This window comes from Amycolatopsis acidicola, from assembly GCF_007713735.2.
GTDB classification, from domain to species: Bacteria; Actinomycetota; Actinomycetes; order Mycobacteriales; family Pseudonocardiaceae; genus Amycolatopsis_E; species Amycolatopsis_E acidicola.
Map to the genome: position 1 here is coordinate 115344 of NZ_VMNW02000008.1, position 52739 is coordinate 168082.

At 66.3% G+C, this 52739-nt stretch carries 47 protein-coding genes (1 of these 47 only partly in view); 5 read left to right on the top strand and 42 right to left on the bottom strand.

Annotated elements, in window-relative coordinates; translation table 11 throughout:
* Positions 1-206, top strand: the final stretch of a protein-coding gene (locus tag FPZ12_RS08385; RefSeq protein WP_144748499.1) for a N,N-dimethylformamidase beta subunit family domain-containing protein. Its footprint begins 1822 nt before the window's first position; 206 of the gene's 2028 nt are visible here — the last part of the coding sequence; the start codon falls outside the window, past its left edge; its stop codon occupies positions 204-206.
* Positions 207-282: 76 nt separating this feature from the next.
* Here FPZ12_RS08385 and FPZ12_RS08390 read toward each other — a convergent pair whose 3' ends face one another.
* From FPZ12_RS08390 to FPZ12_RS08425, 8 genes are all read right to left on the bottom strand, one after another.
* Positions 283-1836: an APC family permease gene (locus FPZ12_RS08390; RefSeq protein WP_144748498.1), complete on the bottom strand. Its 1554-nt coding sequence runs from the start codon at positions 1834-1836 to the stop codon at positions 283-285.
* Positions 1837-1996: 160 nt separating this feature from the next.
* The gene (locus tag FPZ12_RS08395; RefSeq protein WP_144748497.1) at positions 1997-3553 is read right to left on the bottom strand and encodes a GMC family oxidoreductase; all 1557 of its coding nucleotides are present in this window, start codon (positions 3551-3553) and stop codon (positions 1997-1999) included.
* A gap of 122 nt (positions 3554-3675) precedes the next feature.
* Positions 3676-4215 (bottom strand): TetR/AcrR family transcriptional regulator, encoded by a 540-nt coding sequence (locus FPZ12_RS08400; RefSeq protein ID WP_144748496.1) that lies wholly within the window; start codon positions 4213-4215, stop codon positions 3676-3678.
* A 123-nt stretch (positions 4216-4338) separates the two neighbouring features.
* Entirely contained in the window at positions 4339-5850 is a 1512-nt protein-coding gene (locus FPZ12_RS08405; RefSeq protein WP_144748495.1) for an aldehyde dehydrogenase, read from the bottom strand.
* Positions 5851-6557: 707 nt separating this feature from the next.
* On the bottom strand, positions 6558-7631 hold the full coding sequence (locus FPZ12_RS08410) for a proline racemase family protein (protein ID WP_144748494.1): 1074 nt from the start codon (positions 7629-7631) through the stop codon (positions 6558-6560).
* The gene (locus FPZ12_RS08415; protein ID WP_144748493.1) at positions 7628-8542 is read right to left on the bottom strand and encodes a dihydrodipicolinate synthase family protein; all 915 of its coding nucleotides are present in this window, start codon (positions 8540-8542) and stop codon (positions 7628-7630) included. The genes FPZ12_RS08410 and FPZ12_RS08415 overlap by 4 nt, the downstream gene beginning before the upstream one ends.
* 76 nt (positions 8543-8618) lie before the next feature.
* Positions 8619-9113, bottom strand: a complete 495-nt coding sequence (locus FPZ12_RS08420) for a hypothetical protein (protein WP_144748492.1) — start codon at positions 9111-9113, stop codon at positions 8619-8621.
* Positions 9110-10708, bottom strand: a complete 1599-nt coding sequence (locus FPZ12_RS08425) for a GMC family oxidoreductase (RefSeq protein WP_144748491.1) — start codon at positions 10706-10708, stop codon at positions 9110-9112. The genes FPZ12_RS08420 and FPZ12_RS08425 overlap by 4 nt, the downstream gene beginning before the upstream one ends.
* Positions 10709-10786: 78 nt before the next feature.
* Between FPZ12_RS08425 and FPZ12_RS08430 the strand changes: the two genes are divergently transcribed.
* On the top strand, positions 10787-12280 hold the full coding sequence (locus tag FPZ12_RS08430) for an aldehyde dehydrogenase family protein (RefSeq protein ID WP_144748490.1): 1494 nt from the start codon (positions 10787-10789) through the stop codon (positions 12278-12280).
* A gap of 52 nt (positions 12281-12332) precedes the next feature.
* On the opposite strand, the gene FPZ12_RS08435 is transcribed toward FPZ12_RS08430, so the two are convergent.
* The 11 genes from FPZ12_RS08435 to FPZ12_RS08485 form a co-directional block, all read right to left on the bottom strand.
* Positions 12333-13520 (bottom strand): MFS transporter, encoded by a 1188-nt coding sequence (locus FPZ12_RS08435; RefSeq protein WP_144748489.1) that lies wholly within the window; start codon positions 13518-13520, stop codon positions 12333-12335.
* Positions 13521-13595: 75 nt separating this feature from the next.
* Positions 13596-15266, bottom strand: a complete 1671-nt coding sequence (locus tag FPZ12_RS08440; protein ID WP_144748488.1) for an APC family permease — start codon at positions 15264-15266, stop codon at positions 13596-13598.
* A gap of 111 nt (positions 15267-15377) precedes the next feature.
* Positions 15378-17768 (bottom strand): glycoside hydrolase family 65 protein, encoded by a 2391-nt coding sequence (locus FPZ12_RS08445; RefSeq protein WP_144748487.1) that lies wholly within the window; start codon positions 17766-17768, stop codon positions 15378-15380.
* Complete coding sequence (locus FPZ12_RS08450; RefSeq protein WP_144748486.1) at positions 17765-18499, bottom strand: beta-phosphoglucomutase family hydrolase; 735 nt, start codon at positions 18497-18499, stop codon at positions 17765-17767. The genes FPZ12_RS08445 and FPZ12_RS08450 overlap by 4 nt, the downstream gene beginning before the upstream one ends.
* Before the next feature lie 65 nt (positions 18500-18564).
* On the bottom strand, positions 18565-19344 hold the full coding sequence (locus FPZ12_RS08455) for a hypothetical protein (protein WP_144748485.1): 780 nt from the start codon (positions 19342-19344) through the stop codon (positions 18565-18567).
* Positions 19344-20564 (bottom strand): MFS transporter, encoded by a 1221-nt coding sequence (locus FPZ12_RS08460; RefSeq protein WP_144748484.1) that lies wholly within the window; start codon positions 20562-20564, stop codon positions 19344-19346. Before FPZ12_RS08460 ends, FPZ12_RS08455 begins: the two co-directional genes overlap by 1 nt.
* A 102-nt stretch (positions 20565-20666) precedes the next feature.
* Entirely contained in the window at positions 20667-22244 is a 1578-nt protein-coding gene (locus FPZ12_RS08465) for an APC family permease (protein ID WP_150980226.1), read from the bottom strand.
* Positions 22245-22397: 153 nt separating this feature from the next.
* Positions 22398-23567: an aromatic ring-hydroxylating oxygenase subunit alpha gene (locus FPZ12_RS08470; RefSeq protein ID WP_144754395.1), complete on the bottom strand. Its 1170-nt coding sequence runs from the start codon at positions 23565-23567 to the stop codon at positions 22398-22400.
* Positions 23568-23667: 100 nt separating this feature from the next.
* A complete protein-coding gene (locus tag FPZ12_RS08475) occupies positions 23668-24717 on the bottom strand; it encodes a PDR/VanB family oxidoreductase (RefSeq protein ID WP_208025798.1) in 1050 nt (349 codons plus the stop codon).
* Positions 24718-25187: 470 nt separating this feature from the next.
* On the bottom strand, positions 25188-25859 hold the full coding sequence (locus FPZ12_RS08480; protein ID WP_144754398.1) for a GntR family transcriptional regulator: 672 nt from the start codon (positions 25857-25859) through the stop codon (positions 25188-25190).
* 53 nt (positions 25860-25912) lie between these two features.
* Positions 25913-26209, bottom strand: coding sequence for an aldehyde dehydrogenase family protein (locus tag FPZ12_RS08485; protein WP_279537777.1), 297 nt, complete (start codon positions 26207-26209; stop codon positions 25913-25915).
* Positions 26210-26460: 251 nt separating this feature from the next.
* Here FPZ12_RS08485 and istA point away from each other — a divergent pair, with 251 nt between their 5' ends.
* Positions 26461-27696 (top strand): IS21 family transposase, encoded by a 1236-nt coding sequence (gene istA, locus FPZ12_RS08490; RefSeq protein WP_144754404.1) that lies wholly within the window; start codon positions 26461-26463, stop codon positions 27694-27696.
* Positions 27696-28556, top strand: a complete 861-nt coding sequence (gene istB / locus FPZ12_RS08495; protein WP_243769738.1) for an IS21-like element helper ATPase IstB — start codon at positions 27696-27698, stop codon at positions 28554-28556. Before istA ends, istB begins: the two co-directional genes overlap by 1 nt.
* A 557-nt stretch (positions 28557-29113) precedes the next feature.
* On the opposite strand, the gene FPZ12_RS08500 is transcribed toward istB, so the two are convergent.
* From FPZ12_RS08500 to FPZ12_RS08590, 19 genes are all read right to left on the bottom strand, one after another.
* Positions 29114-29305 carry a ferredoxin gene (locus tag FPZ12_RS08500; protein ID WP_144754406.1) on the bottom strand — a complete coding sequence of 64 codons (192 nt, stop codon included), beginning with the start codon at positions 29303-29305 and terminating at the stop codon, positions 29114-29116.
* 13 nt (positions 29306-29318) lie between these two features.
* Positions 29319-30545: a cytochrome P450 gene (locus FPZ12_RS08505; protein ID WP_144754409.1), complete on the bottom strand. Its 1227-nt coding sequence runs from the start codon at positions 30543-30545 to the stop codon at positions 29319-29321.
* A 28-nt stretch (positions 30546-30573) separates the two neighbouring features.
* Positions 30574-31689: an NDMA-dependent alcohol dehydrogenase gene (locus FPZ12_RS08510; RefSeq protein ID WP_144754412.1), complete on the bottom strand. Its 1116-nt coding sequence runs from the start codon at positions 31687-31689 to the stop codon at positions 30574-30576.
* Between the two features lie 115 nt (positions 31690-31804).
* Complete coding sequence (locus tag FPZ12_RS08515) at positions 31805-33268, bottom strand: aldehyde dehydrogenase family protein (protein ID WP_144754415.1); 1464 nt, start codon at positions 33266-33268, stop codon at positions 31805-31807.
* 28 nt (positions 33269-33296) lie between these two features.
* Positions 33297-34130 carry a mycofactocin-coupled SDR family oxidoreductase gene (locus FPZ12_RS08520; RefSeq protein ID WP_144754418.1) on the bottom strand — a complete coding sequence of 278 codons (834 nt, stop codon included), beginning with the start codon at positions 34128-34130 and terminating at the stop codon, positions 33297-33299.
* 702 nt (positions 34131-34832) lie between these two features.
* Entirely contained in the window at positions 34833-35669 is an 837-nt protein-coding gene (locus FPZ12_RS08525) for a mycofactocin-coupled SDR family oxidoreductase (protein ID WP_243769739.1), read from the bottom strand.
* A gap of 35 nt (positions 35670-35704) precedes the next feature.
* Complete coding sequence (locus FPZ12_RS08530) at positions 35705-36544, bottom strand: LLM class F420-dependent oxidoreductase (RefSeq protein ID WP_144754424.1); 840 nt, start codon at positions 36542-36544, stop codon at positions 35705-35707.
* A 22-nt stretch (positions 36545-36566) separates the two neighbouring features.
* Entirely contained in the window at positions 36567-37007 is a 441-nt protein-coding gene (locus FPZ12_RS08535; protein ID WP_166462645.1) for a nuclear transport factor 2 family protein, read from the bottom strand.
* 50 nt (positions 37008-37057) lie between these two features.
* Positions 37058-37939 (bottom strand): VOC family protein, encoded by an 882-nt coding sequence (locus FPZ12_RS08540; protein WP_144754429.1) that lies wholly within the window; start codon positions 37937-37939, stop codon positions 37058-37060.
* A gap of 4 nt (positions 37940-37943) precedes the next feature.
* Entirely contained in the window at positions 37944-38969 is a 1026-nt protein-coding gene (locus tag FPZ12_RS08545; protein WP_243769740.1) for an alpha-ketoacid dehydrogenase subunit beta, read from the bottom strand.
* Entirely contained in the window at positions 38966-40015 is a 1050-nt protein-coding gene (locus FPZ12_RS08550) for a thiamine pyrophosphate-dependent dehydrogenase E1 component subunit alpha (protein WP_144754432.1), read from the bottom strand. Before FPZ12_RS08550 ends, FPZ12_RS08545 begins: the two co-directional genes overlap by 4 nt.
* Before the next feature lie 45 nt (positions 40016-40060).
* Positions 40061-40738, bottom strand: coding sequence for a GntR family transcriptional regulator (locus FPZ12_RS08555; protein ID WP_144754435.1), 678 nt, complete (start codon positions 40736-40738; stop codon positions 40061-40063).
* Between the two features lie 44 nt (positions 40739-40782).
* Positions 40783-41577 (bottom strand): enoyl-CoA hydratase/isomerase family protein, encoded by a 795-nt coding sequence (locus FPZ12_RS08560; RefSeq protein ID WP_144754438.1) that lies wholly within the window; start codon positions 41575-41577, stop codon positions 40783-40785.
* Positions 41578-41591: 14 nt separating this feature from the next.
* On the bottom strand, positions 41592-44000 hold the full coding sequence (locus tag FPZ12_RS08565) for a CaiB/BaiF CoA-transferase family protein (RefSeq protein ID WP_208025799.1): 2409 nt from the start codon (positions 43998-44000) through the stop codon (positions 41592-41594).
* Between the two features lie 13 nt (positions 44001-44013).
* Entirely contained in the window at positions 44014-44760 is a 747-nt protein-coding gene (locus FPZ12_RS08570) for an enoyl-CoA hydratase/isomerase family protein (protein WP_144754475.1), read from the bottom strand.
* A 52-nt stretch (positions 44761-44812) separates the two neighbouring features.
* Complete coding sequence (locus FPZ12_RS08575) at positions 44813-45040, bottom strand: biotin/lipoyl-containing protein (protein WP_144754441.1); 228 nt, start codon at positions 45038-45040, stop codon at positions 44813-44815.
* Between the two features lie 55 nt (positions 45041-45095).
* The gene (locus FPZ12_RS08580; RefSeq protein ID WP_144754444.1) at positions 45096-45464 is read right to left on the bottom strand and encodes an AtuA-related protein; all 369 of its coding nucleotides are present in this window, start codon (positions 45462-45464) and stop codon (positions 45096-45098) included.
* Positions 45461-46831 (bottom strand): acyclic terpene utilization AtuA family protein, encoded by a 1371-nt coding sequence (locus FPZ12_RS08585; protein ID WP_144754448.1) that lies wholly within the window; start codon positions 46829-46831, stop codon positions 45461-45463. Before FPZ12_RS08585 ends, FPZ12_RS08580 begins: the two co-directional genes overlap by 4 nt.
* A 3-nt stretch (positions 46832-46834) precedes the next feature.
* On the bottom strand, positions 46835-47599 hold the full coding sequence (locus tag FPZ12_RS08590) for an enoyl-CoA hydratase-related protein (RefSeq protein WP_144754451.1): 765 nt from the start codon (positions 47597-47599) through the stop codon (positions 46835-46837).
* Between the two features lie 29 nt (positions 47600-47628).
* Here FPZ12_RS08590 and FPZ12_RS45990 point away from each other — a divergent pair, with 29 nt between their 5' ends.
* Positions 47629-47958: a hypothetical protein gene (locus tag FPZ12_RS45990; RefSeq protein ID WP_208025800.1), complete on the top strand. Its 330-nt coding sequence runs from the start codon at positions 47629-47631 to the stop codon at positions 47956-47958.
* Positions 47959-48398: 440 nt separating this feature from the next.
* Here FPZ12_RS45990 and FPZ12_RS08600 read toward each other — a convergent pair whose 3' ends face one another.
* The 4 genes from FPZ12_RS08600 to FPZ12_RS08615 all read right to left on the bottom strand — a co-directional run.
* Positions 48399-49739: an MFS transporter gene (locus FPZ12_RS08600; RefSeq protein WP_144754454.1), complete on the bottom strand. Its 1341-nt coding sequence runs from the start codon at positions 49737-49739 to the stop codon at positions 48399-48401.
* A gap of 94 nt (positions 49740-49833) precedes the next feature.
* Positions 49834-50553, bottom strand: a complete 720-nt coding sequence (locus tag FPZ12_RS08605; RefSeq protein ID WP_144754457.1) for an ABC transporter ATP-binding protein — start codon at positions 50551-50553, stop codon at positions 49834-49836.
* A 3-nt stretch (positions 50554-50556) separates the two neighbouring features.
* Complete coding sequence (locus FPZ12_RS08610) at positions 50557-52350, bottom strand: branched-chain amino acid ABC transporter ATP-binding protein/permease (protein WP_166462646.1); 1794 nt, start codon at positions 52348-52350, stop codon at positions 50557-50559.
* Positions 52351-52358: 8 nt separating this feature from the next.
* Positions 52359-52739: ABC transporter permease subunit (locus FPZ12_RS08615; RefSeq protein ID WP_424923578.1), on the bottom strand; the 381-nt coding region annotated here is incomplete at its 5' end.

Sequence of the window (52739 nt, forward strand, 5' to 3'; positions counted from 1 at the left end):
GAGGTGCGGTGTTCTCAGCCGGATCCATCGCATGGGCCGGCGGGCTTGCCCACAACGGCTATGACAACGACCTGGCCAGGGTCGCGACGAACGTGCTCCGCCGGTTCTCTCACGCGGAACCGCACGCCCCCTCACGCCAACGTGGCACGAGGTCCCTTGGGCGGCAATGGATTCGAGCGGCTCGCTCCCGGCCTTGGCACGCCTGACAACCGAAGAGCGAAGCAGGGCCCCGGTCGTCGGGGCCCTGCTTTTCGTAGCCACTCCGCGCACCTGCTGAGCGCGTCAGCGGCCAAGCGATACATCGTCGGCGCGCGTGACCTGCTCGCTGCCGGGATTCTTGCGGCCCTTGCGTTTCAGGTAGGCGTACATCATCCATCCGATCACGAGCATGGCGCCGATGAACACGAACGCGCCCCACTGGTAGTACCAGGCCGCATCCCCGTAGATCTCCGCGCGGGGCCAGGCGATGTCGACCAGCACCGCCACTTGGAACAAGACGGCGATGATGTTGACGACCACACCGAAGCGGCCCAGCGTGAAGTAAGGACCGTGGTCGGGTCCCGGCCACTCGCCCTTGAACCTCTTGATCAGCAGTGACACCGTCACGATCAAATACACCACGTACCACAGCACTGACGCGATCGCGGCCAGTGTTCCGAACAACTGTGTGTTGCCGAGGTTGACCAGCAGCAGGACGATCGGGACCGCACCGATCAGTACCGAGGCCGCGATCATGCTGCGCGTCCTGGGGTTGACCGTGGACAGTTTCTTCGCGAAGGGCAGTCGCCCGTCGCGGGCCATCCCGAAGACCATCCGGATCCCGGACGCCTGCACGGCCAACGCGTTGACGAAGATCGAAATCCCGACGGCGATGAGGAAGACAGTGGCGAGCCCATCGCCGAGCGTGGCCTTGAGCACGTAGGCCATCCCCTGCGAGCCGATGAGCTGCAGGTTGCTCTGCCCGAGGATGTCCGGCATCGCCATCTGGGCCGCGAGCACGAGCAACGCGCCCATCAGCGCCGACGCGGCGACCGCCCGGACGATCTCGCGGGGAGCGAACTTGCGCGGGTTGGACGTTTCCTCGGCCAGCGAACCTGCCGCGTCAAAGCCCGAATAGATGTTGACCGCGAACAGCGTGGCCACCAGAAGAACCCCGACGATGCCCCATGACGCTCCGGTGCTCGTGCCGGCCGAATCCAGCACGATCCCCGGTCCACGCTTGGCATGGCCGAACAGCACCACGATGAGCAACGTGCAGCCGATGAGTTCGGTGAACACGCCGATGTTGTTGATGATCGCCATCAGCCGCACGCCGACGATGTTGATCACGGTGGTCACGACGACGAGGATGGCGCCGAGCAGAACCGCGTTCTGCGCGCCGCTGGCGGTGGCGAAGGTACCGATGTCGTCCGTGGTCCCGAAGACCTCGAAGCCGCTCCAGATCTGCGGCAGCACGACCTGCAGCGAGACCGCGGGCCCGGCGACGCTCACGCAGATGGTCAGGATCACCAGCCAGCCCGCCGTCCAGGCGGCGAGAGGTTTGCTGATCTGCTTGACCCACTGGTAAACGCCGCCGGCGAGCGGGTATCGCGAGGCCAGCTCGGCCAGCAACATGGCGACGAGGAACTGCCCGGCGGCGATGACCGGGATCGACCACCAGAACGCCGGGCCCGCAGCCCCGAACCCGAAGCCGAAGAGCATGAACACGCCGGTCAGGATCGACAGGAAACTGAAGCCCGCCGCGAACGAAGAGAACCTACCGAGCCTGCGATCCAATTCCTGCTTGTATCCGAACCCGGCCAGGTAGTCGGAATCGTCGGTCGACGAGTCGGTCATGATGCCTCCTTGTATTCCGTCTGCTGCCAAAGGAGACGAAGCAGCAAAGTTTGGGGTGAAACCGCGAAGCGCACTGTGGAATGACGATGCCTTCACCGAAGTGAACGGCCGCAAATGGCATGAGAATCGACGACGGGGGCACGCCGGGCGGCGCGTCCGATCAGGGTTTCGCGTGATCTTCCACGATAATGCTCGCAGCCTTCTCACCGAGCATCATCACCGTCATGCAGATGTTGACCCCGACCTGGCGGGGGAAGACCGAGGCATCCGCGATCCGGAGTCCTTCGAGGCCTCGGACTCGCAGCCGGGGATCGACCACCGCGGCAGGGTCGTCCGCGGCCCCCATCCGGCAGGTTCCGTTGGGATGGAAGACGGTCCCGCTCCGCTCGCGGCCGTATTCGGACAGCTCGCCTCGTTCCCGGAGACCGTCGCCCGGCAGGATTTCTTTGCCGATCCAGTCACCGAGCGCGGTTTGTCCGGCGATTTCCAGCACGACTTCGAAGCCCTGAAGCAAGACGTCTTCGTCGTGTCCTTCGGCGTCGGTGAAGTAGCGGAAGTCGATGCGTGGCGCGCCACCCGGGTCGGCCGGGTCGAGGCGCACCGTGCCACGGCTCCGGGGGTAGCAGACATTGGGGTTGAGGACGATGGCCCGTTCGACGTCGATGGTCTGCGAGCCGAATCCGAGGTAGGAAATGTCGTCGCGGCCGGCGGCGGCGCTGATCTCGATCTGGATGTCGGGCGCCGTCGAGGCCCACGAGCTGCGAGCCACGGCCATCGCTTCGAGGATCTGCGTCGAGTGCCACGGCGCCGGGGGTTCGATCGGCCGTTTCGACTCCCAGACCGCGACGCCCAGTACGTGGTCGGTGAGATGCTCGCCCACCGCCGGGAGGTCGTGCACCACGTCGATACCTGCCGCGCGCAACTGGTCGGCAGGACCGATGCCCGAGCGCAGCAGTAGCGCGGGCGAGTCGAAGGCCCCTCCCGCGACCACGGTTTCCACGCGAGGTGTGATCCGGCCGCGGTTCGTCTCCGCTCCGGTCACCCGGCCGTTGCTGTCGACCAGGAGGCGATCGACCCGGATATCGGTCAGGACGGTGAGGGACGAGAGGTCCGCGCGCGAGCGGTGGAGGTAGACGACCGACGAGGACAGCCGGTTACCCGCCGCGTCCGCGTTGACCGGAACCCAGCTGAAAGCACCGTCGTCCAACGGCTTGTCGTTCCACGGTGTGCCGGCCAACCCGAGTGCCGCCGCCGCCTGTTCCACGGCTCGCGCCCATTCGCTCCGCGCCGGGTTCGAGATCGGCCGCACGGTGTCGAGAACACGGCGGAAGTAGGGCTCGGTACCGGCACCGTCCCAGCCTTCCGCCCCGAGTCGGGCCCATTGGTCGAAGTCGTCGCGGTGAGGGCGCAGGAAAAGACCGCCGTTGTGCGAACTGCACCCACCGAGGACCTTCGCCCTGGCAGGTTCGATCGCGCTGTTGCCGCGGGGTTGCGGTTCGATGGTGTAGTTGTAGTCGAGCTCGGTGCCGAGCATCCCCACCCACCGGCGCAGATCGGCGACGCGATGGTCACCGGCATCCGTGGGCCCGGCTTCGGCGAGCACCACCCGTGCTCCGGTCTCGGCCGCGAGACGAGCGGCCACGATGCAGCCGGCCGTGCCACCACCTACCACCAGGTAGTCGCACTCGGCCACGGCCGGGATCAATCTGGAAGTCATGGCGCAGTGCACCTTTCGTGCATTGACAGCGTTTCAGCGGAGTTAGTACAGATGTACATTCCCAAGCATGTGCTGGACACCGGGAACGTGATGGTTCGACTGGTCGCGCTTTGTCGCGCGGTTCAGCCCGTGATGCGGCGGAGAACTTTGGTGACGTCTTCGAGATCCGGTGCCGAGCCGAGAATCATCGACTGCAGCAGGAGTCCGTCGAACGCGAGTGACAACGCCTCTGCCGTGAGTCGGTCGGTGTGCCGGGAGAGCACGTCGGGCAATTTGGCCTGCCACTCGTGACTGAGCTTTTGCAGCGGTGGCCGCCGTAATGCCGCCAGATAAAGCTCGTGCTCGACAACCGTTCGCGTCCAGTGCGTGGTCACCAGTGTTCGCAGGTAGGCGACCAGCTCCTGGACGAGATCCTTGCCGTCGGCCAGATTGTCCGACCATTCCTCGAGTTCGGCGTCCGTATGACGCTTCGCCTCGATGATGGCGGCGGCCATCATATCGTCCCGCGTTTTGAAGTGGTACGTCGTGGAGCCCAGTGGCACCTGGGCACGTTCGGCGACCGCCCGGTGCGTAAGGCCTTCGATGCCGGATTCGGCGATCACTTCGACGGCGGCGCTGGCGATGCGCCGCGGCCGGTCGGGATCGTTGACTCCTCGGGGCATGAACCTGAACTCCTGTCCTGCCGGTCGGCAAGCGGACGGTGGGCAACCCTACGCACTGTTGTGGAGATCCGCCGCGTGCGCCCCGGGGCGCTGGTCCTGGACAGGCCCGCGACGATGTCGCGATCAGCGAAGCTGGATCCAGATCGCCTTGGTCTCGGTGTAGATGTCGTGTGCCATCAACGATTTTTCACGGCCACCGAAGCCGGACTGTTTCCACCCGCCGAACGGCACCGCCTCGTCGCCCTCGGAGAAGCAGTTGACCGATACCGTGCCGGCCTCGATCGCCTTGGCGATCCGGTGCGCGCGGTGGAGATCGTTGGTGTAGAGCTGTGACGCGAGGCCGTACCTGGTGTCGTTCGCGATCTCGACGGCCTCGTCCTCGGTGTCGAACGTCGTCACGGTCAGCACCGGCCCGAAGATTTCTTCCCGCGCGATGCGCATGTCGTTGCGCACGCCGTCGAAAATCGTCGGCTGCATGAAGCTGCCGCCCGAGTCCTCATGAAGCCGGGATCCGCCCAGTACGAGGGAGGCCCCTTCGGACTTGCCAAGCTCGACGTAACGCAGTACTCGCTCGAGATGCGCGGGGCTGATCGAGGCACCGATCTTCGAGTTCTCGTCGAGCGGGTCCCCGACCGTCCAGTTCGAGAACTCCTCGACGAGCGCCTGGAGCACACGGTCTTTCACCCCGCGTTGAACGAGAAGACGGGAGCCGCCGGAACAGATCTGCCCCTGGCTGTAGATGATGCCCCCGGCGATCTCCTTGACGATCGGCTCCAGGTCGTCGACATCGTCCATGACGATGACGGGGCTCTTCCCACCCAGTTCGAGGAAGACCCGCTTCAGATTCGACTCGGCCGCGTATTGCAGCAGGAGCTGGCCGGTCTCCGTGGAACCGGTGAAGCTGAGGCAATCGACGTCGGGGTGCCGCCCGAGTGCCTGTCCGGCGACCTCGCCGAGTCCGGGAAGGACGTTCAGGACTCCGGCGGGAATCCCGGCCTCCGCGGCCAGCTCGGCTAGCCGGAGGATGCTGAGCGGCGTCTGCTCGGCAGGCTTGATGATCAGCGAGTTCCCGGAAGCCAGGGCCGGTGCGATCTTGTTCGCCGTGATCTCCAACGGAAAATTCCACGGGATGACGGCCGCGACGACCCCGATAGGCTGCCGCGTGATCATCGAGACCTTGTCCTCGGCGGTGCGCGACATCTGGTCGTAGATCTTGTCGATCGCCTCCGCGTGCCAGCGAATCAGCCCCAGCGTTCCGGGCAGGTCTCCGGTGATCGCGTCGTGCACCGGCTTGCCGTTGTCGAGTGACTCGATCAGAGCCAGCTCGACGCGGTTCTCCTCGATCAGATCGGCGAACCTGAGCAGCACCGCTTTTCGCTCGGCGGGCGACATACGACGCCACGGACCGGTCCGGAACGCGCGCCGTGCCGCGGACACCGCGTCGTCGACATCGGCAGGCGACGCTTGCGCGACGTCAGCCAGCTTCTCACCGGTCGCCGGATTGGCGGTCACGAAGGTCGCGCGCCCCTCGGCATGCCGGAACTCGCCGTCTATGAACAGCCTGGTCTCGAAGCGAACGCCGCGAGCCAATTCGCGGAAGTCCACTACTCGCTCTGGCGCGGCCGCAGATGTCATCTATGCAGTCTCCCGGTCTAGAAACGAAGGACGTACATTTGTACATCCCATCGGGTAATGGGTAACATAACACCTACGGCGCGGTTTGGCGAGAGCTTGCGTGGCGTTACTGAGCTGATGACCTCACTACGCGTCCCACTGTTCGATGTCGAACTTCGAGACGTCCGGGCATGCCGAACGGGGCAGCAGTGTTTCGCGCTGCCCCGTCACTGTCTTGGCCGTGTGATCGAGATGTAAGTACGACCGTCCTGAATGGACCCGCGCGTCGAGGTTGGAGATCCACCGCGGGCGGACGTTAGGGGGTGTCCTCAAAGCCTGGTCGATGGGCTTGGTGATCCAGGTGGTTCCTGGCGGTGCCGGGGGTTCGCCCTCGTACCGGGTTGTACTCGGGTGAATCCGCGGTGCCCGCCAGGGGCCGCCTGGGCGCCAAGAGCGCGAATGAGGCTTTGAGGACGCCACTGGTGTTTCGTGACCCTGTCCGGTTTACGTTGCCGTGTTTGCCCGTGCGGTCGGTGAGTTTGCCCGCTGCGTCACTGATTTTGCCGGTCCGGTCGCTGAGTTTGCCCACGGCGGCAGCGGCCGGCCAACTCGGCGACGCCCCGGGCCAACCCGGCGACGCCAGGAGCCAACTCGGCGACGCCAGGGGCCAACTCGGCGCCCTGGCAGGCAAACACACCCGCGCGTAAAGACCACAAGATCACGAGACACTAGGCGCGCACTGCGCCGGGCCAGATGTCTCCCACGGTGAAGCCGTGTCGTAGCGGGTCGTCGTCGCTGACGAAGATCTCCGACTTCGCGATGAGGTGGGCCGACCCGGTCAGGGCGGGAACGATTCCCTTGTGCTCGCCGACGACGGCTTCACGCGCCGCGCGCACGCTGTACACCTCGTCGATGATGCTCTCCTGCCGGAACTCCTCCCCCAGTGCCAGCTCGCCCTTCGCGACGAGCGCGGCGACCTGGGCGGAAGTGCCGGTGCCGCAAGGGCAGCGGTCGATGAGGCCCTGAACCCCGGCCGGAAACCGCGGCGGCCCAGGCAGCATGGGCATCACGACCGCGGACCGGCCGTGGTTGTCGCCCGAGCGCGGGGCACTGGCGACCAGCACCGCATCGACCGAGGAAAAGCCCGTGGCAGCCGGGTTTTCCACCGTGACCGAGGAAACCGCCGCGTTCCGCACCCGTTCGCCCAGTTCCACGATCCGCGAGGCGTTCTCCGGATCGATGGTCAGCCCGAGGTCGTCGGCGGACACGATGACGTAGAACATCCCGCCGTAGGCGACGTCGACGGTCAGCGTGCCCAGCCCCGGCACCTCGAGCTGATGGTTGAGATGCGTGGCGAACGACGGAACATTCTCCACGGTCACGTGTTCAACCCGGTCGCCGGAGCATTTCGCGTGCGCGACAACGATTCCGGCCGGCGTGTCGACACGCACGGTGGTGATGTCCGTTGTCTGGTCGATGGGCACCACGCCGGCTTCGAGGATGGAGGACACGAAACAGAGGATGTTGCCCCCGGACATCACCGGGTAGATCGGCCGCTGGTTGATGATGACCAGTCCGACGTCGGCGGTCGGGTCGCAAGGCGGCACGACCAGGTCGGCGTTCAGCGCGGGATGACCGCGGGGTTCCTGCAGAAGCGATGTCCGCAGCCAGTCGTGGTGCTGCTCGACGTACTTCTTTTTGTCGAGCATCGTCTCGCCGGTGATGTTGAGCGGCTCCAGGCCGCCCACCACGATCCGGCACGGCGCCCCGGAGGAGTGGGCGTCGACGACGTTGATGATCATGCCGCGGCCTTTCGGAAGTCGGAGAGGTACGCCGGGTCCGTGGCCTCGACGACAGCCTTCAGTGCGTCCACTTCGGACGGAACGAGCGAGAGGTAAGGCTCTCGGATGGGACCCACCTGGAGACCGAGAATGCCGCACACCGCTTTGACGGCCCCGTTGTAGGGACCGCTGATCACCGCGTTGATGAGCGGCAGGATTCCGTGCCAGATCTCGTACGCCCTGGCCGCATCCCCGGCCTCGGCCGCGCGCTGCAAGGCAGCGAAGCCGGGAGTCAGGAAGTTGGCCGCGCCGACGATGGCCCCGGCCTTTCCGGTCAGGAACGCCGGCGGGACGAGAATGTCCTCGCCGACGAACACGTCGACCCCGGGGATGGGGTCGAGCAGCAGGGAGGTCAGGGACGCGAAGTCCCCGCTCGAGTCCTTGACGATCTCCACGGTGGGGATCAGGTCCTTGATTCGCGCCAGCGACTCACGCCCCCAGGTCACCCCCATGGCCGGCGGGTGGTTGTAGACGCAGATCGGCAGCGAGGTCGACTCGGCGACCTTCTCCAGGTAGCGGAACGCGCCGTCGAGGTCCAACGGCTCGTAGTAGGGCGTCGCGACCATGATGGCGTCGGCACCGGACTGCTCGGCGTGGCGGGCGTTGGCCACCGCCGCGCGAGTGGAGGGAGCCCCGACCTGAGCAACGACCTTCACCCGGCCCGCGACCTGCGAACAGGTCGCTTCGATGACGGCCCGCCGCTCGTCCTCGCTCAACGCGGGAAACTCACCCGTGCCCCCGCACGGCACGAAGCCCGAAATGCCGTCCGCGATTCCCTGCTCCACGAGGGCGGCCAGGGAATCACCGTGGACCTTCTCGCCATCCTCGGTGAACGGCGTGATCATCGCCGAGATAACCCCGGAAAAGGGCATGATTCCTCCAAAACCTCATTGCAATCGATAATATGTAACGTACTACTCGGCCGGACCTGGCGCCACCGAGGCGCGGTCATGGCACCTGTCGGACGATCGACCCGCGGGCGATGACCGGGTCGAGGATGCCGCCTTCGATCTCGTCGGCCGCCTCGGACAAATCCGGCGGGTTGCGGTGGGGATGCGGGTACCCGAGTTCGGCTTCCATCTCGGCCGAGTAGAGGTAGACGGACGTGACCAGCAGGGACAGCGGGTGGAACAGGTGCGGAGAGCCGGAGTCCAGCTGCCGCAGCGCGCTGAACAGTTCCCCGGTGGGCACGTCGTGGATCGCCGCGAGCGCGGCGGCCACATTGTCGAGCACGGGGTCGAGGATCGCGAGGGCTTCGGTCACGTAGTCGTCGAACGCGGCGACCTCGTCGCCCCCGGGACGGCCGTCGCCGTCGCTGGGAATGAGCACGGCCGCGACGCGGCGCAGGTCGGCCATTTCCTCCGCGGTGAGTGAGCGGCGGGCGGTCTTGCGAACCACCGGCGCCGAAAGCCGGGTGATGCCGTCGTGGTGGGTGCTGGTCATGCCGGGATTCCTTCGATCTCCTCGGTCAGATCACGCGCGATGCGCAAAGCGAGCGCGACGATCGTCGTCGTGGGGTTGGCCGAACCGCCGGTCACGAAAATACTTCCGTCTGCGATCCGGAGATTGGGGACATCGTGCGCGCGCCCCATGGGGTCCACGACCGAGCGCGCGGGGTCCAGGCCCATCCGGGCCGTGCCGAGCAGGTGTCCGGGCTCCCCCGGCATGTCGGCGATAGGGAGCACCTTCTTGGCACCGCTCGCCTCGTGCGCTTCGATCATCCGGGCCAGCGCGAACTCGCGGATCTTGAGCGTGTTCTCACTGAACCGGTATTCGATCTTGGCGGCGGGCAGGCCCGAACTGTCGGTCCGGCTCGGGTCCAGCACGACCCGGTTCGACTCCTCCGGGAGATCGTCGATGTTGCACGCCCACAGGATGGCGTTGCGCGAATCCCGGACGACGTCGTGGAACTTGGGGCCCCACAGTTCGTCGAACCCGAGACTGCGATGGGGTTCCACCCCGTTGTTGATCAGACCGGGCGCGGTCGAGGCGTGCATCTTGATCCCGCGGTAGAACCCCCGCTCCAGGTCGGTCTCGTAGAACTGCATCGAACTGATCGCCGCGCCGAGCGGGCCGCGCCAGGATTCCAGGTCGTCGTCGTAGTAACCGAGGACCATCGAGTTCGGGTGGAGCATCAGGTTCCTGCCCACCAGCCCGGAGGAGTTGGCGAGTTCCGACATCAGCAACAGCCGCGCGGTGCCGACACCGTTCGCGCAGAGCACGACGTGGTCCGCGGCGAGGTCGACCTCCCGGCCGCCCTGGTCGATGTAGCGCACGCCGGAGGCTTTGCCATCCGGGCCGGTCATGATCCGGCTGACCCGCGCGCCGGTGCGCAGCTGGGCACCGGCGCGGATCGCCGCCGGCCAGTATGCGAGATCGAACGAGGCCTTCGCGCCTTCGGGGCAGCCCTGCACGCAGGTTCCCCACCGAACGCAGGCGGCCAGGTCGCCGTGTTTGTGGGTCGGGATCGAGTTGGCCCCGTACCACCAATGCCAGCCCAGCTTGTTGAGACCTTCGGCGGCCCGGCGACCGGCCTTGCCCAGTGGATGAGGCGGCTGCGGGAACTCCTGGCCATCCGGGTAGGCCGGGTCTCCGTCCAGGCCCGCGATTCCGAGGAACTGGTCGGTCTCGTTGTAGAACGGCAGCAGGTCGTCGTAGGAGATGGGCCAGTCGTCGGCGATCCCGTCCACTGTGCGGACACGCAGGTCCGAGGGCACCAGCCTGGGCCACAAGCCGCCGAAGTGGATGGTCGAACCTCCCACCGCGGCGTACATCGAGGGCGGCAGGTCGGTCTGGCTCACCTCGAGCGGGTAGTCGGCGAGGTTGCGGCGGTCATTCGGTTCCAGGCCCCAGTGCGTCCTGGCGACGAGCTCCCACATCCGGTGGTTCGCCGCGTAATCGCTCGGGTTGAGCCAGTCGCCCTGTTCCAGGCAAACCACGTCGATGCCCGCCGTCGCCAGCGTGTGGGACATGACAGCCCCGGAAGGGCCGGCGCCCACGACAACGACGGTGGTCCTGTCTGACGGTCCGGTCGTCATTCCGGCGCCTCCTAGTAGTGTTTTACATATGACCGGTCGTATAGTACTCGCGGAAGTTGACTCAAGGAAGGGTGACCGATGAGCACTGCTCGCCAATCCGGCCCGCGCCGGTTCCATCATTGGATCGACGGTGCCGCGCGCCCGTCGGAGCACACGATCGAGCGAGTCGACCCGGCTACCGGCCAGGTGGTCTCGGCCTTCGCCGAGGGCACCGCGCGGGACGCGGCGGACGCGGTGGAGGCAGCGCGGAAGGCGTTCGACTCCGGTGTCTGGGCCCGCGCCGAGGCGGCGCACCGGGCCAAGGTGCTGAGCCGGTGGGCCCGGCTCGTGGAAGCCGCCGCGGACGAGCTGGTCGACCTGGAGATCGCCGAAGCCGGCAAGACCATCCGGGTCGCCAGCGGCGACGTCAACGGCGCCGTGGAGCTGATCGACTACGCCGCCGCGTTGTGCCTGCAGCACCACGGCGAGGCGTACCCCGGTATCCGCGACGGCCTGTCCGCGTTCGTGGTGCGCGAGCCGGTCGGCGTGGTCGGGGCGATCGTCCCCTGGAACTTCCCGACCATCATCTACGCCCAGAAAGTCCCGTTCGCGCTGGCGGCCGGCTGCTCCGTGGTCGTCAAGCCGTCCGAGCTGACCTCCGGCACCGCGGTCCGGCTGAGCGAACTGGCCACCGAGGCAGGCCTGCCGGACGGCGTGCTCAACGTGGTGACCGGATACGGCGACCCCGTCGGCCAGGTCCTGGTCGACAGCCCGGACGTCGACATGATCTCGTTCACCGGTTCGACGGCGACCGGCCGCCGGATTCTCGACGGCCAGAAGGTCAACTTCAAGCGGATGGGCCTCGAGCTCGGGGGCAAGTCCGCCGCGATCGTGTGCGCCGACGCCGACCTCGACCAGGCCGTCGAGGGCGTGATGTTCTCGATCTTCATGCACCAGGGGCAGGTCTGCTGCGCCGGGTCCCGGCTGCTCGTGGACGACTCGGTCGCTGACGACTTTCTGGCACGGCTCTCGCGCCGTGCCGCGTCGCTGACACTGGGCGACCCGCGATCGGAGGCCACCGACGTCGGCCCGCTGCTGTCCCCCGGACACTTCGAGGTCGTCGCCGGTTATGTCGAACTTGCCGTCAAGGAAGGCGCCGTGGCGCTGTGTGGCGGCCCGGGACGCGGCGATGGCGACGAGGACGGCCCGTGGTTCCGGCCCACGATCCTGGACCGGGTCGGGCGGGACACCCGGGTGTTCCGGGAAGAGATCTTCGGCCCCGTGCTGACAGTGACCCGGTTCTCGACAGTCGAAGAAGCGATTGACCTTGCCAACGACTCGGACTACGGGCTCGCCGGAAGCGTGTGGACGGCGGACATGCACACCGCCTTCGACGTCGCATCCCGTGTGCGCACCGGCACGCTGGAGATCAACACATCCCTGGAGGGACAGCCCCAGCTTCCCTTCGGGGGCGCCAAGTCCAGCGGCATGGGCCGGGAGAAGGGCCAGGCGGGCCTCGACGACTTCACCGAGGTGAAGACGATCGCGTTCCGGACCGTGCCGCGCGAGCCCTTCTTCCAGGGCAAGCCCTGACCACTCCCCCGCTGGGTTCCGGTGCGGCCACTGCCCGGAACCCAGCGGGGCTTCAGACGTGCTGCCGGGTTTTCCTGAGCGCGGGTGCGCACAGTCCCGCGATCACCACGGCGCCCGCGGTCACCACGATGGCGTTGCGCAGCGATACTTCCTGCCCGAGCTGACCCAGCAGCGGAGGACCTGCCAGGAACGCCACATAGCCGACCATGGTCACCACGGTCACCCGGGCCGTGGCCCGAGCCGGGTCGTCTCCCGCCGCCGAAATCGCCACGGGAAACCCGAGAGAAGCCCCGAATCCCCACAGCACGACACCCACGACCGCCACTGCCAGGCTCGGTGCGAGCGTGACGACGACGATTCCGAGCGCGCCGGTCGTGGCGGTCAGGCGGATGGCGTTCACCCGCCCAAGCGCACGCAGCAAGGGGCCCGCGCTGAAGCGCCCGACAGCCATCATGACCGAGAACAGGGTGAACGCCAGCGACGCGATCGGCTTGGACGCGGCGAAATCGTCTACGGCGATGAGCGGCAGCCAGTCGTTGGCGGTGCCCTCCGCGAGGGCCATGCCGAGAATGACCACCCCGATCAGCAGCAACGAGCGATCGCGCCAGACCGATGCCGGCCTCGCCCGCACTCGCGGACGGTCCCCCGCGCTACCCGGCCGCACCGGGATGCCCCGCATCGCCCACGTCCCGACCAGGATCATCACCAGGCCGGCGCCGCCAAGATGCGGCAGGACCGGGACATGCCGCGCGCTCGCCACGATGCCCAGCACGCCTCCGACAACGGAGCCGATGTTGTAACTGCCGTGCAATGGCGGAAGCACCGTGACCCCGGAAACGCTCTCGAGGTAGGCGCCCTCGACATTGGTCGCGACCTCCGAAAGACCCACGCCGAGCCCGAAAAAGCTCAGACCGGCACTCACCAGCACCGTGCTCGCCTGGACCGTCGCCAGTGCGATGACGAGCAGGCCCACGATCATCAGCAACGCCGAGGAGGTCATCACCCGCCACGGCCCGAACCGGGCGACCAGGATCCCCGCCGCGGTCACTCCGACGATCGAGCCCACCGACAGCCCGGCCAGCGCCAGTCCCATCTGCGCGGTCGAGGCACCGAGTGCGTCCCGGATGTCCGGCGTCCTGGTGATCCACGACGCGAACGAGATCCCGATGCTCAGGAAGAACGCGCACAGCCCGGCGCGCCATCGTCCGGCGCTCACCGGGCCGTCGGACGGCGACCGCACCAATGCTTTCCTTCCACCCCGGACATGCCGAGGTCTCGAGGCCGGAACCTCGAGACCTCGGCTGGACACATCCAGTTACACGTTCTGTCGGCGCTCCTGCGCGGCCGTCGGCGTTTCAGGCTGCACGAAGTGTTCGGCGCCGGCGTTTTGCCGCCCTCGCCGCTTCAACGAGGCGTACACCGCCCACCCGATCAGCACCATGGCCCCGACGAACACGAAGGCACCCCACTGGTAGTACCAGGCCGCGTCACCCCAGACTTCGGCGCGGGGCCAGGCGGTGTTGATCAGTACGACGACCTGGAACACCACGGCGATGACGTTCACCGGCAGGCCCCACCGCCCTAGCTTGAAATAGGGGCCGTGCTCGGGTGTGGGCCACTGCCCCTTGACCCGCTTGACCAGCAGCGAGACCGTCAGGATGAGGTACACGATGTAGATCGTCACCGCGGCGAGTGCCGCGACGGTCGCGAACAGCGACGAGTTGCCGAGGTTGATCAGCAGCAGGCCGATCGGGACGACCCCCACGAGCAACGACGCCGCGATCATGCTGCGTGTCTTCGGATTGACCGCGGACAACGTCTTCGCGAAAGGCAAGCGGCCGTCACGCGCCATCGAGAAGACCATGCGAATACCCGAAGCCTGCACCGCCAGCGCGCAAACGAACATCGAAATGGCCACAGCGACCAGGAAGACCGTCGCCAGCCCGTCGCCGAGTGTCGCCTTCAGCACGAACGGCAGCCCCTGCGAGGCAATGAGGTCCACGTTGTTCGACCCGAGGATGTCGGGCATGGCCATCTGGGCGGCGAGCACGAGCAATCCTCCCATGAGGACCGACGCGGCGACCGCCCTCAGGATCGCCCGCGGAGCGAACTTGCGTGGGTTCGAGGTCTCCTCGGCCAGCGAGCCGGCAGCGTCGAACCCGGCGTAGATATTCACCGCGAACAGGGATGCCACCGCGAGAACGCCGATCAGGCCCACCGCCGTGCCGCCGGAGGTGCCGGCAGTGTCGAGCACGATGCCGGGCCCGCGCTCGGTGTGAGCGAACAACACGATGATCAGCAACGAGCAGCCGATCAGTTCGGTGAACACGCCGATGTTGTTGATCAGCGCCATCACCCGCACGCCGACGATGTTGATGATCGTGGTGACGACCAGCAGGCACGCCCCGAGTAGCACGGCGTTCTCCGCGCCTGCGGGGGTGGCATAAGTGCCGATGTCGGCGGAGGTCCCGAAGACCTCGAAACCGCTCCAGAGCTGGGGTAAGACGATCTGCATCGACACTGACGGGCCCGCGACCGCGACCATGATCGTCAGGATCATCAGCCAGCCGGCGCTCCACCCGGCGAAAGGCGTGCTGATCTGTTTGGCCCACTGGTAGACGCCCCCAGCGATCGGGTAACGCGAGGCCAGCTCAGCCAGCAACATAGCGACGAGGAACTGACCGCCCGCGATGATCGGGATCGACCACCAGAACGCCGGGCCCGCAGCCCCGAACCCGAAGCCGAAGAGCATGAACACGCCGGTCAGGATCGAAACGAAGCTGAAGCCCGCCGCGAATGAAGAGAACTTTCCGAGGCTTCGGTCCAGCTCCTGCTTGTAGCCGAACTTCGCCAGGAAGTCGGAATCGTCGGTCGCAGATTCGGTCATCGTGTCTCCAAGTGTGCCGCCTGCCACGGTGCAGGCGTGGACGCTGCGCCCAAGAGCACACCAAGTGGAGCATGACATGTCAAGGGTAAAATATGACATACAAGTAAAGGTCTGCGGTGACGACCATGGTGTTCCGTTGCCCTGACCGCCCTATCAAGCGGGCTGGGCAAGGCAACGGAACACCGCCGAGGACCTCATTCGGTCCCGCGGTCAGCTGTGTTCAGCCCGCCAGCCGCCGAACTGACGCATCTTGGTGGCGTCGCGCCGCACCGGCGCGCGTCCGGGCGGCTGCACTGGCGCTGCGCCCGCATCGATCTTCGGGATCGAGAACCGCTGAGGTTCGGTGGTCAGGGTGACGCGATCGCCGTGATGCAGCACGTCGAGGGGTTTGCCTGCCAGCACTCGGTAGGTCGCGTGGTCGCGGTCGATCGCGACCTCGAACCGGGTGTCGCGGAAGGTCAGCCGGAACGCGATCCGGCCGAGCTGCGCCGGCAACCGCGGCGCGAACGCGAGCGTTTCGCCGTGATCGCGCATTCCGCCGAATCCGGCCACCATGCCCTGCCACGCCCCGGCCAGTGACGCCATGTGCAGTCCATTGCGGACGTTGTCGTGCAGGTCGTGCAGATCGGTCAGGGCGGCTTCGGCGAGATAGTCATAGGCCAGTTCCAGATGCCCCACCTCGGCGGCCATGACCGCCTGCGTACCCGCCGAGAGGGACGAGTCACGCACTGTCCTCGCTTCGTAGTAGGCGAAGTTGCGCGCCTTCTGCTCCGGGGTGAACGAATCGCCGCACAAGTGCATCGCCAGCACGAGGTCCGCCTGCTTCGAAACCTGCTTGCGGTAGAGGTCGAAGTACGGGTAGTGCAGCAGCAGCGGGTAGCACTCCGGCGGAGTGCCTTCGTAGTCCCATTCAGCGTGCTGCAGGAAACCTTCGGACTGCGGATGCAAGCCGAGTTCCTCGTCATAGGGCAGCGCCATCGCGTCGGCCGCCGCGCGCCACCGGTCCAGCTCTCCGCTGCCCACTCCGAACTCCGCGACCGCCTCCGGATGGCGCCCGCACACCTGCACCGCGCCACGGAGGTTCCGGCGCGCCATCAGGTTGGTGTAGATGTTGTTGTCCACCACCGCGGAGTACTCGTCGGGCCCGGTCACACCGTCGATGCGGAACTGGCCGTGGTGGTCGAAATGGCCGAGCGACGACCACAGACGTGCCGTTTCCACCAGTAGCTCGGCGCCGTGCGTGCGCTCGAACTCGTCGTCCCCGGTCGCGGCCACGTACCGCAGCACGGCGTCGGCGATGTCGGCACTCACGTGGAAGCCCGCGGTCCCCGCCGGCCAGTAGGCGGAGCACTCGGCACCGTTGATCGACCGCCACGGGAACGCGGCGCCGCGCAGGCCGAGCTGTGCCGCACGTTCCCTTGCTTTGTCCAATGTGGAGTGACGCCAGCGCAGGGCATCCCTGGTGGCATCGGGCATCGTGTAGGTGAGCACAGGCAGCACGAACGTCTCGGTGTCCCAGAACGCGTGCCCGTCATAACCGGGCCCGGTCAGGCCCTTTCCGGCGATCGCTCGTGTCTCACCGCGGGCGCCGGCCTGCAGCAGATGGAACAGCGCGAACCGCACGGCCTGCTGCAGCTCGGGATCGCCCTCGATCTCGATGTCCGAAGTCGCCCAGAAATCGTCGAGAAACTGGCGCTGCTCGGCAACAAGGCCATCCCAGCCGGTCTGGAGAGCGCCCGCGAGCGCCGACTCGGCCTGTGCGCGCAGTGCCGGCACGGACCGCTGCGCGGACCAGCCATAGGTCAGGAACTTGGTGATGCGCAGCCGGCCGCCCCTGGGCACGTTCACCGCGACGGTCAGCCGGGCCAGATCCTCCTCGCTGTGGATGTGCGTGTGGACCCCGTTGTCCACCTCGATCTGGTGATCCATCGCCGCGGCGACGCGCAGCTCCGAACGGCGGGTCCGGTGCACCAGGACCGCGTTGAGATCGGTGGCGTGGTGGAACTCGCCCACCAGCGGGGATTTCAACGCCAGCGCCACCCGTGGGTCCTTGGTGTCCGACTCGATCGGCTCGTTGGCCAGCAGATCGGACTGGACCACCAGCTGCAGATCCTCGTCCACGGGCTCCACCTCGTAGCGGATCGCCGCGACCGCGCGCTGCGTGAACGACACGAGCCGCTCCGTGCTCACCCGCACCCTGCGCCCAGTCGGCGAGGACCACTCCGTGACACGCCGCAACGTGCCGGACCGGAAGTCCAGCACACGCTCGTGCGCGGTCGCCGCACCGTAGCGCATGTCCAGCGGCTCGTCCTCCACCAGCAACCGGAGGATCTTGCCGTCAGTCACGTTCACGACGGTCTGGCCCTCTTCGGGATAGCCGTAGCCACTCTCGGCGTAGGGCAGCTCATGCTGCTCGTAGAAGCCGTTGAGGTAGGTGCCGGGCAGCCCCCGCGGCTCCCCTTCCTCCAACGTGCCGCGCAGGCCGATGTGGCCGTTGGACAAGGCGAACGCGGATTCGGTGCGCGGCAACGCATCCACGTCCAGGGTGTGCCACCGTAGCTCCCACGGGGCGCACTCGTAGCCGTAGCGCGTGTCGGTCATGCGGTTTCCTCCAACAGTTCGGCAAGGTCGTTCACGACGATGGTCGCGCCGCGTGCCCTCAGCTCATCGGCCTGGTCGGTCCGGTTCACACCGACGACGAAACCGAACCCACCGTCCTTTCCGGCCTGCACGCCGGACTGCGCATCCTCGAACACGGCCGCGTGCGCGGGCTCGACCCCGAGTGCCCGAGCACCGGCCAGGAACGAGTCCGGCGCGGGTTTGCCCTTGAGACCGCGTTCGCGGATGGTGACGCCGTCAACACGGGCTTCGACGTAGTGGCTCAGCTCGGCCGCGTCGAGCACCCGCGCACCGTTCGCCGAGGACGTCACCACGGCGATCCGCAGCCCGGCCGCCCGGACCACGTCCAGGTAACGGACCGAGCCAGGGTAGGGGGCCACGCCGTGCTCGTCGATCATCTTCAGGACCAGCTCGTTCTTACGGTTGCCCACCCCGTTGACGGTCTCCGCGCTGGGAACATCGTCGGGTGTGCCCTCGGGCAGCTCGATCTCGCGTGACCTGAGGAATTCGCGCACGCCGTCCGCGCGTGGCCGTCCGTCGACATACGTTTCGTAGTCCCTGGCGGTGAACTCCTCGAACGCCTGGCCGTCGCGCTCGCGCAGGAACTCGTCGAAGGTCAGTTTCCAGGCCTCGCGGTGGACAGCCGCGGTCCCGGTCAGTACCCCGTCGAGATCGAACAGGCAGGCGGTGATGGTGTCCGGTAATCCCGTCATGCGCGAACGCTACCGGCTGCCGTTCCCGGGCCGCACTCGGCCCGTGTCTGATGTGGACAGGCACGTCACCCAAGGCTTTCCAGCGCCGTGGTCACGGAGATTCGGCGGTACGTCTCCGTGGCCAGCCCTTGCTCCGAGATCCGGGCGCGGCGTTCGACGGCCTGTTCCACATCGGACGGACTGAGCTCGGCGGCACGGCGTTCCTGGTACGCCTGGAAGACAGGGTCGACTTCCTTGAGAGGGCGGCGCGCTCGGCCGGGGTTGGCGACTCGTGCCGGCCGCCGGAAGGCGTTCAGCACTTTCGTGGGGTTCTGCTCGGTCCGCCGGTCGAGACCGGCGATCTCGACGTCGGCCTGGGGCGTCCGGCCGGTGGGACTGTAGGCGAAGGCCGATGCGAGGAGGTCGTGCGTCGCGGCCACTTCTTTGACGGCAAGGACATCGAGGTCGGCCGCCGGCCGTTCGCCGAGGTCGGGTACCGCGAGCCGGGTGATGCCTCGTTCGTTGATCGCGCACAGCACCTCGTTGGGATCGTCGCCGAGGATCACCTCGCGGCGTGGGCCCCAGAAGTCGTAGTCCGCGTGACTGCCGTGCCCGCCGCCGATGTGGAACGCGTAGATCTCCGGGTACACGTTGAGCTCGTCCCGGCGTCGCTGGTCGGCGGCGTAGTACGACCAGATCGCGAGCTGCAGCAAATGCGAGGCACCTACCCCGCCCAGCGCCTCGTTGATCACGAGCCCGAACCGGTCATGACGATGCCAGTCGGGGAAGAGCTCCCGGACAGCACTGTCACGGCCCTCGATACGGATGGCGAACTGGGTGTCCTTCAACTGGGTGAGCGTGTGCATCAGCCCTCCGATTCGGTGGTACGCGACTCACGCCGCAGCGACGGGGTGAAGCAAAGCCCGACGGCTGTCAACGCCGCCGCGACCGAGAGCGCCTTGGTGGTGCCCGTCGCGTCTGCGATGTAGCCGACGGCCAAGGGCTCGGCCAAAAACGCGACGTAAGCAATGGACATGACGACGCTCAGCCGGGCGGCAGCGCGCGCGGGATCATCGCCGGCCGCACTGATCCCCAACGGCAGTCCCAGCGCGATCCCCAGCCCCCACACGACCGCGCCGATCAATGACACGACGAACGAGCCGCCGAACGCGACCAGCACGACACCCACGACGGTCAGCCCGCCGAACACCAGCGGCGCCTTCGCCCGCCCCCACTTCTCGATGACGAACGGGCCGCAGAACCGGCCGATGGTCATCGCCACGGTGAAAAGCCAGAACGCGGTCGTGCCCGACGCTTCGGAAACCTTGTGGCCGTCGATGACACCGACGCTGAGCCAGTCATTGCCCACACTCTCCGCGAAAGCGAAGGCGAACACCAGGACCCCGATCATCAGCGTGCGGGGCTCACGCCACGCGGACCAGCGGCGTCCCGCGTTCGTCGAGGAGACCACAGCGCCGTCCTCGGTGCCGTCCGGGACGAACATCCGGGCCACCAACGGCGCGGCCACGACGACCACCGCCATCACGGCGATCAAGTGCAGCGCGACCCCGGTCCCCGCCGCGACCAGCAAGGCGGCAAGCCCGGAGCCGATCGCGGCACCGATGCTGAAACTGGAATGGAACCGAGGCATCAGCGGCCGCGCGAGCCGGCGTTCCACCGCCGTCGCCTGGACATTCATCGCGATGTCCCACGTCGAGTGCCCGACACCCGCGAGAAACAGTCCAACCGCCACCACCGCAGGACCAGCCGGTAGCCCGAAGGCCACCACGAGCAGCCCCGCGGCCATCAGCGACGGCCCGGCGACGACGACTCGCCTGCTCCCGAATGCCGCGACCAGACGACCGGAAAAGGGCAGCACGACCAGACCGCCGACAGCGAGGGCCAACAGCAGCGTGCCCAGCTGGGCGGCGGAAATTCCCAGAGCGTCGCGCACGGAAGGGACGCGCGACACCCACGTCGAAAAGGCAATCCCGTGAGCTACGAAGGTCGCGTACACCGCACGCTTCGCTCGCACGGTCTGTACGCCCTTGGCATCAGCCAGATTCACGACGTCCACTGTGGACACCGAAGGACACCTCCGTCATCGTCGGCAGGAATGGCCTGCACACCGGTAGTGCCGGTCCTGCCGGGGTTGGCCCCGGCAGGACCGGCACTACCCGTACTCGGCCTAATCGGTCTCGACAGCGACAGGCCTCTCGACCGGTGTGAGAGGCTCTCGCGCGACACCATCGCTCTCGCCGGCCTGCCGCCTGTTCTTTTTGTCCAGGTACAGGTAAATACCCGTGCCGGCAAGGAACATGACTCCGACGAAGACGAACGCGCCCCACCGGTAGTACCAGGCCGAGTCGCCGTAGATCTCGGCGCGAGGCCACACGAGGTTGACCAGCACGATGGTCTGGAACACCACCGCGATGATGTTGAGCGGGAGCCCGAATTTGCCCAGATTGAAATATGGCCCGTGATCGGGCCCCGGCCACTGCCCCTTGAACCGCTTGACCAGCATGGACACCGTCACGATCAGGTAAGCGATGTAGAAGAGCACGCTCCCGATCGCGGCCAGCGTGCTGAACAGCTGCGAGTTGCCGAGGTTGACCACGAGCAGGCCGAGCGGGATGACACCCATCACCAGCGACGTCACGATCATGCTGCGGGTTTTCGGGTTCACCGTGGAGAGCGCTTTACCGAAGGGCAGCCGGCCGTCACGGGCCATGCCGAAGACCATCCGGATCCCCGCCGCCTGCACCGCCAACGCGCACGCGCACATCGAGACGGCGACACAGATCAGGAACACGGTGCCGAGCACCGGGCCCAAGGTGGCCAGCACGATGTAGGGCAGGCCCTGGGACGCGATCAGCTCGAGGTTGTTCGAGCCCAGGATGTCGGGCATCGCCATCTGGGCCGCGAGGACCAGCAGCGAGCCCAGCAGCGCCGAGGCGGCCACCGCGCGCAGGATGGCGCGCGGGGCGGACCTGCGTGGGTCCGCGGTCTCCTCCGCCAGCGCCCCAGCCGCGTCGAAGCCCTGATAGATGCTGACCCCGAACAGGCTGGCGACCAGCAGCGCCCCGATCACACCCGCGGTTCCGCCACCGGCGCCCGCCGTGCTCAGCACGATCCCCGGCCCGCGCGTGGTGTGCGCGAACAGCACGACGATCAGCAGCGTGCACCCGATCAGCTCGGTGAACACCCCGATGTTGTTGAGCAGCGCCATGAGCCGCACGCCCACGATGTTGATGATCGTGATCAGGACGATGAGGATGGCACCGAGCAGAACCGCGTTCTTCGCGCCGTTCGGCGTGGCGTACGTCCCGATGTCGTCGGCGCCGCCGAAGACCTGGAACCCGCTCCAGATGTGCGGGAGGATCACCTGCAGGCTGATGGCGGGAGGAGCCGACCCCACGCAGATCGCCAGTACCACGAGAAACCCGGCCATCCAGCCGGGAAACGGCCGCGAGATGTTCTTCGCCCACTGGTACACACCACCGGCGAGCGGATACCGGGACGTCACCTCGGCGAACAGGAGCGCCACCAGGAACTGGCCTCCCGCGACGACGGGAATCGACCACCAGAACGCCGGGCCGGAAGCTCCGAACCCGAACCCGAAAAGCATGAAGACGCCGGTGAGGATCGACACGAAGCTGAACCCGGCGGCAAATGATGAAAACCGCCCGAGGCTTCGGTCGAGTTCCTGCTTGTAGCCGAATTGCGCGAGGTATTCAGAGTCTTCCTCGGCTGCGACATCGGTCATTGTTTCCTCCTGAGCGCGTCGGTCGAACGCGGAGCGAGTAAATCTGGCTGGCCCGGGACGGTGTCCCGGAACGCGGCAGGCGCAGAAATCGGATGGCCGGTGACGCGCGAACTGGGCGTTACCCGGGCCCGTCGTGAGGTGGACCGCAGCCGGTCACGCGCTCCGATCGTTGTCGAGGCATTCCTGATACCACCGGTAGAACTCGATCGCCGGCGACTGGTGGTGCGGATTGAGCGGCCCCGGCTGGTAGGAGGAAGTGTTCATGCCACGCTGGACGTTCTCGCAGAGCTCCTTGTCCTGCCGCATGGTGATGTCGAACAAGCTCTTGAGCTTCTCGACGTCGTAGTCGACGCCTTCCTGAGCGGCGTCGGCGACGAACCAGTACTGGCTGAGCAGCGTCCGCTCCGGACCCAGCGGCTTGATGCTCCAGAGCCACGCGTGGTCACGCAGCACGGTGAGGTGCCCACTCGGCTGCCAGAACAGCTGCACATCCGGCGGATCGGCCAGCTCGGCGCCCTTGACCCGGGGGGACGGCACCGTGCATACGTAGTCCGACTGGGAGGGACCGACCTCGATGAGCGCCCACTCGTCCTCGGAGAACAGCTTGGGCGGGTTGTCCAAGTCCTCCACCACCGTGAACCCGGTGAACGGGTCGCCGCCGCCGTAGCGCTCGGCCAGCTCCGGGTGGTTCAGGGCACAGTGGTAGCACTCGTGGTCGTTCTCGTTGACGACCTTCCAGTTGGCTTCGATCTCCATGTGTTCGACCGCGGCCAGCTTCATCCGGTCGAAGTCGTAGCCGAGAATGCCACTCTCGGGCGTGACCAGGTCGGCGGCGAGCTCAGCGACCGAGGTGGGACGGGACTCGGCGAACGACACGAAGATCAGGCCGTGGAAGTCCTCGACCCAGGCGTTCTGAAGACGCCACTGGGAGACGTTCGTTCCTTCCGGCATGCGGGTGGCCGAAAGACACACCCCGTCCTTTTTGGAGAACGTCCAGCCGTGGTAGTTGCACATGAGGTTCCGGCCGGCACGCCCCCGCTCGGAGGTGACGATCGGATGCCCCCGGTGCGGGCAGACGTTGTAGTACGCCGTCAAGTTCTGGTCGGCTCCACGGGTGATGACGAGTTCGTCGTCACCCAGCCGGTACGTGATGAACGAGTTCGGTTCGTCGAGTTCGGATGTGTGGCCCGCGAAGTGCCAGCGGGGCCGGAAGACCGCTTTGACGTCCTTCCGAAGCCAGTCCGCGTCGATGAAGCGGTCCTTCGGCGGCCCGACATAGAAGACGTGCTCCTCGTCCGTGGCAGGCGATACTGGTGTGGACATTTTCTGGTCCTCCCTGGTGATTCAACAACAGGCGCGATGTGCGGTCCCCGGCCGAATTTCCGTGATACGACGAATCGCGGAAAATAGAGCCGGAAGCGTCTTACAGGTCGAGAATCAGCCGCTCGCTGACCGCGCGCGAGCAGCACAACATCATGGTCTGGCTCTCCAGACGCTCCTCTTCGGAAAGAACCGAGTCCCGGTGTTCCGGAATACCTTGCAGCACCGCGGTTTCACACGTGCCGCACACGCCCTCTTGGCACACCGTGGTCACCGAGACCCCGATCCGGGACAGCGCCTGCACGATGGTTTCTTCGGATTCGACTCGAACCGACTTGTTGGATCGCGCAAGTACGACTTCGAATGAGCCGGACTGCGACGCCGGCTGCTCCTGGGGCGCGAATCGTTCTATGTGGAGTACGCCGCGCGGCCAGTTCTCCGACTGCTCCTCGACAGCGCGCAGCATGGCGGGCGGACCACACGCGTAGACGGCGTCCCCGGCTTCGAGCAGTGCGGTGAACTGGGCGATGTCGAGGAGGCCGTGGGTGTCCTGCGGGTGGAGCACGACACGGTCGTCGGCGTAGGTCCTGAGGTCCTCCGCGAAGGCCATGCTCGAGAGCGAGCGTCCACCGTAGAGCAACTTCCAGGGCTTGTGCTCCGGGAGCGTTCTGACCATCGCCAGCAGTGGGGTGATTCCGATTCCCCCCGCGATGAAGTAGTAACTGTCCGCGTCGACGAGCGGGAACTGGTTCCGGGGTACGCCGACCTCGAGCACGAGGCCGGGTTCCGCGCGGTGCATCCAGCTGGAGCCGCCCCGGCCGTCCGCCTCGAGCTGCACGGCGATGGTCCACTCGTCGCGCACCCGGGGATCGCCACACAGTGAGTACTGCCTGGGCCCAACCCCCGGCACGTACACGTCGATGTGCGAGCCGGGTTCCCAAGCGGGGAGGGACGTGCCCGATTCCGGGCGCAGCATCAGAGCCCGCACGCCGGAAGAGGCGTTGTGCACCGAGTGAACGACCACGCGCAGCACCGAGCCGGCCTGCGCCCGCGCGTCCTGCGCCTCGGACGTGGAAGAAAGCATGGTCACCGCTTCAATCCCTCGATTCGCTCTGGGATGCGCGCCTGCGCCTCGATCGCTTACGAACTTCACCGTCTGTGACTTGTAACCGGTAGTCGATAACACTACACATCGAGCGCCTGGGGACACCAGAGGAAATCTTGCGGCGAGCGCCCCGCAGGCGAGGCGTCAGCAGGCGGACGGGGCCCACCCGGGGGATGTCGCGCCAAGCTTGACGATGGTCGTTTGTGACTACTAAAATCTGGTTCCCACCAGCAAATCGTTCAAGCACACACAGCCGAAGCCGCTCCCCGCCAGGCAGTGGACGGACTTCTTGAAGGCGGCCGTAGCCGATCGAGAGATCTTCATCCAGCGGAAACATATGGCCACACAAGAAGCCCTTTCTCGAAGCAATACGTAACCGGTAACATGCTACATAGAGCTTTGCGTCCGTCCGCTTCACTGGGCGACTTACGGCTTTCGAGCGCAGCTCAAGCCAGACGCTCGGCCGGCGGGCATAGCGAGGTTTCGGCTCTCCGAGGCGCCGGACCTTCGACGACGGATCAGTCCTCGGCGGGCTTGTTCCAATCGCCGGGGATGTGGCTCAGGTGCGCCAGCATCAGCGCCTCGGCCTTCTCGCCGTTGCCGGCGACGAGAGCGTCAAGGATCGGCCGGTGCTCCTCCGCGGACTCGATGAGCCGTCCTTGCCGGATCAGCTCGCTGAGCCCGCGTTGCGGAGTCTTGTCGCGCAGGTTCTCCACGATGCTGGTCAGGTGGTCGTTGCCCAGCATCGCGAGCAAACCGAGGTGGAACTGACGATCGGCGTCGATGTAGAGGACCAGGTCCTCCTGGCGCGCGCCACGCACGATGTCGTCGGCCAGGGCACCGAACTCACTCGCCCTCGGCGACACCTTGCCCGTCTGTGCCAGCTGCCGCATGGCGGGAGCTTCGAGCATGACGCGCACCTGGTAGATGTCCACCAGGTCCTTGTCACTGACCGGGATGACGCGGTACCCCCGGTTGCGGACCGGTTCCATCAGCCCCTGCTGCACCAGGGTGAGCATCGCTTCGCGGACAGGACTGTTGGAGACCCCCAGCGTGGCCGCGAGGCCTGCCGCGGAATAGATCTCACCCGGCTTGATCTCGCCGACGAGGAGGCCCTTCCGGATCACGGCGAGCGCCTGCTCGCGGAGGCTCTCGTAACGCTGCAACTGACTGGCCGGCTGAACAGTCATGAACGCTCCTCCCAGACGGGTTGCCCCAAGCCGCCGTGACTCGTCCTCAAATGTTACCGGTAACGACGGCAAGGTGGAGCGCGACCGTCCGTCCGACGGCGTTTTCCTGAAAGCCGGCCCGCGATGATCACGGCTCTCCCCTGCCCAGCGAGAACCAGGTCGTCTTGATTTCGGTGTACTGGTCGAACGCCTCGTGCCCTTGTCGCGGCCACCGAGGCAGCGAGACCGCCGTCCGTGCTGTCGGCCAGCGCGATGGTCTCCTGCTCGGTACTGAAAGTCAGGACCGACACCACCGGGCCGAAGGTTCTCTCGCGGACGACGTCCATCGATATTTGGCAACCCGAAATCACTCACGAGCGCCCCTCGGCGCACGAGCACTGTGCAGTTCGGCCGGAACATCCGGCGTAGCCTCCGTGGGACGCAGCGGTACATGTTGTCGGCAACCGAAGGATTTCGCCGATACTCGACAGCTGGTATGTCAGCGTGAAACGTGAAGCCGCTGGTGGGATTTCGGCTACTTCGCTTCCAGCATGTCAGTTCCGCCTGAAGACTGACCCTCTGGTTCCGGGTGAATGTTGACCCACCCATGAACGATCATGAGGTGTTGAACGTGGAGGACTGGGCGGAGATCCGCCGGTTGCATCGGGCTGAGGGGATGGCGATTCGGGCCATCGCTCGCAGGCTGGGGATCTCGAAGAACACGGTGAAGAAGGCGTTGGCCTCGCATGAGCCGCCGCGGTATGAGCGGGCAGCGAAGGGGTCGATTGTGGATGCTGTGGAGCCCCAGATCCGGGCGTTGCTGTCGGAATTCCCGGAGATGCCCTCGACGGTGATCATGGAGCGGATCGGCTGGGAACGTGGGAAGACGGTGTTCTTCGAGCGGGTGCAGCAATTGCGGCCGTTGTTCACACCGGCGGATCCGGCATCGCGGACGGAGTATCAGCCGGGCGAGCTCGCGCAGTGCGATCTGTGGTTCCCGCCGGCGGATGTGCCGCTTGGGTTCGGCCAGACCGGCCGGCCACCGGTGCTGGTGATGGTGGCGGGCTATTCACGGATGATCACAGCTGTGATGTTGCCGTCGCGGCAGTCACCGGACTTGCTGGCCGGGCATTGGACCTTGATCAGTGGCTGGGGCCGGGTTCCCAAAGCGCTGGTCTGGGACAACGAGTCCGCGGTCGGGCAGTGGCGCGGCGGGAAACCGCAGCTGACCGAGCCGATGAACGCGTTCCGCGGAACGCTGGGCATCAAGGTGATCCAGTGCCGTCCCCGAGATCCGGAGTCGAAAGGCCTGGTCGAGCGGGCTAACGGCTATCTGGAGACTTCGTTCCTGCCCGGGCGTTCGTTCACCAGCCCGGGAGATTTCAACAGCCAGCTCGCGGGCTGGCTCGAGCGGGCGAACCAGCGCCAGCACCGCCGTCTGGGTTGCCGACCGCTGGACCGGTGGGGCGCGGACCGTTCAGCGATGCTGGCGTTGCCGCCGATCGCGCCGGTGACCGGCTGGCGGCTGAGCACCCGACTGCCGCGGGATCACTACGTCCGGCTTGATTCCAACGACTACTCGGTCCACCCGAGCGCGGTCGGCCGCCGGGTCCAGATCGCCGCAGACCTCGCCGAGGTGGTGGTGACCTGCGATAACACGCAGGTTGCCCAGCATGCCCGCTGCTGGGCCGATCACCAGAGCATCACCGACCCCGCCCACGCTGCCGCAGCAGCCCAGATGCGCCAGGCCCGCCGCCTGGTCGCGATCCCCAAGGCCGACACGAGCGTCGAACACCGGCACCTGGCCGACTACGACCGCCTGTTCGGACTCACCGGCAGCGACGAGGAGATCGCCTGATGACCACAACGAAAACGACCGCGAAAACCAGCGGCCGCAACATCGAGGGCGAGATCGCCTATCTCACCCGCGCCCTGAAGGCCCCGTCGCTGGGCCAGGCCGTCGAACGGCTCGCCGAGCGAGCCCGCGCCGAGTCCTGGACACACGAGGAGTTCCTCGCCGCCTGCCTGCAACGCGAGGTCGCCGCCCGCGAGTCCCACGGCGGGGAAGGCCGGATCCGCTCCGCCCGGTTCCCGGCACGGAAATCGTTGGAGGAGTTCGACTTCGACCACCAACGCTCGCTCAAACGCGACACAATCACCCACCTCGGAACTCTGGACTTTATTGCAGGGAAAGAGAATGTGGTGTTCCTCGGCCCACCCGGGACCGGGAAAACGCACCTGTCAATCGGGCTTGGCATACGCGCCTGCCAGGCCGGGCACCGAGTCGCGTTCGCCACCGCCGCCGAATGGGTCGCCCGTCTCGCCGACGCCCACCACGCCGGCAAGCTGCAGGCAGAACTCATCAAACTCGGCCGGATCCCGCTGATCATCGTGGACGAGGTCGGCTACATCCCCTTCGAGGCCGAAGCCGCGAACCTGTTCTTCCAGCTCGTCTCGTCCCGCTATGAACGAGCCAGCCTGATCGTCACCAGCAACAAGCCCTTCGGCCGCTGGGGCGAAGTCTTCGGCGACGACGTCGTCGCAGCAGCCATGATCGACCGCCTCGTCCACCACGCCGAAGTCATCTCCATGAAGGGAGACAGCTACCGCCTCAAAGACCGAGACCTCGGCCGCGTCCACCGGCCACCAAAACCAACGACTAACAACCACCAACCCGGATGGGTCAACCTTCACCCGGAACAACCGGGTCAGACTTAGACCGGAGTTGACACAGCACCCTCGGCACACTCGAACCTCGTGTCCGCAGTGCCCGCCGAACCGGCGCGGCTCACCTCTCACCGATAGACGCAGCCGTGGACATGCGCGTGATCTTTGCGATGCCGTCGACACTGGAGACGCGTCCCTGGCGAGGCTTGAGATGGGGTTGCGGCTGAGCAAGCACGAACGGTCCAGCAGGCGTTCCACGGGCTCACGCGGTTGGTCGTCAGTTCGACGATAGTTGGCTATGCCGACTTGGATCGAACCTGCGAGCCCCACCGATTCGCCGACCAGCCGTTTCACCGGCCTCACCGACGAGCTGGATCTCGACGAACGCGAACAGCGAGCTTACGCGTTCATCCAGATACTCGAAGCCATCGCGAGGGAACCAAGGAGCGGTGGGCACCGCGGACCGACGGCGACGCATTCCATTGCCATGCCGTGCCTTCGGAACCAGTGGCCTCCCAACTGGGCGCACTTAGCTGTCACTCTTAGAAAATCCAACCGCTGGTGGACGGCCCTCCAGGGCTGACCAGCAACCCCGGCGACGGGCTGGGTCAATCATGGAGCTGGATCGCGATCTCAGGACAAGCTTGCGCGCCGAAGCGGGCCTGCTCTTCGAGGTTCGCCGGCACCTCAGTCGATTTCGTCACGTTGTAGCCCAGGTCATCCAGTTCGTAGACCTCCGGTGCACGCGCGGCGCACAAGGCATGTCCGACACATCGTTCCTGGTCGACTGTCGCTCGCATTTCCTTCTCCCTTCTACACAGGCTCGAACTCGATGACCGCGGTCTGCCAGCCGCCGAAGCCTCCCCAGTTGGGATAGGCGACGACCTCGTCCTCGACCACCGAGTAGTCCGGGATCTTTTCGAGCAGTTGCCGGATCGCCACCTGGAACTCCAGGCGAGCCAGATGCGATCCCGGGCAACGGTGGATGCCCGAACCGAAGCTCAGGTGGCGGTTGGGGAACCGATCGATGCGAAAGGTCAGGGGGTCGTCGAACTGTGCCGGGTCCCGGTTGGCAGCAGCCTCGCTCAGCAGGACCCGATCGCCCGGCCGCATCGGGCAGCCCTCGAACTCGATGCCAGTCGCGACCGTGCGGGAGTGGCTGCGGGCCGGTGGGTACATCCGGAGGAACTCTTCGGTGGCGATCTCGAGCAGTCCGGGTTCATCGAGCAGGCGGCGCCGGTCGTCCGGGTTTCGGCCAAGATGCAGGATGCCGGCCGCGATAAGGGAAGCGCTGGTCTCGACTCCTCCGCCGACGAGAAGGTTGAGGACAGCTTCCGCGCGTTCCTCAGGGATCAGCTCGCCATCGATCTCGCCGACGGCGATCCGCGTAATGACGTCATCGCCGGGTTCCGCTCGCCGACGCTGGATCTCCTCCCGGACCCGCCGGTAAATCCACTGCTGCGACTCGTAAGCCGCTTCGAACTCGGCGGAGCCGACCGGATAGCCGAGCAGGTCGTGGTAGGTCTGAGCGATCGTCTTCCACTCTTCTCGCGGAAAGCCCAGCCATTCGAGGGCCACGGCGGCCGGTAACGGATTCGCGAAATCCTCGATCACATTCATCCGGCCGCGAGTAAGGACCTGGTCCAGGTAGCGCGCGGTCCAGTACTCGATACGCGGCAGAAGCCGGCGCGCACTGGCTGGGGAAAGGTCCGGGCCGACGAGATTCCGGTAGTGACGCCATTCCGGTGGGTCCATTTCTTCGGGATCGAGTCGTTGCGCCTTCATCGGCGCGAGGATCATCGCCGAGTACTCCGGATCGCGACGGGCCGAGGAGAAGTTCTTCCAGTCGCGGAACGCGCTGGTGACCTGATCGTACCCGGTTACGACCCAGTGCCCGCCGAAATGCCGGCTCCATCCGACAGGACAGCTCGAACGCAGTGAATCCAGCTCTTCGTTGCAGCTCCGGTCGTCGTGGGCCGCCGCGTAGTTGAAGTGCGTGTAAACGCCACCGGGCGGCTGTGCGTCATGGTTTTCAGTCATGGTTCCCTCTTGCCTTTCCGGTGGACAATCACTTGAATTCGATGACACCCCGGAGGTTTCGTCCCGCACGCATGTCGTCGTAAGCTTCGTTGACCTGGTCAAGGCGATAGCGGCGAGTGATCACTTCGTCAAGCTTGAGCTTGCCCTCGGCATACAGGTCGATGAGTCTGGCAATACTCTCGCGCGGCGAAGACATGCCGTACAGAACACCCTGAATTCGCTTCTGGTACATGGAGATCTCGAAGAGGTTCACCGGGATGTTGAACTCGGTGAGCGCTCCCTGCGAGGTCACCACGACCGTGCCGGCCTTGCGGATCGCGGTGAACGCCTCCGCGATGAACTCCCCCTTGACCACACCCACCGTGACGATCGCCGAATCGGCCCCTTGGCCGTTGGTGACGGAACGGACGAACTCGGTCGCCGCCGTCATATCGGCGAATGACTCGGTGGCACCGAGTTTGAGCGCGGAATCCCGCTTGAACTTGACCGGATCGACGGCGACGACATGAGCCGCGCCCGCGAATGCGGCTCCCTGAACGGCATTGATCCCCACACCGCCGATACCCATCACGACCACGACGTCACCGGGTCGCACCACCGCCCCATTGACGGCCGAGCCCCAGCCGGTCGGGACTCCACAAGCGACGATGCAGAGCGTTTCCAGCGGTACGTCCTGGCGAACCTTGACGCACGAAAGCTGGTCGAACACCTGCCATTCGGAGAAGGTGCCCAGCGTCGACATCGTCGCGACGTCGGTTCGGCCGTGGTGCATACGGAAGGTACCGTCGAGTTGCGTACCTTCCATGATCAGGGCGCCGTTGTCGCACAGCTGTTGCAGTCCTTGGGCACACCATTTGCACCGGCCGCACGAGGGAATGAACGAGGTGATGACATGGTCGCCTTCGGTGAGGCCGTAGACCCCCGGCCCGACCTCGCGGACGACGCCGGCGCCCTCGTGCCCACCGCAGATCGGGAGGTGCCCGGCCGGCACGTCACCGACCTTCACGTGGTCGTCGGAATGGCAGAGCCCGGTAGCGACCATTTCCACCAGCACCTCGCCCCGACGTGGCTCGTCGATGCTGACCGTCGATACTTTCCATTCCCCTGGCTGTTCCCAGAGCAGTGCGGCTCGCGAAGTAACCATCTCGATCTCCTTTGACCGGGCGGGTGCGGGGCGGCCTCCGGCCGTGCATTCAGCGTGTTCGACCGGAAGCCGCGGTGACGAGGCGATTGACGTCCTGGTCGTCAATCGCGTTTGATCAGAGTCCGATCCAGACGTTCTTGGTGCGACTGAACTCCTGGATCGCGGCATAGCCTCCAAGCCGGCCGACGCCGCTTTGCTTGACGCCACCGAAAGGCACGGACGGGGGCAGTCCTCCGGTGCCGTTGATCCATACCATGCCCGCATCGAGGGCGTCGGCCATGCGGTGGGCACGGGAAAGGTCCTTGGTCTGGATGTAGGAGGCGAGGCCGTAGTCGGTGTCGTTCGCCTGTGCGATCGCGTCCTGCTCGTCGGAGAAGCGCACGATGGACAACACCGGGCCGAAGATCTCTTCCCGAACGATCTCGGCGGATCGGTCGACGTCGGCGAAGACCGTCGGCTCGATATAAAAGCCTTCCGCGAAGTCGCCTCCGGCTCGCCCCCCGCCCGCCACGATCCGGCCGGCACCGGCCTGTTTCGCGCGATCGATGAATCCCATGATCCGATCACATGCGGTCTGATTCACCACGGGGCCGAAGGTCGTGTCCGGCTTCGCCGGGTCCCCGGGGGTGAAGATCCGAACCGCTTCCCGGACGCGCTCGACCAGCTCGTCGTGCACCGAGTCCTGGACCAGGACACGAGTGCCGTTGACGCACCCCTGCCCGGACACCTGCATGCAGAACATCACCGCTCGCTGCGCGGCGAGGTCCAGGTCCGCGTCGGCGAACACGAGGTTGGGAGACTTTCCGCCCAACTCCGTCGCGACCGGCGTGAGGTTTTCGGCAGCCGAGTGCAGGATGCGGCGCGCGGTGGGGCCGCTGCCCGTGAAGTGGATCTTGTCGATGCCCCGGTGCGAGACGAGTGCCGAGCCTACGGCCCCGTCTCCTGGAACGACGTTGATCACGCCGGGCGGGAACCCCACTTCGAGTGCGAGTTCCGCGACCCGCAGCGATGTGAACGGCGTCAGCTCCGGCGGCTTCACAACCACACAGTTACCTGCTGCCAGTGCTGGAGCGATGACCAGTCCCAGGCTGAAAAGTGGGCTGTTCCAGGGGATGATGATCGCGACGACACCGTACGGTTCGAGGATCGAATAGTCGATCCCGGCAACCGGCCACACGGGGTGGACGTCACCGGTGATCTTGTCCGGCCATCCCGCGTAGTACCGAAGGCAGTCCTGCATCATCTGGCGGCCCATGTTCGCTCCCGCGACGGGCGTGCCGTTCTCGGTGGTGGACATCGCGGCCAGCTCGTCGGCGTGGTCACCGACTGCCTGCGCGAGATCGAGCAACAGGCGGCGCCGTTCGTCGACCGGAACCGCCTTCCACACCGGCGTGGCGGCGCGGGCTTCCGCCACCGCGGCGTCGACGTCCGAGGGGCCGGCGAGCGGAACCTCGACCGTGCTCCGTCCGGTCGCCGCGTAGACGTGCTGGTACGCGCTGCCGTCCGTGCGGGGTCGTTTCGCCCCGATCACCGGCAACGGATTGGGCAGGACATCGAGCCGAGCGTCTTCGATCGCCATGTGAATGTGCCTTTCCCTGACAGGTCTGCTATTTCGCGGTCGCACCCAGATCGACGGGAAGCGCGATCCCGGTGGTGTAGCGGGCCTCGTCGGATGCCAGGTAGAGCACGGCGTTGGACACGTCGACGGGCTGGATCCACGGTTCCGGCCAGATGTTGATGGACGCATAGACATCCTTGGCGTCCTCGGCCGTGGGCTGTTCGAGGTCAGGGCGGAAGATGCTCCGCACGAGTGCGTTGTCCACCATCGTTGTCTCGACATTCGTGGGATGGACGGTGTTCACCCGGATCCGGTGCGGGGCGAGCTCGTGTGCGAGCGTCTTGGCCAGCCCGACAACACCGAATTTCGCCGCGGTGTAGCTACTGCAGTTCGGGGTTCCCTTGAGCCCGGCCATGGAACTCGTGATGATGATCGATCCGCCGTGACCTTGGTCGATCAGAACGGGGATGGCGGCCTTGACGGTGTGCCATACGCCCGTGAGGTTCACGTCGAGCATTGTCTGCCACTGCTCTTCGCTTTGCTCGTGCGTCAGTGCCATGGTGAGGATCCCCGCGTTGGCACAAACGATGTCCAGCCGTCCGAGCTCGGCGACACCGCGGCGCACAGCGTCGTCCAGGGCCCCCTGTTCACGAACGTCCGCCTGCACCGCGACGACGCGGCGCCCCAGCTTCTGCACGAGCTTCGCCGTTTCGTCGAGATCGTCCGGCGTGGCCCCGGGGTATCCCACGGTGGCGACCGGCGAGCAGATGTCGACCGCGATGACGTCCGCGCCTTCTTCCGCGAGTCGCAATGCGTGCGATCGACCCTGACCGCGCGCTGCCCCGGTGATGAAAGCGACCTTGCCTTCGACTCTCCCTGGCACCTTTACTCCTTGGACCTCGGTTGCGTGCAGAGGAACTGTGGTGACGCTCTTCGTCGCGCCGACGGGCGTGAACGATGCGATCGACAGAGGGACCGGATGATTGAGGGCGTTCGCAGGGTGACCATCAGCGACGAAGCTCCACTCGAGGCCGGGTGGTCCCGAACCACTGGCGAAGCCGCCTCCTTGTCAAAACCGGCGCACACGGCCAGAACGTGTTCGCCGCAGGTGTTCCCACGACCTCTCCTCAAGGGCTCGACGCCTTGACCATCGCGTCATTGACGACACTATTGCATGCCGTTTGGTCTCACACAAGCCTCTGCAAGGCCGTCGTCGAACCCCGGAAGAAAATATCACCCGCCGACGGAAAGCCGGAAGAAGTGCCCCACAGCAAGGAGTTCACCGCCCCACGGGAACCACCGTCCCGGCTGAGCCGACGACACATCGGACACAGGCTGCCACGAAGTGAACACAGTCTCCGATGACCACCACGCACGCATTGGGGATCACGCCTGTGTCGATCACGGTACCGATCTCATGGTTACGTGCGACGGATTCCAGCCCTGAGCCGGTGAATGAGCCAGAGCCGGCTTCATGACCGAGACGCCCGCGGACCCGTCCAGCCCTTTGAACACCTCGCTCGCGCCGATTCCAACCCCGGCAGCGACACGGGGTTTCACAACGCCGCGCCGAGAAGCCTGCCGCTTACCGCGCCGTGTTGCCAGCATCCACTTTCAACTCGGTTGCCGTGATGTAACGCGCCTGGTCGGATACCAGGAAGGCGACGGCATTACTCACGTCCTCGGGCTCCACGAACGGCACCGGAAGCAGGTGGGAGGCACAGCGTGCGGCGTGGACATCCTCCTCGGTCGGATGCTCCAGGTCGGGACGGAACAGCCGGAACAGCGTCTCGTTCTGAATCATCGGTGTGTTCACCGCGGTGGGAACGACGGCGTTGACGCGGATGTTGTGCTGTCCGAGCTCGACGGCGAGGCTGCGCACGAGACCGACCACGCCGTGTTTACTGGCCGCGTACGCGGAGATGTTGGGAACTCCTTTGACTCCGGCGATCGACGCGGTCGCGACGATCACCCCGCCGCGGTTCTGCCCGACCAGCCATGGGATCGCCGCCTTGCAGGTGTTCCAGACGCCGGTGAGATTGGTGTCGATCACCTCGTCCCAGTCGCGTCCGCCCATCGTGTCGGCCCGGCCGATCAGCAGCACGCCGGCATTCGCCACGACGATGTCCAGCCCACCGAGCTCACCCACACCGGCATCGACGGCAGCCTTCAGGTCCTCATGGTTGCGGATGTCGACGGAGAATGGAACGACCCGTCGACCGAGTGCGCGCACCAGGCGCACGGTCTCGGCCAGATCGTCCGCCGTAGCCAGCGGGTACCCGCGAGCTCCGTTCGGCAGGCTGCCGTCCACGTCGACAGCGAGGATATCGGCACCTTCCGAGGCGAGCCGCACAGCGTGACTGCGTCCCTGCCCTCGTGCCGCGCCGGTGACCAATGCGACTTTTCCCTCGAGTCCGCTCACTCGAACCTCCATAGGTTGACGTAAAAGGTTTGGCGTCAGTCGATGCCAAGCCGTCCGGGCGCGTTGCGATCCAGCTTCCTGCGCACGCCGTCCACGGAATCGGCCTCCACGGACACGACCAGTTGATGCACCCCCGCGCTGCGATAGTCGTCGGCGAGGGCGGGAGTAAGCCGGGCACGGGGCGTCACGGAAATCCGGAAGGACGCGAGATCGCGTTCCTCCTCCGCGAGCAGCCGATGCAGCGTCGCCGCGATCACACGAACCTCATCGGGGGTCTGCCCGAACCCGTACCAGCCTTGACCAAGCCGTGCGGCGTCGCGAAGCGCACGCTCACCGACGCCGCCCAGCACCACCGCCGGCCCCAGCCGGCTGACCGGCTTCGGATACGCGTCCACGCCGGCGAACGACACGTACCTCCCGGAAAACACCGGCGGTTCCTCTGCCCACAGGGCCCGCATCGCGGCAAGGTACTCTCGGGCCCGCTCGCGACGTCCTTGCATCGGCACGCCCAATGCCGCGAACTCGATGCTCACGTGCCCTATGCCGACGCCCAGCACCAGCCGTCCACCGCTGAGAACGTCCAGCGTGGCCACTCGCTTGGCCAACTGGACCGGGTTGTGCTGTGGAAGCACGACCACACCGGTGCACAACTGCATGTGCGTCGTCGACGCGGCGATATATGCGAGCGTCACCAGTGGATCGGCCATGGGCCAGTCCGGTTCGAGAGGCGGCTTGTCCCGTCGTGGCCGCGGCAGTACCGAATGCTCGCCCGTCCACAAGGACGAGTACCCGAGCTCCTCCGCGTGGCGGGCCAGCTGCCCGCACGCGGGAGTCGCCATGGCACCGACATTCGCCCCGAAGAAGCCGAGTCTCATCCATGCCTCCGGCCGCACGCGGTCATGTCGCACTGTCCTCTGTGGACCATGCAAGGGCCTTGATCAGCCGCGCGCGGATCTTCCACACTCCGGCGTTCTTGACGACCTCGTCGTATTTCTCGCCGTAGATCGCGGGAACCGGGCGACCGTACGGGCTCATGGACATCATGAGGCCGATCGAACGGGCCATCGCCACGTCTGAGCGTTCGGCGTCCGGGATGATCTCAAGCGAGGTGACGCAATGGCGGGCCGGGACGCCGGGACCGCAAACCCGCTGCTCGAGCATCTCCTGCATGCGCTGGCGGATTCCGGTGTGGCCACGGTAGACCTGCTGCCCCTCGACCTGCCACGTGCAGTCCTCGGTGTACAGGGCTATGTAGTCGGACGGTTCGCTCCACGTATCGGTCAGCCAGGCGACCCTGGCGATGAGGTTCCGGATTTCGAGTTCGTCCCGGACGTCCATGGCAGGCTCCTTTTTTCGGCTCCGCGAACGCGAGCCGGCCGCTCGCGCTGTCATACCGATTGCCCGGCGTCATCCTCGGCGACCAGGAACACATCCAGGCCGTGGGTGGACCGGGCATCGACCCGCACCATGGCGGGCCGGTCGCCCTGCGCGGGAGTCCTGGCCAGCCAAGCTTCCTGGGCATCCAGCCACCGCCACGCCGCATGCAGGTCATCGACCGCCAGGGTGAGGTGCGAAAGCCCCGCCGGCCAACGCGTCCCGGGCGGCCGGGCCACCAGCTCGACGGGGGCGCCACTCGCTGCGGTGACCTGCTGCCTGGCCGACCAGCCTGCTCTCGGGCGGCGCCCCTGGTTGACCAACGTGAAGCCCAGCATGCGGTAGAACCGCACCGCTTCGGTGATCGACCGGACGGTGTGCCCGACCGCAAGGGCCCGCGTCACACGCCAATCCAGTGCTGAGCCCGCCGGCCGCTGCTCCGTCCTATCCGGCGCCTTTGCCGGCATGGAACGGAATTGCTCCACCTCACCGGCGTCGAGTAGCTCGACCGTGATCCCCGCGCACTCGTCCGGATCGAGCCAGGCCCGCCGCAAGGTCACCACGCGGCCCGCCTTCCGGACCCGGATGAGGAGCCCGGCGCGGCGCAGCCGCTCCACCTCGCCGGACAGGTCATCGACCTGCAAGGACAGGTGGAATGGTCGTCGCCCCGCCCGCAGCTGCGTCCACTGCGCCGTCGACCGCACGATCGGCTGCAGTGGTTCGAGCCCGCATCCCGGAATGGGCAGGTTCGTGGTGAGCACACCTTCCTCCGCCGCGAACCACGGCGCCGGAACCGGTCCCGACAGTCCGAAAAGGATATTCCATGTGGACACAACCGATTCGATGTCATCACACAGGAGGCCGATGTGCGCGATCGCGGGCCCGGCGCTCGTCATGGTTTCAGGCCGTCAGCTCACGCACCGTCTCGGCGGCACGTTTCGCGTCGGGAACGTAATGCGCCTCGAGCGGTCCACCCGGCGTCGGCGCGAAGGGAGCACCTACGCGGCGCACCGGGGCCAGTAGCTCGCCGAAGAGCTCCTCGTTGACCTGGCTGGCGATCTCGGCGCCGAACCCACCGAACTCCACCGCGGCGTGCGCGACCACCACGCGCCTGGTCTTCGCGGCCGACTCGAGCACGGTCGTGATGTCCAGCGGCACCAAAGTCCGCAGATCGATCACCTCGGCGGACACCCCGTCCTCCGCGAGCGCGTCGGCGGCAAGCAGGGATTCGTTGAGCACCCGTCCCCACGAAACGATCGTCACATCGCTACCCGGGCGCGCGATCCGCGCCTTCCCAAGTGGCACCCGGTAGTCACCGAGGGGAACCTCGTTCTTCTGCCGGTGGAAAATGACTCGCGACATCTCCATGACCACGCACGGGTCGTCGTCGAAGATGCTGCTCAGCAGCAGCCCCTTGGCGTCCAGCGGATTACTCGCGCAGACAACCTTCATGCCGGGGGTATGAGCGAGCCACGCTTCCAGCGACTGTGAGTGCTGCGCGCCGGTTCCGTTCCCACCGCCGACCATGGTCCGCAAGGTGATGGGCACGTTGGTACGCCCGCCGGTCATGTACCTCAGCTTGGCCGCGTGGTTGGTAACCTGGTCAAGGCATACCGCGAAGAAGTCCATCAGCATGATCTCACCGACCGGGCGCATCCCGGCCAGGGCGGCTCCGACGGCCGCCCCGACGATCGCCTGCTCGGCGATCGGTGTCGGTCGCACGCGCTCGAGTCCGTACTTGGTGGACAGCCCCTTGGTCATCTTGGTGACGCCACCGATCGGGTCGTGGATGTCCTCACCGAGCAGGAACACCGACGGATCACTGGCCAGCGCGTACTCGAGCGCGTCGTGGGATGCTTCGATGAAGTTCATCGACCGGGTCTCGGTCGTGGCGGTCGCGCTCGTGGTCTCCGTGGTCTGTGTCATCGAACTGCTCCGTCCAGATCGGTCGCGTACACGTCGAGCAGGAGCTCCTCCGCTGGTGTCGGGCCCGCCGCTTGCGAGAACACGATCGCGTCCTCGACCTCTTCGACGATCTTGCTGTCGATGTCGTCGGCTTCGGCCGGCGCCAATGCGCCCTGCTCGATCAATTCGCGACGCAGGGTGATCACCGGATCGCGCTCCATCCCGTCGGCCTTGAGCTCGGGTGAGAGATAGGAATCGTCCCAGCCGAAGGAGTGGGGGCCGAGGCGATAGCTCAAGGACTCGACGAAGGTCGGGCCACCACCATTACGTGCGTGCGCCGTGGCCTCGTGCAGCGTCGACAGCAACTCACGAACGTCGAACCCGTCGACGCGCGCGGTCCGCATGCCCAGGCTCGCGGCACGCTGGCTCAGATCGGTGTTCTTGGTGTACGTGGAGATACTCGTGTGTTCGGCCCACTGGTTGTTCTGGCAGAAGAAGACGACCGGCAGATCCCAGGTCGCGGCGAGGTTGAGGCTCTCGTGAACGGCACCGATACTGGTCGCGCCGTCGCCGAACGTGCAGAGGGTGACCGTGTCCTTTCCGGACATTTTCGACGCGAGCCCGAGGCCGCAGGCGATAGGGGCGCCGGCACCGACGACGCCGGTGGTGGCCATCAGGCCGTGGTGCGGGGCAGCCATGTGCATCGATCCGCCCTTGCCTTTGGAGGTGCCGGTCTCCTTGCCGAAGATCTCACCGACGACCTCTCGCAGGGGCACGCCCTTGGCGACCACATCAGCGGTACAGCGGTACGTACTCACCAGGTAGTCGGTGCGCCGCAGTACGACGCCAAACGCCGCACACGCGGCTTCCAGCCCCCGCACGGGGTAGTACGGAGCCCGTACCTGCCCCATCTTGAGCGCGCTCGTCAGTGACTCTTCCAGGGTGCGGATCCGCCGCATGATGCCGTAGGCATCGCGGAGTTCGCCGCCGGTCGCGGCCGACCGGTCTTCTGTTAGCGCCGGGGTTTCAGTCATCACCTTCGGCCTTTCCTTGATGGCCGCCGACACGGTCCACGACCGCGGCGACGGCGCCTGACATTCCTCGTCCTCCTGTCACGACCGTGCGCGTGGCAGGTGAAGTACGGTCGCGTGCGAGGACCCGACGAGGTCGTTCAGCATCTGCCGGGTGCGTTCGCGGTGCGCGTTCATCAGCCGGATCAAGCGGTTGCGGTCCTTGAGGCGGATGGCCTGGATCATGTGCTCGTGATCGGTCAGGATCTGGCGACGTCGTGCCGGGTCGACGAGGTGCACGGCGCGGTAGGCCTCGGATACCCGCCAGACCCGGACCACTTCGGTCATCAAGACCGTCAACGGCGACCAGGAGAACATCAGGAAGTGAAAGTTCCGGTTCGCCGTGACCATTTCACTGATGTTCTTGGCTTTCGCCGCGTCCTCACATTCGGCGCCTATCGCAGTGAGATCCGCCAGTTGTTGCTCGTCCGGCCAGGACATGCTGCCCAGCAGCTCGGTCTCCAGGAACGTCCGCATGCTGTAGTACTGCAAGAGCTCCTCGACGCTGAGCCGCACGACCTGGTAACCGTGGTTGGGCGTGTGCCGTAGTACGCCGTCGGCAGCGAGAGCCCGCAGTGCTTCGCGTAATGGCGTGCGGCTGACGTTGAGCCGCTCGGAGATCAACCGCTGGTCAACCCGTTGCCCCGGCGCCAGATCACCGTTGCCCAGCAGGCTGTACAACGCGTTCACCAGCGGATCGGCCTTCTCGATGGCCACCATCGCACCCCCTGGTCCTCATCTCGTTCGTCCGGCGACCGCCACGCTCACTTTCCTTGGTAGTCCGGCTCTTTCCCGTGCTGGATGAAATCCAGCGCCTTGACGAGATCCTCGGAATGCATGCTCTCCCCCTCGAACAACAACGAGAGTTCGAGAACTTCTTCGATGCGGTGGCGCAGCACGGCGTTGAACGACTTCTTGGTGCCACGCACGGCCAACGGCGGCAATGCGGCGATTTCGGCCGCGACCGCACGGGCGGCCGGGAGGACTTCTTCAGCGGTGTCGACGAGGTCGCTGACCATACCCAGGGCGTAGCCCTCTTCGGCCAGCACGGGCGCGCCGGTCAGCAGGTGACGCTTCGCCTTGATCATGCCGATGCTCTGCGGCCACACGACGACGCCACCGTCGCCGGCGACCAGCCCTACCTTTACGTGGGAGTCCATGATCTTGACCCCGCGGGCGGCGACCACCGCGTCGCATGCGAGCACGATGGTCGCGCCCAGCCCGACCGCGTGTCCTTGAACCGCGGCCACCACCGGAACCGGGACGTTCGTCAGGGCATTGAGCAGCCGCCGGCTGTCGTGGGTGCCGCGCTCGGTGTCCCGGCGATCCGCCTGGCGGGACCGCATCATGGTGAAGTCTCCGCCGGCGGAGAAGGCGCGCCCTTCCGCCGCGAGCACGATCACGCGGGTCTCCCGCGCGCCGCCGTGGGTCTCAAGCGCGTCGATCAGTTCCGCTCGAGCAAGATCGTCGATCCGGTTGCGAAGGTCAGGCCGGTTGAGCGTGATTTCGCAGATCCCGCCCGACGACTTGACCACAAGGGTTTCGGGTGGCTGGGACATGGATTCCTCCTGAGTCAGCGCAGTGATCCTGATTGGTGGAGCTCGGCCAGCGTCGCGGCGTCGATCTGCAGCAGCCGGGTGAGTACGTCGTCGGTGTCAGTGCCGAGGATGGGCGCCGGAAGGTCGCGCCCGGCCGCACGGCCGGCGAACTTCCATGGCAGCACGAAAATCGGGGTCTCCCCCAGGTACGGGTGCTGAACGAAGGTGCGCAAGTGACGTTCTCCGGCCCAGTCACTCGATGCGAGGTCCTCGAACGAGGTGACCGGTGCCGCGGGAATCCCGTGCCGTATCAACCTGTCGGCCAGTTCGTCGCGATCCTGGTCAGCCGTCCACGCCGACACGGCCTCCTCGATCGCGGCACGGTTCTCCAGACGGTTCTTCGACTCGTCCCGAGTGTCGTGCGGATCCAGGTCGTGACCGTCACAACGCGCGAGTTCGACGAAGGTTTGCCACTGCGAGTCGTCCTGGACGGTGATCGCCAGCCAGCGATCGTCGCCGCTGGCCGGGAAATGGCCGTGCGGACACTTGCCGGGATGAGTGTTCACCGGAACCCGTTCACCAGTATCGAGCTGACTCGCCAGCAGCGGCGAGGCAGTGATGCTCAGCAGAGCCTCGATCTGGGACAGGTCGATCCAGGCGCCCCGCCCGGTGACCCGCCGCCGGTGCAGCGCCGCCAGCAGAGCGACGAGACCATGGCTGGCTCCGTTCGGGTCACCGAGAGCGGGGGTGAGACTGCCGATGAGCTCGTTCTCGTCGTAGCCGATGATCGAGTCCAGACCGGACATCGCGGCCATGATGCCCGCGTAGCCCTTCATTGTCTTGAGCGGACCGGTTTGTCCTGCCATCGACATCGACAGCATGACGATTCCGGGGTTGTGAGCCGACAGCTCGTCGAACCCCAGACCTAGTTTCGACAGCGCACCCGGCCGCATGTTCTCCACGACGACATCGCATGTGCCGGCGAGGTCGAGCAGGAGTTCCCGCGCCCGGCCTTCCTTCAGGTCGAGCGTCACGCTCCGCTTGCCGTGGTTCATCTGGTTGAAGTACGGGGTTACTTCGTGTTCGGGGCCCTCGACCTCACGCCCGTCCCGGCGAGCCCGGCCCCGCATGCGGCCGGCGTCCATGTGCCCGGAATGCTCGATCTTGAGCACCTCCGCCCCGAGATCGGTCAGCATGGAGGTCACCATCGGCCCGGACCAGACCCACGACAGGTCGAGCACCCGTAAACCCGACAACAGGTCACACGGTTCACCGCTCGCGGGCTCGATGCGCAAGCGCCGATCACGAGCTTGGTCCGGACGCCGGCCGGGGACTTCGTTGAGCCGCCAGGGTGCCCCGGGAGCGAGCAGGTCGGGGCGCCGCGGGTGCGAGACGAAGAATTTCCGGTGCCGGAACTGTTCCTCTCGCAACGTCTCCGAGAACGATCGCACAGGAGCGATCGGAAGACCGTAGCGGTGGCCGAACTCGAGTAGTTCCTGTTTGGTGCGCTCGGCGATCCAGGGCACGAGGTGGCTATCCGCCTCGTCGGCGTGCAGGCGGGCGACCACGCGCGGGTCTTCGAAGCGGGGATCCCGTGACCATTCGGGCGAACCCATGCCTTCCAGCAACGCCTTCCACTCACGCTGACTGCGGCACATGAACGTGACGAATCCGTCCTTGCACGGGAAAATGCTCGCCGGGTACACGCCTCCGGAGCCGGGGGGCCGGGCTCCGTCACGGCGCCACGGCCGCTCGTACGGAATGAAATTGGCCGTGATCATGCCGGTGTAGTAGCTCAGCACGTCACGGGCCGACACATCGACGTTCCTCAGCACACTGTTCTCAGCGGGATTTGCCACGACAACTGCCAGAGCCGCGGCCGCCGCGTGCGCGCCGGCTTCGAACGAGGGGAGGTCGAAAGGCAACGACAGAGGCGCTTTGCCGGGACTGCCCATCGACCAGCTCAGTCCGGACCACGCGGCCGCTGTGAGCGCCGACCCCGGGATCGGCTTGCCCCGGTCCGCCACGGAACTCACGTGCACCACGACCGGCGGGTGTGCCGACGCGTCCACGGCGTTCGTCGCCGAACGCACCAGTGAGGAAAGTTCCGGGCCACGGTCATCGGTGTCGAGCAGGACGATCTGGGCATCGGCGATGACTTTGGCCAGGTCGCGTTTCCTCTCCGCGGTCGCGACCTCTTTTCCCTCGTGCAGCCAGTCCGCGACGAGCTGGGTCGCCGCCGGTTCCGCCGCGGTGTCGAGCTCCGTGCCCACCACGAGCACGCTCGCGCCGAGCCAGGTGAGGACCCGGCCAGCGTAGGCGGTCGCAACGCCACCGGAAATCTCCACGACCCGCAGATCCGCGAGCGGGCTTTCGACAGCCCCGTAAGGCATGCTGGCTCCATTCATCGCTGTGTCTGTCCTTTTAGGACCATCGGCACGCACCGGATGTGCACCGTCAGCTCATCTTCGCCGTGCGCGCGGCGCGCGCCGCTATACGTTCCGGATGACTGGTGGTGAGGTCGCACATCTCGGCTTCCATCTCCAGCTGGTCGGAAAGCGACTGGGCCGGAGCAGCACGGAGAAGACGCTTCGTCGCCTCGACCGCGCACCCCGGTTTCGCGGCCAGCGTGGCCGCGATCTCGCTGACTCGGTCCATCAGCTCGGCATCGGTCACGACTTCGTCGGCTAGCCCCCACTCCAACGCTCGCTCCGCCGAGAGCGGATAACCCAGTGTCAGCCAATGGAAAGCGCGGTGGTAGCCGAGTATCCGGCTCAGGTTCCAGCTGCCGCCGTTGTCGGGTGCGAGCCCGATGTCGGCGAACCCCGGGATGAACCGTGCCGTGGAAGACACCACCCGGATGTCGGCGGCGGCCGCAAGCGAAACGCCCGCACCGACGGCCGCACCGTTCACAGCCGCGATCACCGGCTTGCCGAGCTTGCCGATCTGCGCGATGGCGGGGTGGTAGAGCTCGCGCAAACGTCGCGATCCGGGCTCGAGGGCGGGACGGGGTGCGCGCAGGTCGGCGCCCGAGCAGAATCCACGGCCGGCTCCGGTGAGTACGACGCAGGAGGCGTCGCTGGCCGCGGCCTCGGTCAGCCGGCCCGACAGCTGCTCGAACAGTTCGGCGGTGACGGCGTTCAGCCGATCGGGACGATTCAGGGTGATCGTGAACACCGCACCGTCCAGTCGTGCGTGCACCATCGCTGACACGTTTCCTCCTGACTTCAAGGACAATTGGTCGTCAGCCTTGGCGCTACTCGATGGTCGCGATCAGATCGCCGACGGCGTAGCTGGTTCCGGGCTCTCCGATGATCTTGATAATGCCCGCGGCCGGGGATTCGACGTCCATCACCACCTTGTCCGTTTCCAGGCTGTACAGCGTCTCGCCCTCCTTGACCGCGGCGCCGTTTTCGACGTGCCACGTCTCGATCGACCCTTCGGTCATTTCCATCGAGGCCTGAGGGATGCGGATCTCCTGCATGTGTTGTGCTCCTTGAACAAGTGGTACTCGAAACGTCGTTGCCTGGCTCGCGCGCTCACTCACACAGACCGTGGTCGCGGGCGATCGCGAGCTCGGGTGGCCGCAGCGCGATCGGCATGAACAACACGGCGTCCGCCAGCGCCTTGCCCTGCGGGTCGAGCCTCAGAGTGCTGGTCCCGCCCCGCCCGAGGATGCCGTGCACCAGGAAGTTCAGCGCGCCGAGGTTGGGCAGTTCGAAACGTTGCGTCGCGCGGGCCCGGTCGCTGAAATGCGCTTGGACACGTTCGGCGGAGATCTCGCGAACCAACGCGGGGTAGAGCTCCCGCGAACGTGCGACGATTCCGATGTTGGCGGTTCCGCCCTTGTCACCGGAGCGTCCGAAGGCTATCCGCGACAGGGGGATTTCCGTTGTGGCACCGCTCATGTCATGAACACCTTCGTCTCTACGTGCTTGCCCGGCACCAGCGTCGGCCAGTAGCTGAGAACCTCCGAGACGCGTGGCCGCCCCGAGATGAGGTTCGTTTTTCCCGGCGGGCCGTGAAAAACGGTGCTCGCCTCCACGAAAGCGCGCTCAACGGCCGCGCGGCTTTGGGACCTGACCGCGTAGCGGAGCACCACCTCGCACGGGTCGGAAACGATGCGAGGCGTCCTGCGCTCGTGGACGGCGCCGAGGCCGATCAGGTCGCTGCGTATCTCGTCCAGCGCGAGCCCGAGCCGGCCGATCCGGTGATCGAGGATCTCTTTGGCTTTCTCCGCGCGCTGCTTGGCGTGCGGGGCCGAGTACAGGTACATCGTGTTGGCCGCGAACCCATCGCGGTACGCCGCCGAGATCTTCAGCGTCTCGGGCCTCGGGCGGCCGGTCGCGCCGGTCACCTCGACGTGATCGCCACCGAGGTCTTCCACTGTGAGCGTGGTGAAATCGACCGCCACATCCGGTGTCAGGTAAGCCTTCGGATCGCCGATCTCGTAGACCAGCTGCTCGATGACCGTCTCCCGGGACACCAGACCACCGGATCCCGGTGTCTTGCTCATCACGATCCGCCCGGAGCCGTCGACCTCCACGACAGGGAAGCCGATATCCCCCATGTCCGGAACGTCTTGCCAGCCCGCCTGATGGTTTCCGCCCGTCGAATGCGCGCCGCACTCGATCAAGTGGCCTGCCACGATCCCCGCAGCCAGATGGTCGTGCTGCTGCACGGTCCATCCGTGTTCGTACATAAGCGGTCCGAGTGTCAGCGACGGATCGGCGAGCCGGCCGCCGATCACGATCGTCGCGCCCTGTTCGAGCGCTTCGACGATCGGTGCAGCGCCAACGTAGGCATTGGCGCAGACGAGCCGGTCGGCGACAAGCTCGAACGGTTCGCCGGTCTCCATGTTCTCGAGCGTGACTCCCGCGCCCCGAAGCTCGTCCACTCGGCCGAACAGATCGTCGCCCACGATCGCCGCGATTTTCACCTGGTCGTCCAGGCCGAGTTCCTGTGTAAGTGCCCGGACCGCACGCGCACAAGCGAGCGGATTCACCCCGCCCGCATTGCAGATGATCTTCACGCCACGCCGGACGGCGTCGGGCAGGGCGTCGCGCAGGATCCGGATGATGTCCCCGGCATAGCCGCGCTCAGGGTCTTTCTGCTTCTGCTTCTGCAGGATCGACATCGTGACCTCGGCGAGGAAGTCCATGACGAGGTAGTCGATCGCGCTGTCCCGGATCTGCCGCCCCGGCGCCGACGTGTCGTCACCCCAGTACCCGAGTCCGGAACCGATCCGAACTGTCCGTCCACTGTGTCCAGGCAAGGTTCAACGCCCCTTCCACACGGGATCGCGGCCCTCGCGGTAGGCACGAGGCCCTTCGATGGCGTCCTCACTGGTGTAGACGTGCCGGAAGATCTCACTGCCGACCGCGGCGGTAATCGCCACCCCGGACTCGGCACCTACGCGCATCATCCACTTCGAGGCGGCGATCGTCAGCGGAGCGTTCTTGGCGATGGTCTCGGCCAGCTCCCACGCCCTCGGGAGGAGCTGCTCAGGTGGAACTACTTCGTTGACCAGGCCCACATCGCAGGCTCGCCTGGCCGTGATGGGTTGCGCGGTAAGCAGCAATTCGGCCATCACGCGACGAGGCACCATCTTGGTCAGCGGGGCAGCCCACGGCGCCCCGCGGCTCCATTTCGCTTCGGAGATCGCGAACTTCGCGGTCTCCGAAGCGAGGCACAGGTCACCGAACTGAGCCAGCCGGAATCCGCCGGCATAAGCGAAGCCGTTGACCGCGGTGATCACCGGCTTCTCGAGGAAGTCGTCCGGGCCGAAATCCGCGAAGTAGTCGCGCGGCGGGACGCCCACCTTCTTCTCGGCGAGTTCAGTGAGATCCGCGCCCGCGCAGAACGCCTTGTCCCCGGCTCCGGTAATGATCGCGACGCGCTGCTCCGGGTCATCCCGGAAAGCCCGCATGGCTTCCGCGAGCGCCTGGCGCAGCTCATTGTTGACCGCGTTACGTTTCTCGGGCCTGTTGAGCCGCAGGAGCAGGACCGCTCCACGCCGTTCGGTGAGCAAGACGTCGGCCATTCGCGGGCTCCTTCGACCTCGGGAACAGGGTGTCCATCGCACCGCCGTCAGGCTACCATAATGCATGCAAAAAAGTCCGCCACTTGGTAGGCCATTACTTTTTCCATCGCGGGATACGCGGGGGCCTGAACGATCTCGGCTATTCGGTCAGCGACCACGTTGCCCGGATCCGGCTGAACCGCTCCGAGCGTGAGAACGCCTTCACTCTCCAGATGGTCGAAGACCGGACCGAAGTCGTGAACACAGCTCAGCGCACTCCGGGAAAGTCGCGCCCGAACGGGGAGCTGCGGATCACTCCCGGTCAGAACCTCGCCGGCGAACCGGGTGACCTCGAGGAACCCGTGGCGCTTGCCTGCTGACCGAAAACCACGTTCCGCCCGGGTGAGCAATCCGGGCGTCCTCTGCGGGCCATCACCCGCCTGCTCGAAGTCAAAGTCGCCATCGCAGGGGCGGCAGACTCGGTCACCGACCACATTCCGGTCCCGCAGCAACACGCCGTGGCCGTCTCACGACTGGCAGCGGCGGAATACGCGGGGGACGTCACGCACCTGTCACACCGGTCGCACGGCGCGCTGGACATCACCCAGGAATATCGGCTGCACGAATTCACCTCCCGGCTGCGGGCTTGGCGCGACGAGGAAACCACTGAACATGCTTGTGCCGGGCTTTTGGGGCGAGCGATGCTCGACGGCGACGAGATGTTCCTGTGGGGCCACTTCACGGCGTGCGCTTTTGGTGCGGGGTGCACACGAGCCGTGGTGGGGTTCCCGGTCGCGGGGACCCCACCCCGACACCTCGATCACCGAGTCGTCGAAGCCTCACCGGCATCCAGGACATGGGGCGCGGGAAGTCCGGCGATCCCGCTCCGCGGGACTGCGACGACCAAGGCCGCAGCGAGCAATCCGACGACCGCGAAGGCGTAGAACACCCAGGCGACCCCCATCCCGGCGCCGACGATCGCACCGACCAGGATGGGTCCGAGGACCCCGCCCAGCCGGCCGACCCCGAGCGCGAGCCCGATTGCCGTCCCGCGCATCGACGGTGGGTAGTAGACGCCGGTGAAACCGGAGAGCGCGGTCTGCGAAGAAGAACAGAACCCGGTCAGCACCATGAGCACGAGTACGACGGCTTGAGCCGGATGGAAGCTGACGACGCTGACCCCGATCGCGCCCAGCACGAATCCGGCGGGAATGATCACTCGCGGCCCGAACCGGTCGGACAGGCCGCTGAGCACGACCATGCCAACCGCCGCACCGGAGTGGAAGGCCACAAGGAACACCAGCGCCGATCCGAAGGCGTACCCCGATGCCTTGAGGATCTGCGGGATCCACGTGTTCATGCCGTAGGCAACCAGCAGACCGCAGAAACTGCAGAGCGGGAACAACACGGTCGCGGCGCGGAAACCAGGACGGAACAGTGAACGGATCGCGGCTGTCCCTCCGAGCCCATCCACTTTCTCCTTCGACCGGAGCGCCTGCGCCGACTCGGCCTTGCTGTCGACCGCGTACTTTTCCGCCATCCGCGCGGCCTCGTCGGTGCGCTGCCTGCTGACGAGGAATACCAGCGATTCGGGCAAGACACGATATGCGACGACGAAAAGCACGACCCCGACCAACCCCGCGAACGCGAACAGAGCGCGCCAGCCGAAGGCAGGAACCGCAAAGATCGCCAGCACCGCGATCAGCACACCACCCAGCGGGAAGCCGGTCTGGATGACGCCGTTGTAGAGCTGGCGCCGTTCACGCCTGACGTACTCCATCGTGAGCGCGATTGCCGTCGGCAGCGCGCCACCGAATCCGAGCCCCGCGAGCAACCGAAGCACGGCGAACACCGGCAGGTTCGGCGCCAACGCGCACAACCCGGTGAACACGCTGAAGCACGCGATACATGCCAGCCCAGTCGGACGGCGGCCGACGATGTCGCTGAGGTAGCCGGCGCCCGTCGCACCGACCATCATGCCGACGAGCGAGAGGCTGCCGACGAGGCCCGCTTCGATCGCGGTCATCCCCCATTGCTTGATCTCGAGCATGTCGGGCAGCACCGCTGCCAGCAAGCTGAGATCCATTCCGTCGAGACTGGTGATCGCGACGCACGTGACCACTACGGCCAGCGATGCGGCCGCCGAACTACGGCCGGGCATTTACGAACTCCTTGTGTCCACTGTGTACACCTGGAACCTGGAAATCGAGCGAGCGGAAACCGATGTCGGCGGTGCCTCCCGCGGACTCGTCGGGTCAGCGCCCGTGGACGCCGGCCAGTACCTCTTCAGCGGCGATTTCGCCCGCCACGCCGCTCAACGCCACCTTGCCCTGGTCAAGGACCACGACATCATCGGCATATCCGGAAAGAACCTCGTCCACCAGCTGCTCCACGAGCAACACGGCCGTGCCGTCCTGCTTGAACTGCTCGACCGCGCGGAAGACCTCGTCGACGACGACAGGGGCGAGCCCCGACGAAGGCTCGTCGATGAGCAAAACCGAAGGGCGAGAGACCATCGCCGTCGCCAGCGCGACCATCTGTTGCTGCCCACCGCTGAGCGTGCCTGTCTTGGCGCCTCTGCGATCACGCAACGCCGGGAAGCGGTCATACGCTGTCTCGAGGATATCGCGGGATTCCTGCTTCCCGGGGCCTTTCCTGAGCCCCAGCAGAAGGTTCTCGTGCACCGTGAGGTTTCGGAGAACACGCTTGCCCTCCTGCACGAAAGCGAGCCCCGCCCGGGTTCGGTTCCACGGGCTCGCGTGGGAGATGTCGGTACCGCCGAACAGGATGCGGCCATGCCCGAGCGGCAACAACCCGGCGATCGCCGAGAGCAAGGTGGTTTTCCCGGCCCCGTTACGTCCGAGCAGAGCCGTGGTCCGGCCCCGTCGCAACGTCAGCGACAGGTCCCAGATGACCGTGAGATCTCCATATCCCGCACGTACGTCGTCGACCTGCAGTATCGGCTCAGCGTTCATCGGTCACTCCACCGTGATCCCGGCAGCGTCGGCATCCAGCCCGCGCCGCCTGCCCAAGTACGTCGCGATGACCGCGGGGTCCGTCCGGACCTGTTCCGGGGTGCCGTCGACCAGAGGCCTGCCCAGATCCATCACCCACACGCGGTCGGAGATATCCAGTACGAACGGAACGTTGTGCTCGACCAGCACGATCGTCGCGCCGGCATCGCGCGCACGCAGCAAGAGCGCCTTCAAAGCCACGAGCGCGTCGTCGTCGAGTCCGGCCGCCGGTTCGTCCAGGAGCAGCACTCCGGGCGAACCGGCTACGCAGCGGACCACCTCCAGCAGCCGCCGGGTGCCCAACGGCAAGGACGTGGCTTGGCTGTCGCTGATCGCTTCCAGACCCGCGAACCGCAAAGCCGCGGCAGCCGCTCGCGCGTCCTGCCGGTGCTGCCTGCGGTAGACCTTGAGCCGCAGGATCGCGGCGACCGGCCGAAGCCGTCCGACCCGGAACCGTCCCGAGGCGACCACCTCCGCGGCCGTGAAGCCCTCCGGGATCTGCGGAGTCTGGAACGTGCGTCCGACGCCGGCTCGCGCGACACGACTGCCACGGCGTCCGACGAGTTCGACACCGTCGAGCGTGATCGATCCGCGGTCCGGCACGACGAAACCCGAGATCGAATTCAGAAGGGTGGTCTTGCCTGCTCCATTCGCTCCGATCAGGGCTGTGATCTGTCCGGGCTCCGCGACCAGTTCGGCGCCGCGCAGGGCCTGAAGCCCGCCGAAGGTCTTCCGCACGTCCTGGGCGACCAGCCGCCGTCCCGGGATCGCCGTCAATTCGCCGGGGGACTCCACGGTGGCGTGCGAACCCGCGACCGAAACGCGTCGTAGTAGCCGGTTCGCCAGCCCGGCGAGCCCACCTTTGAAGACCGTGCCCACGAGGATCAGGAAGATCCCGTAAGCGATCAGCGAGTACTGCTCGAAGTTCGCGGTCGCCTGCTGGCCGGCGACCAGGAGCAGTGCACCGACCAGCGCGCCCCACACGCTGCGAGAGCCACCGACGACGGACGCCGCCACGAACGTGACGAGCAGGGTGAGCGTGAACGATGTCGGCACGACAACGCCGAGGTAGTAGGCAAACAGCGTGCCTGCCATCCCGGCCGGCAACGCAGCGACGACGTACGTCGAGAACCGCAGCGCGGTCACGTTGACACCGAGCGACTCGGCAAGCTGGTTGCTCTGCTTCATCAACCGCAGGGCCGTGCCGTACCTCGACCGGACCAGATTACGCAGCACCGCGAACCAGACCGCGGCCACGACGATGACGACGGAATAGTAGTCAGCACGGCCGATGCGTTGCCCGAACAGGGTCGGTCCCACGACACCGACGATTCCGCGCAAACCGCGGGTCTGCCCTTCGAAGATCATGAGAATGTTCGGTATCAACAACACCAGGAAGAACGACGACAGCGCCAACGGCCAGCCTTTGAGGCGGAACGCGGGCAACCCGGTGATGAAGCCGAGCAGCCCGGCAGTGGCCAGGCTGACTGCGAGCGCGAGCAGCAGATCGGCGTGTCCGTGCATCCGGGTGATCGCGGTCGCGTACGCGCCGGCCGCGAAGAACGGGACCTGGCCGAGCGCAAGTTCCCCAGCGTATCCCCAGCTCAGGTTCAGCCCGCTCACGATCAGCGCGTAGACCACGATCAGGATGACCTGCTGGCTTGTCCTGACCCCCATGCCGGCACCCGGCAGGATGAGCAGGACCACCAGGAACAGCAAGGGAAAGATCCAGGACCGTCGGGTGAGAAACGTCCGCATGGTGTTTCCTAAACATCTCGTGTTCGGGCCCGGCCGAGCAAACCGGTGGGCTTGGTGACCAGGACAACCAGCAGCAGGACAAAGATGATCACCTCGGACCATTCGCCGCCGAGGTAGCGTGCGGACAGCGCGTCGATCAGCCCGACGGCCAGCCCACCGATCAGTGAACCGAGGTAACTTCCCTCGCCGCCGAGGGTCAGCGCGACGAAGCCGTAGATGAGCAACCGGAACGCGAGGTCCTTGGATACACCGACTTCCGGAGCCACCACGGTGCCCAGCGCGCCACCGAGCGCACCGGCGAACATGAGCGCGCCGACCTTGATCCACCGGACATTCACCCCACGGACCATGGCGGCCTCGGAGTCCTCGGTCGCCGCCCTCCCCCGCAG

Bases quoted from the DNA above. Each gene is read 5' to 3' on its own strand.
- FPZ12_RS08600 (WP_144754454.1), bottom strand. From the start codon at position 49,739: ATGCCCGGCCGTAGTTCGGCGGCCGCATCGCTGGCCGTAGTGGTCACG.
- FPZ12_RS08420 (WP_144748492.1), bottom strand. From the start codon at position 9,113: ATGACCAGCACCCACCACGACGGCATCACCCGGCTTTCGGCGCCGGTG.
- FPZ12_RS08470 (WP_144754395.1), bottom strand. From the start codon at position 23,567: ATGTCCACACCAGTATCGCCTGCCACGGACGAGGAGCACGTCTTCTAT.
- FPZ12_RS08580 (WP_144754444.1), bottom strand. From the start codon at position 45,464: ATGAGCGGTGCCACAACGGAAATCCCCCTGTCGCGGATAGCCTTCGGA.
- FPZ12_RS08560 (WP_144754438.1), bottom strand. From the start codon at position 41,577: ATGTCCCAGCCACCCGAAACCCTTGTGGTCAAGTCGTCGGGCGGGATC.
- FPZ12_RS08400 (WP_144748496.1), bottom strand. From the start codon at position 4,215: ATGCCCCGAGGAGTCAACGATCCCGACCGGCCGCGGCGCATCGCCAGC.
- FPZ12_RS08415 (WP_144748493.1), bottom strand. From the start codon at position 8,542: ATGCCCTTTTCCGGGGTTATCTCGGCGATGATCACGCCGTTCACCGAG.
- FPZ12_RS08390 (WP_144748498.1), bottom strand. From the start codon at position 1,836: ATGACCGACTCGTCGACCGACGATTCCGACTACCTGGCCGGGTTCGGA.
- FPZ12_RS08610 (WP_166462646.1), bottom strand. From the start codon at position 52,350: ATGCGGACGTTTCTCACCCGACGGTCCTGGATCTTTCCCTTGCTGTTC.
- FPZ12_RS08405 (WP_144748495.1), bottom strand. From the start codon at position 5,850: ATGACATCTGCGGCCGCGCCAGAGCGAGTAGTGGACTTCCGCGAATTG.
- FPZ12_RS08590 (WP_144754451.1), bottom strand. From the start codon at position 47,599: ATGGCCGACGTCTTGCTCACCGAACGGCGTGGAGCGGTCCTGCTCCTG.
- FPZ12_RS08530 (WP_144754424.1), bottom strand. From the start codon at position 36,544: ATGAGACTCGGCTTCTTCGGGGCGAATGTCGGTGCCATGGCGACTCCC.
- FPZ12_RS08510 (WP_144754412.1), bottom strand. From the start codon at position 31,689: ATGGTTACTTCGCGAGCCGCACTGCTCTGGGAACAGCCAGGGGAATGG.
- FPZ12_RS08445 (WP_144748487.1), bottom strand. From the start codon at position 17,768: ATGACCGACACGCGCTACGGCTACGAGTGCGCCCCGTGGGAGCTACGG.
- FPZ12_RS08570 (WP_144754475.1), bottom strand. From the start codon at position 44,760: ATGGTGCACGCACGACTGGACGGTGCGGTGTTCACGATCACCCTGAAT.
- istB (WP_243769738.1), top strand. From the start codon at position 27,696: ATGACCACAACGAAAACGACCGCGAAAACCAGCGGCCGCAACATCGAG.
- FPZ12_RS08410 (WP_144748494.1), bottom strand. From the start codon at position 7,631: ATGATCATCAACGTCGTCGACGCCCACTCCTCCGGGGCGCCGTGCCGG.
- FPZ12_RS08450 (WP_144748486.1), bottom strand. From the start codon at position 18,499: ATGACGGGATTACCGGACACCATCACCGCCTGCCTGTTCGATCTCGAC.
- FPZ12_RS08395 (WP_144748497.1), bottom strand. From the start codon at position 3,553: ATGACTTCCAGATTGATCCCGGCCGTGGCCGAGTGCGACTACCTGGTG.
- FPZ12_RS08500 (WP_144754406.1), bottom strand. From the start codon at position 29,305: ATGCGAGCGACAGTCGACCAGGAACGATGTGTCGGACATGCCTTGTGC.
- FPZ12_RS08430 (WP_144748490.1), top strand. From the start codon at position 10,787: ATGAGCACTGCTCGCCAATCCGGCCCGCGCCGGTTCCATCATTGGATC.
- FPZ12_RS08505 (WP_144754409.1), bottom strand. From the start codon at position 30,545: ATGACTGAAAACCATGACGCACAGCCGCCCGGTGGCGTTTACACGCAC.
- FPZ12_RS08455 (WP_144748485.1), bottom strand. From the start codon at position 19,344: ATGCACACGCTCACCCAGTTGAAGGACACCCAGTTCGCCATCCGTATC.
- FPZ12_RS08605 (WP_144754457.1), bottom strand. From the start codon at position 50,553: ATGAACGCTGAGCCGATACTGCAGGTCGACGACGTACGTGCGGGATAT.
- FPZ12_RS08545 (WP_243769740.1), bottom strand. From the start codon at position 38,969: ATGACACAGACCACGGAGACCACGAGCGCGACCGCCACGACCGAGACC.
- FPZ12_RS08440 (WP_144748488.1), bottom strand. From the start codon at position 15,266: ATGTCATATTTTACCCTTGACATGTCATGCTCCACTTGGTGTGCTCTT.
- FPZ12_RS08425 (WP_144748491.1), bottom strand. From the start codon at position 10,708: ATGACGACCGGACCGTCAGACAGGACCACCGTCGTTGTCGTGGGCGCC.
- FPZ12_RS08480 (WP_144754398.1), bottom strand. From the start codon at position 25,859: ATGACTGTTCAGCCGGCCAGTCAGTTGCAGCGTTACGAGAGCCTCCGC.
- FPZ12_RS08535 (WP_166462645.1), bottom strand. From the start codon at position 37,007: ATGGACGTCCGGGACGAACTCGAAATCCGGAACCTCATCGCCAGGGTC.
- FPZ12_RS08555 (WP_144754435.1), bottom strand. From the start codon at position 40,738: ATGGTGGCCATCGAGAAGGCCGATCCGCTGGTGAACGCGTTGTACAGC.
- FPZ12_RS08515 (WP_144754415.1), bottom strand. From the start codon at position 33,268: ATGGCGATCGAAGACGCTCGGCTCGATGTCCTGCCCAATCCGTTGCCG.
- FPZ12_RS08465 (WP_150980226.1), bottom strand. From the start codon at position 22,244: ATGACCGATGTCGCAGCCGAGGAAGACTCTGAATACCTCGCGCAATTC.
- FPZ12_RS08575 (WP_144754441.1), bottom strand. From the start codon at position 45,040: ATGCAGGAGATCCGCATCCCTCAGGCCTCGATGGAAATGACCGAAGGG.
- FPZ12_RS08540 (WP_144754429.1), bottom strand. From the start codon at position 37,939: ATGACGAGCGCCGGGCCCGCGATCGCGCACATCGGCCTCCTGTGTGAT.